Below are 54,890 nucleotides of genomic sequence, written 5' to 3'. Positions count from 1 at the left end.
TCGTCGCCGGTGACGGCGGCGTCACGCTCGGAGCGCCACAGTCCTTGGTGCGCCTCGGACAGGACCGACACGAGCTCGTCGAAGCCGGCCGGGTCCGCCTCGCGCAGCACGTGGGCCTCGGACCAGAGCAGGACGATGCGGCGGGTGCGCGGCCACCACAGGTCGAGGTCGCGCAGGGCGTCGACCAGTCCGTCGAGGTTGACGGCGGCCGACCCGGGCAGGCGCAGCGCGGCGGCGACGGCGGCCTGGCCCTGCCTCATCGTCGTGAGGTGGTCACCCTTGATCGGCACGACGGCGAAGTCGTCGTCGAGCAGCAGCGCTCGCGCGCGTGAGGCGTCGACCGCCTCGTGACCGATCCACCACACGCCGGGCGCCAGCACCTCGGCGTAGCGGCGCAGGCGGCGAGGCACCGTGACCCACGTGTCGATCGGGTTGGTGGACATGAGGAACCTCCTAGCGCGGACACCGGCCGGGCCCGTGGCCTGATCTTCTCGTCAGTGTGCCCCCGGCGGCGGCGCACGTGCGGGACCTGCCCGCCATGCGGCCCGTGGCACCCCCAACCAGGTGATCACGGGACATCGGGGCTACTGCTGGTGGCTTTCACCACCAGGAGTAGCCCCGATGCCGGTGCGGGGCGTCCCGCCATACGACGCTGGGTGCGGGGGCGGTCAGCCGCCGACGCCGGCCTTGCTCTGGTCGGTCGTCTCCTCGATGGGGAGGCCGGCCTTCTGCGAGCTGCCGAGCACGGCCGAGACGAGCGCCTCGGTGGCGGCGATCGAGCTCAGGTCACCCTTGGTGATCTGGTCCTTCATGGTGGTGGTCTGGTCCTTGAGCCTGCCGAGCGGTCCGCCGATCGCCTGGCAGAGCTGCGGGTCGGCCTTCACGTTCTCGTAGGCGTTGCTGATCAGCTTGACGTCGAGCGCGGCCACGGCGACGGCCTTGGCGATCGCGGTCCGGCGTCCCTGCGCGCCCTGCTGGAAGGCGCCCTCCTGGTAGGGCTTGTAGATCCAGCGGTGGAAGGTCCCGGCCGCGAGACCCACGTCGGCGACGAAGCGCGTCTTGGCAAACTTTCGCGTGGCCTCGGTCGGACAGTCCGCGGGCGCGCTCGTCGGCGTCGCGGTCCCGGTCGCCGCGCTGGACGATGCGGCCGAGGCGGACGGCGACGCGCCGGCGGCTGCGCTCGTCGTGCTGGTGCCAGCGGTCGTGGACGTGCCGCCGCCGCACGCCGACAGGGCCAGCACGGAGGCGCAGACGGGGGCGAGGACGGGCGCGGCGAGGCGCAGGCTGCTACGGGTCATGACGCCCATCCTGTCAGCCGAGGCGGTCGACCAGCTCCGAGGCGTGGCCGACATAGGTCTGCGGGGTCATGGCGGCGAGCCGCTCCTCGACCTCCGTGGGCAGCCCCAGCCCGCGCACGAACTCCACGAGCTCGGTCTGCCCGATGCGGCGCCCGCGGGTCAGCTCCTTGAGCCGCTCGTAGGGGTTGTCCATCCCCGCGACGCCCTGCGCCCCGAGCGCCCGCATCGCCGACTGGACCGGCTCGCCGAGCACCTCCCAGTTGCCGTCGAGGTCGGCGGCCATGCGGGCCGGGACCGCGTCCAGACCGGCGAGGCCGCGAGCGACGTTGTCCAGGGCCAGCATCGAGTGGCCGTATGCCGTCCCGACGTTGCGCTGCATGGAGGAGTCGGTCAGGTCGCGCTGCAGCCGCGACTGCACCAGCGTGGACCCCAGCACCTCGAGCAGCGCGCACGACACCTCGAGGTTGGCCTCGGCGTTCTCGAAGCGGATCGGGTTGACCTTGTGCGGCATCGTGCTCGACCCGACCGTGCCCTGACCGCGCACCTGGGCGTAGTAGCCCATGGAGATGTAGGTCCAGAAGTCCGTGCACACGTTGTGCAGGATCCGGTTGAAGCGGGCGGTGTCGGCATACAGCTCGGCCTGCCAGTCGTGGCTCTCGATCTGCGTGGTGAGGGGGTTCCACGTGAGGCCGAGGCCCTCGACGAAGCTCTCGGAGATCGCGGCCCAGTCGGCCTCGGGGACGGCGGCGAGGTGCGCGCCGAACGTGCCGGTCGCGCCGTTGAGCTTGCCGAGGAACTCCTGCCCCTCGATGCGCCGCAGCTGCCGACCGAGGCGGTGCGCCATGACGGCGATCTCCTTGCCCATGGTCGTGGGCGTGGCCGGCTGGCCGTGCGTGTGGGCGAGCAGCGGGACGTCGCGCAGCTCGCGCGCCATCGCGGCGAGCTGGTCCACGACGGAGCGGGCCTTGGGCAGCCACACGTCCTGCACCGCGCCCTTGACCATGAGGGCATAGCTGAGGTTGTTGATGTCCTCGCTCGTGCAGCAGAAGTGGATGAGCTGCTTGAGCTGGGCGGCGTCCTCGGGCGCGATCCGGTCGACGCGACGCTGCAGGTAGTACTCGACCGCCTTGACGTCGTGGACGGTCTCGCGCTCGATCTCGCCGAGCTCGGTGACGTCCTCGGCCCCGAAGTCTCCGACGATCGCCCGCAGCTGCGCGACCTCGGCGTCGGTGAGCTGCCGGACGCCGGGCACGACCTGGTGCTGCGTGAGGTGGATCAGCCACTCGATCTCGACGTGCACGCGCATCCGGTTGAGTGCTGCCTCGGACAGGTGGTCGACCAGCGGCGCGACGGCCTTGCGATAGCGACCGTCGAGGGCGCCGAGGGCGATGGGAGGGGTCACGTCAGCGAGGGAGGCCATGGTCGTCATTCTGCCAGCCAGGCCGTATGCCGCCCGCCGCTCAGTCCTCGTCGGGCAGGTCCCGGCGGTCGGACTCCTCGAGCTGGGCGCGAGCGGCCTTGCGCCGGCGGGCGTTGTCGATCAGCATCCACACGGTGCCGACGAGTCCCCCGCCGACGGCGCCGACCAGCATCGATCGGAGCCAGCCCCGCTGGTCGCCGCTCCCGGCGGGTGTGCTGAGGTCCGGGGACCAGTTCACGGGCAGCACGCCGTGGCCGTTCGTGACCCAGTAGTAGGTCGCGAGGACCCAGACCAGCACGGTGCCGAAGCTCGCGATGGTCGCCCACGTCGTCAGCCGCCCCGACCCTCGGCTCCCGAGCGCCTGGATGTCGACCCCCTTGGCCTTGGCGTAGCCCGTCATCGTGAGGGAGATCAGCACGGCCAGGATCCACAGGGCGAAGCCGACGGTGGGCAGTCCCGTGAGGGCCAGCACGATCGTGAAGGCCATGAGCGCGACCAGGCCGACGGAGGCGGCGAGGGACGAGGCCGCGAGGACGACCGCGCGCTCGCGCTCGTCGCCGTAGGTCGGCGACTCCAGGTTGAGGAACCGGTCGCCGAGCCGCTCGAGCCGGCCGGGCCGTGTGCTGCGCTGGGTCATGCGTGGTCCTTCTGGTCGAGGGTGAAGATCTCCTCCACCGTGGTGTGCAGGGCGCGGGCGGTGCGGAGGGCGAGATAGACGCTGGGTGCGTAGTCGCCGCGCTCCATCGCCACGACGGTCTGCCGCGAGACGCCGACGCTCGCGGCCAGGTCGGCCTGCGTGAGGCCGGCGGCCTGGCGGCGCGTACGCAGCGGGCTGTCGGGCATCGCCCCTCCTGATCGCCGATGTCAAGGATGCTTGACTTCTCGACCGTATGCCGGGGGCGCCTCGCATGTCAAGGATCCTTGTCATCCGCCGGACCTACCTGAGGTAGTCACACTCGCCTGGCGTGCTAACGCCGGTCGATGTGACTACCTGGGGTAGGTCCGCATGCAGCAGGGGCGCCGACGGTGTCGTCGGCGCCCCTGGCGCTGGTGCTCTCGAGGAGGTCCGCAGCGGGTGCGCTGCCGGCTGGTCCGCCGCTCGGCCTCGTGGGCGTCGCGCCGTTCCTCTCGGGTCGACGCTCGTGGTGGTGAGGCCGGCCCGGGTCGTCGAGATGGTGTCCCGTCGACCCTGCTGACCTCGATCAGACCGTATGACGATCAACCTGCGCAACAGCCAACACCGTCATTGGTCGATATGATCGATCCGCGCGCGGCGAGGTGCGCAACATCGATCAGACCGACCACCGCGCGAGGGCGTGGTGGGACAGGAGGCGTTCATGGCCCTGGACGAGACCGACCGTCGGATCGTGCTGGCGCTCGACGAGGATCCCCGCATGACGGTGATGCTGCTCGCGCAGCGCACCGGCCTCGCCCGCGGCACGGTGCAGGCCCGGCTCGAGCGGCTGCGCGAGGACGGGGTCCTGCGACGGCACTCGTCCCGCGTCACGCCGGAGTCGTTGGGCTACGGCGTCTCGGCGCACGTGGCGGCCGAGCTCGACCAGCACCAGATCGACGCCGCCATCGCGTCGCTCAGCCGCATCCCCGAGGTCGTCGAGTGCATGGCGCCGGCCGGCGAGACGGACCTGCTGGTCCGCGTGGTGGCCACCGGCCCCGACGACCTCTATCGCGTCTCGGAGCTGATCCGCCTGTCGCCCGGCGTGATTCGCACCTCCACCACGATCTACCTGCGCGAGGTGATCCCCTATCGCACCGACCTGCTCGTGGCCCAGGGCGTCGCAGCGCAGCATCGCCCGCGCCGTGGCCGGGCCACCGGGCGGCGACCCCCGACGCGGTAGGCCCCTCCGCCATACGGCCCAGGATCCCCAACCGCCCGATCAGGCCTTCACCATTGGTCACCAGTGACGTTGTGGATCGTTCAATCGGGCCCCGGGACGTCATTGGTGACCAATGGCGCGTGGAGGGGCGACGAGCAGGGCTCCGCGCGGTGCGGGTGGCAGGATGGCGGCATGCCAGCCGAGTCGTTCTACAGCGCCTACCACCACGGCTTCGCGCGCGTGGCCGCCTGCACCGCACCGACCGCGATCGCCGATCCCGCCCGCAACGCCGACTCGATCGTCGCCGTGGCGCGCGAGCTGCACGACGACGGTGTGGCGCTCGGCGTCTTCCCCGAGCTCGCGGTGTCGGGCTATGCGCTCGAGGACCTGCTCCTGCAGCAGCCCCTCCTCGAGGCGGTGGGTCGCGAGCTCACCCGCATCGTCGACGAGACCGCTTCGCTGACACCGGTGCTCGTCGTCGGCGCCCCGCTCGCCTGGCGCAACCGGCTCTACAACTGCGCCGTCGTCATCCACCGCGGACGCGTCCTCGGCGTCGCCCCCAAGTCCAACCTGCCGACCTACCGCGAGTTCTACGAGCGGCGGCACTTCGCACCCGGCGACGACGTCCGCGGCGAGATCGAGGTCGCAGGCGTCCGCGTGCCGTTCGGCCCGGACCTGCTCTTCGACGCGACCGACGTGCCGGGCTTCGTGCTGCACGTCGAGGTGTGCGAGGACATGTGGGTGCCCGTGCCGCCGTCGGCCGAGGCCGCGCTCGCCGGCGCCACGATCCTCGCCAACCTGTCCGGATCCCCGATCACGGTGGCCCGCGCCGAGGACCGCAAGCTCCTCGCGCGCTCCGCCTCGTCGCGGTGCCTGGCGGCGTACCTGTATGCCGCGGCCGGCGAAGGTGAGTCGACCACCGACCTGTCCTGGGACGGGCAGACCTTCGTCTACGAGAACGGCGACCTGCTCGGCGAGTCCGAGCGCTTCCCGGCCGGCCCGGCCCGCTCCGTGGCCGACGTCGACCTGGAGCGGCTCGTGGCGGAGCGGCTGCGGCAGGGCACCTTCGACGACAACCGCCGCACCCACGCCGACCGCGTGTCCGCCTTCCGCACGGTCGAGTTCGCGCTCGAGCCGCCCACCGGCGACATCGGCCTGCGGCGCAAGGTCGACCGCTTCCCGTTCGTCCCGGACGAGGCGGAGCGGCTGGCGCTGGACTGCTACGAGGCCTACAACATCCAGGTGTCCGGGCTCGAGCAGCGGATGCGGGCGATCGGTCAGCCCAAGGCCGTGATCGGGGTCTCGGGCGGCCTGGACTCGACCCACGCGCTGCTCGTGTGCGCGCAGGCGATGGACCGGCTCGGGCGTCCGCGCAGCGACATCCTGGCCTACACGATGCCGGGGTTCGCGACGACCGAGCACACCAAGACCAACGCGCAGCGCCTCTCCGAGCAGCTCGGGGTGACCTTCGCCGAGCTCGACATCCGGCCGGCCGCCACGCAGATGCTGACGGACTTGGGCCACCCCTTCGGGCGCGGCGAGGAGGTCTACGACGTCACGTTCGAGAACGTCCAGGCTGGGCTGCGCTACGACTACCTCTTCCGCCTCGCCAACCACCAGGGCGGCATCGTCGTGGGCACGGGCGACCTGTCCGAGCTCGCGCTCGGCTGGTGCACCTACGGCGTCGGCGACCAGATGTCCCACTACGGCGTCAACACCGGCGTGCCCAAGACGCTGATGCAGCACCTCATCCGCTGGGTCGTGACGTCGGGCCAGTTCTCGGACGAGGTGGGGGAGACCCTGACGTCGATCCTCGGCACCGAGATCACGCCGGAGCTCGTGCCGACGCGCGAGGGCGAGAAGCCCCAGTCGACCGAGGCATCCATCGGCCCCTATGCGCTGCAGGACTTCTCGCTCTACCACGTGCTGCGGCGCGGCTACCGCCCGTCCAAGATCGCCTTCCTCGCGTGGCACGCCTGGCACGACGCCGAGGCAGGGGAGTGGCCGCCCGGGTTCCCCGAGGACCAGCGGGTCGCCTACGACCTGGCCGAGATCCGGCGCTGGCTCGAGGTGTTCTGCAAGCGGTTCGTGACGCAGCAGTTCAAGCGCTCGGCGCTGCCCAACGGCCCCAAGGTCGTCAACGGCGGCTCGCTGTCACCGCGCGGCGACTGGCGCATGCCCTCCGACGCCTCGCCGCGCCTCTGGCTGACCGAGCTGGAGGCCAACGTCCCCACCTCCTGACCTACCTCAGGTAGTCACATCGACCTGGGTTGGCACGCCAGGTCGATGTGTCGAACCCAGGCGGATCCCTGGCGCGTCCTCGTCGGGTGGAGAACGCCACCCATCACGGTGGCCGAATCCACCCGTTCCCTGGCTCGTCGTCATCGGGTGGAGAACGCCACCCATCACGGTGGCCGAGTCCACCCGATCGTGCGGGCGGGCCGGTCCTGACCCCTCCAGCCCGTATGGCGAGCCGCCCGCCGCCCCTCGTGGCCACCGCATGACGCGAGCCCGCGCCTCGGGTGCGCTGGGTGCGCTGGGAGCGCTGACTGTGCACGGTGCGGGGCGTGGGGGGCGTGCGGGGGCCGCGCTGGGAGCGCTGACTCTGCACGGCGCCGGCGTCGTGAACGTGCAGATGTGCGCTCCGAGCTCACGAACGTCCGATTTCGGCGCCTGAGACCGGCAGTTCGTGAGCTGCGAGCGCACGAACGCTGTCGGGAGCGCTCCGGGCAGGCGGGCGGCCTGACGTCGGCGAGATGTCCGGCCGGCACCGCGGCCAGGTCAGTCGTCCCCGGTGATCGACAGGCCGCGCAGGCGGTATGCCGCCCACGCGGTCCCCGCCACGAGCACCACGCCCGACGCGATCCAGGCATAGCCGAGGGGCGCGCTGTCGACGCTGATCACCGACATGTCGCCCGCCCAGCCGGCGATGCGGGTGCTCCACGACCGGATGCTGAGCCAGGAGATGCCCTCGAGCAGGGTGGCGAGGGCACCCTCCCAGACGAGGAGGTACATCAGGCCCCACACGACAGAGTGCTTGGTCATCGACGACAGCGCGAGGAACAGCGCCGAGTAGGCCACGGACGCCACCGCCGCACCCACCCCCCACCCGAGCGCCTTGCCGAGGTCGGTGTGGTCGAGGACCAGCGAGGCGAGCATCATCGGCACCGCCCCGAGCAGCAGCGTCGCCGTGATCGCGGTGATGAGCTTGCTGACGACGATGTGCCAGCGGGGGATCGGCTTGGACAGCAGGTAGGCGATGGTGCCGTCGTCCATCTCGTTGCCGAGCAGCTGGGCGGCGACGAGCAGGGCCAGCATGGGGACGACGACGGCGAGCCCGAGCCCGGACATGACGGCGCGTCCGAGGGTGCCGTCGGTGGACTGCGGCTCCCCGCCGGCCAGCCGGGCGAGCAGGCAGACCGCGAGGAGCACGAGCGGCAGCGCGAGCAGCCCGAGGGATCGGCTGCGGCCGAGCAGGGAGGAGAAGGCGAGGCGGATCACGGTGGGATTCATGAGGACACCAGGTAGGAGAAGACGCTCTCCAGCGACTCGTCGGTGGGGCTGACCTCGATCAGGCGGACCGAGAGGTCGCGCGAGACGCGGGGCAGCACGTGGGTGAACCGGCCGAAGTCGACGGCCTCGACGTCCAGACCGCCCTTGGGCCGCAACGAGACTCCGCGGACGCACGGGTCGGCGACCAGGGCGGCGGCGAGCCGGCGGTCGTCCGACGAGCGGACGACATAGTGGTTGGGTCGGTCGGTCATGAGACGCCGTATGGCGCCGAAGTCGCCGCTCGCCGCGTGGCGTCCGGCCACCACGACCTCGATCTGCCGGGCGACCTGCTCGACTTCCTCGAGGATGTGCGAGCTGAACAGCACGGTCCGGCCCTCGGACCCCATGCGCCGCAGGAGCTCCATGAGGTGCATCCGCTGGCGTGGGTCCATGCCGTTGAAGGGTTCGTCGAGCAGCAGCACGGCCGGGTCGTGGACGAGCGCGCTGGCCATCTTGATGCGCTGGCGCATGCCCTTGGAGTAGGTCCGGATGACCCGCGACGCCGGGTCGTTCATCTCGACGAGCTCCATCGCGGCCTCGGCGGCGGCGCCGGGGTCGGGCAGGCCGTGCAGCTCGGCGTTGGCCCGCACGAACGCCCGCCCCGTCAGGTGCTCCATGACGGACTCGCGCTCGGGCACGAGCCCGAGGTGGCGGTAGACGCCGGGGTTGCGCCAGGTGGGCTCGCCGTCGAGCGTCACCGACCCCGCCGAGGGGGACAGGAAGCCCGACATGAGCGCGATCAGGGTGGACTTGCCGGCGCCGTTGGGGCCGAGCAGGCCCGTGACTCCGGGTCCGATGTCCATCGTGATGTCGTTGACGGCGACGAGGTCGCCGAACCAGCGCGAGACCTGGTGCAGGGCGAGGGTGCTCATGCCGACCCCACCTTCGCGTAGCGGCGCAGGAGCAGCGCCGTCCCACCGAGGATCACGAGGGCCGCGACCCCGAGATAGACGGCCCCGTCGGCGAGGTCGCGCGGGGGTGCGAGGTTGGGCGCGAAGTCGAACCACCAGGTGCCGAGACCGCCCACCAGCGTCCACGGGCTCAGCGCGCCGGCCCACACGCCTTGGATGGGGGTGGAGCCGTCGGCGGACTGGGCGATGGCGGCGATCGAGTTGGCGACCCCCGAGCTGACGAACAGCGTGGCGACGATGGCCACGACGGCGATCCCGCGCCGGGTCGTGAGGCTCGACAGGAGCCCCCCGATCGCCGCGAGGAGGGCGGCCAGGAGCACCAGCAGGGGCAGGGTCTTGAGCATGTCGGTGGTCTGGGCCTGCCAGGGGAGCCGGCCGAGCAGGGCGCCCAGCCACAGCACGATCACCGGCAGCGTGACCACGATCAGGATGGCGGTGAACAGCGACGCCAGCCGGGTCAGGACATAGGTGCTGCGCCGCATCGGCCGGGCGAGGTAGAGCGGGAGGGTGCGGAACCGCAGGTCCCGCGAGAACAGCACGGGGGCCTGCGCGGCGACGAAGATCGCGGTGATCGTCTGCATGGTGTCGGCGTAGCGGTCGTAGGTCATCGGCAGCCGGTCCAGCTTGATGAAGACCGTGATCGCGACCATCACCAGCGCCGGGAGCACGGAGACGGCCAGCAGGCCGAGGGGCAGCAGGCGGGATTTCATCGACCGGCCGAGGCCGAACGCGTGCCGCAGCCCGAGCACGTAGAGCGAGCGGGCGACGGCCCCCTCGTCGAGGCGCTCGCCGTCGTAGCCGCGGTAGCCGAGGTCGTGGATGCGGGCGGTCATGGCTGCGGCACCTCCTCGCGGATGGCGAAGACGTCCTGGATCCGGTGCCGTCCCTCCTGGATGCGCACCAGCCCCAGGTCGAGATCGATCACCGTGTCGCGCACCAGGTCTCGTATGTCGACCCCGCCGACCTCACCGCTGGGTGGCGGCACGACCTCGACGGCGTTGTCGACGGGGTGGCACTGCAGGCCGCGCTCGGCGAGGGCCTGGCCGAGCCGGTCGCGGTCGGTCGCGGTGCCCAGCACCTCGACCAGCAGGGTGCCCGTCGCCTCGGTGAACTCCGACGTCGCCGAGGACCGCAGCAGCCGCCCGCCGTCCAGGACGATCACGTGGTCGCTGACCCGCTCGAGCTCGCCGAGCAGGTGGCTCGTGACGAGCACCGAGATGCCGAAGTCCGTCCCGATCCGCCGCACCAGGTCGAGCATGTCGTCCCGGCTGGCGGGGTCGAGGCCGTTGGTCGGCTCGTCGAGCAGGACGAGGTCGGGGTCGTGCACGAGCGCCTGGGCGAGCTTGGCCCGCTGCTTCATGCCGGTGGAGTAGCCGCCCATCACGCGGTAGCGCTCCTCGGCCAGCCCCACGTGCCGCAGCACGTCGGCCGCCCGTTCCCGGGCCACCGTGTGGGGCAGGCCCGACATACGGCCCATGTGCACGACGAACTCGCTGGCGCTGACGTCGGCCGGCAGGCAGTCGTGCTCGGGCATGTAGCCGACGCGGGCCCGGATCGACGCGCCCTCCGAGCGCACGTCGTGGCCGAGCACCTGCGCGTCGCCGCTCGTCGGGGGCAGCAGCCCCAGCAGCACCTTGATGAGGGTCGACTTGCCGGCGCCGTTGGCGCCCACCAGGCCCGTGACCCCGTCGCCCACGTCGAGATCCAGATCGTCCAGCGCCCGGACCCGGGGGTACTCCATGGTGATGCCGCGTGTGCGGATCACCGGGGTCCCCCGGGCGACGCTCTCCCCCTCGGCTGTCATGCTCCTCACCCTAGGTGGGGCTCCTGGGGGCGGCCTATGGGTGATCCCCCTGACCCGCCGCGGGCCGAGGCATCGACCGGCCCTGGTTCCCCAGGCTGATGATCCCGCCGGGGGTAGGTCAAAGGGGTGGCGGGGCGACCCGGCGGGCTGCGAGGGTGGCGAGGTGGGACACGTCGACCTCAACCAGATCTCCTTCACCCTCCCCGACGGGCGGCCGTTGCTGGACGAGGTGAGCTTCCGGGTCGGCGACGGGGCGGTCGTGGCGCTCATCGGCCCCAACGGCACCGGCAAGACCACCCTGCTGCGGATCATCGCGGGGGACCTCGACCCGCACGGCGGCGCGGTGACGCGCAGCGGCGGGCTGGGCGTGATGCGGCAGTTCATCGGGTCGGTGCGTGACGACTCGACCGTCCGGGACCTCCTGATCGGCGTCGCGCCCCAGCGAATCCGCCTGGCAGCACAGGCGGTCGACGCCGCCGAGCTGCGGATCATGGAGGTCGACGACGAGCCGGCGCAGATGGCCTACGCCCAGGCGCTCGCCGACTGGGGCGACGCCGGCGGCTACGAGCACGAAACCGTCTGGGACACGGTCACGGTCGCGGTGCTGGGCGTGGGCTTCGAGCAGGCGCAGTGGCGTTCGGCGTCGACGTTGTCCGGCGGCGAGCAGAAGCGGCTGGTCCTCGAGGCCCTGCTGCGGGGCCCCGACGAGGTGCTCCTGCTCGACGAGCCCGACAACTACCTCGACGTGCCGGGCAAGCGGTGGCTCGAGCTGCGACTGCGCGAGACCGCCAAGACGGTGCTGCTCGTCAGCCACGACCGAGAGCTGTTGAGCCAGGCGGCGACTCGCGTCGTCACGCTCGAGCCCGGCGCGGCGGGAGCCAGCTCCTGGACGCACCCGGCGAGCTTCGCCACCTGGCACGAGGCCCGGGCCGAGCGCAACGCCCGCCTCGAGGAGCAGCTCAAGCGCTGGGACGAGGAGCATGCCAAGCTCCGGCAGCTCGTCCTCATGTACAAGCAGAAGGCGGCCTACAACTCGGACATGGCCGCGCGCTACCAGGCGGCGCAGACGCGACTGCGCCGCTTCGAGGACGCCGGGCCTCCCGAGAAGGTCGCCCGCGACCAGAACGTCCGCATGCGACTCACCGGCGGGCGCACCGCCAAGCGCGCCGTCATCTGCGAGCGGCTCGAGCTCCTCGCGCCGGATCCGCAGGCAGACCAGGCGGATTCGCTCATGAAGCCGTTCGACCTCGAGGTCTGGTACGGCGAGCGCGTGGCCGTCCTCGGCTCCAACGGCTCCGGCAAGTCGCACTTCCTGCGGCTGCTGGCGGCCGGCGGATCCGATCCTGACGTCGAGCACCGCCCGGTCGGCGACGCGCGACCGCCCAGGGTCCGTCATACCGGCGTCGCACGGCTCGGATCCCGGGTGCGCCCAGGGTGGTTCGCGCAGACGCACGAGCACCACGCGTATGCCGGACGCACCCTGCTCGACATCCTCCACCGAGGCGACGACCACCGTCAGGGTCGCACCCGCGACGAGGCGGCCCGCGTGCTCGACCGCTACGAGCTCGCGAGATCCTCCGAGCAGACCTTCGACTCGCTGAGCGGTGGGCAGCAGGCGCGCTTCCAGATCCTGATGCTCGAGCTGTCCGGGGCCACCTTGCTGCTGCTCGACGAGCCGACCGACAACCTCGACCTGCACTCGGCGGAGGCGCTCGAGGAGGGCCTCGCGGCGTTCGACGGCACGGTGCTCGCGGTGACGCACGACCGGTGGTTCGCACGCGGCTTCGACCGGTTCCTGGTGTTCGGCGCGGACGGTGAGGTCTACGAGTCGGACGAGCCGGTGTGGGACGAGACGCGGGTCCGCCGCCGCCGTTGACCCGGTCGTGTGCCGCGAGGCCCCGGCACCCCGGGGTGGGTCAGGGGCAGAGCTGCTGCGCCAGGAAGCCGCGCGCCGGGGCGGCCTCGCCGTCGACGTGCAGCGCCTCCCGGCTGTTGCGACCCCACAGCGCGAGATAGAGCTCCACCGCCTCGCCGCGGATCTCGGCGACCGACTCGCCCTCCTCGCCGCGCCCCGCCGACACGACCCCGTCCGCCTCCTGCACCCACCACACCGATCCCGTGTCGGTGGCGCGGATCTGCAGCGGCAGGGGCAGCGCGGTCTGCGGGTCCTCGATCCGGCGCGGCACGAAGAGGTGCAGCAGCTCGTCGATCCCGTCGTCGGCGACGTGGTCGCTGATCTCGGCCTCGATGCCGTGGGCGCGCGCCAGGTCGACCCAGTGGATCGTCGTCTCGTGCAGCTGCCGCCGGATCCAGAATCCCACCGTGCGGTCGTCGCGGTCGAAGGTCCAGCACCCGGCGGCGGGGTCGGCCTCGCGCAGCCGGTCCAGCATGCGGCGGCCGCAGTCGGCATACCACTCGCCCAGGGTCAGGTCTCCCTGCTCCCGCTCGCCCATCGATGGGCGCTCGGTGCCGCGGGTGGCCTCGACGGTCCAGAGATAGACCCGGCCCAGGTGGTCGACGACGTCCTCGACCGTCCACCCGGGACAGGTGGGGCACTCGACCTCGGCGGCCAGGTTGGTCCCGTTGGCCGAGATGGCATCGACGGCGGCCGTGAGGGCCGTGAGGCGCTGCGCTGCATCCATGGCCCTGACCCTAGTCAGTTCGCGCCGGACCTGCCGCCGGTCGACCGGACTTTCCTGCCTGGACGGGTTCGGTCGGGGGTCAGTCCTCGTCGACGTGGTCCGGGCGGATGACGCTGAACACCTCGCCCTGCGGGCCCTCGAGCACGGCCAGCTGCCCGAACGGCCCGTCGACCACGTCCATCAGCACCCGCCCGCCGAGCCGCTGGACGGCCGAGACGGTGGCGGCGGGCACGTCGCTCATGAAGTAGGTCATCCAGTGGGGGCGGAACTGGTCGCCGTACTCGTCGCCGATGCGCCCCAGCCCGCACACCAGCCGCTCGTCGGCGGTCACCACCTGCGCGTAGGCGAAGGACCCGTCGTCCTCCTCGATCACCTCGTAGGAGTGGCCGAAGACCTCGCCGTAGAAGCCCATCGCCTCCTCGTGGTCGCGCACCATCAGCTCGTTCCACACCAGGGACCCGTGCTCGTTGTAGCGCTCGGCCCCGACGAGGCCGCCCGCCTGCCACAGCCCGTGGTGGGCGCCGGCGGGGTCGACCAGGAGGGCGATCCGCGCCTGGCCCGGGATGTCGGTCGGGGCGAGGAGCTGCTCGGCACCGTGCTCCCGCTCGAGGGCGGCGACGCGGTCGGTGTCGTCGACGGCGAGGTAGGTCGTCCACACCGCGGGCCACGGCGCGGTCGGCGGCTTGGGCCCGATCCCCGCGACCCGCCTGCCGTCACGCAGCGCGAGCAGGTAGCCGTCGTGCCCCTCCTCGATCTCCCACCCGAAGAGCGTCGCGTAGGTCCGCGCCGCCGCCCTCGGGTCGTCGCACATCAGGTCCGGCCAGCAGGGCGTGCCGAGCGGCCAGGGGGTCTCGCGGACGGACATGGGTGCTCCTCGGCAGTCTGGCTGGTCCAGTTGTTCTGGCGGTCTGGTCTGATGGGTGGCCGGGCGGGTCGGTCGGTGGCGACGGGGTCCAGTCCAGCAGAGCGGGTGCGGCTTGTCAGGCAGATCGAGCCCGTATGACGCCGCGCGCCGCCGCACCGAGGGGTCGCATAGTCGCGCGACACGCCGTGATTCCCGGCATCTGCGACCCCTCGGCGTCCGGCGAGTGGGCGTCCGGCGCCGTTGCCGCCCGGCGAGTGCGCGACCGGTGCCGGCCCGCGGCTCAGGCGTCGAGCTGCTCGCGCACGTGCTCGACGACGCCGCGCATCGCGGCCTCGACCTCGTCCCGGCACCGGTCGAAGCCCGCCGCGTCGCCGTAGTAGGGGTCGTCGACCTCCAGCGTCCCCGCCGCGACCGCGTCGTCGTCGAACTCCCGCATCAGCCGGACCTTGTCGCGGTCCTGCTCGGTCGGGGCGTGCCGCCGCAGCTCGCGCTCGTGCCCGCGGTCGGCGACGAGGACGAGGTCGCGGTCGGCGTACCACGCGTGCTGCCACTGGCGGGCGCGGTGGGCGGAGCCGTCATACCCGCCGCTGGTCAGCGAGGTGAGGGTGCGCGGGTCGGCGCCGTCGCCCTCGTGCCAGCCGCCGGTGCCGGCCGAGTCGACCTCGACGCGGTCACCCAGCCCGGCCTCGTCGAGCAGCTGGCGCAGGATCACCTCGCCCATGGGGGAGCGGCAGATGTTGCCCGAGCAGATGACGCAGATGCGGTAGTCGGCCATGCCCGCCAGTATCTCGCGGTTCTTTGTGCTGCCCTATTGACACAAAGGCGTAGCAGGCGCACAGTTCTTTGTGTCAAACATCTGACACAACCGGGAGGTCGTCATGCTGGCTCTCTATCCCCTGCTGGTCGTGGTCGTCGTCCTGGTGGGCGCCTGCCTGCTGGCCGCGCTGGCCCTGACCCTCGGCGGTCGCGCGGTGGTCGTCGACGGCCATCTCGGACGCCTGCTGCGTGCGCAGGACCTCGTGCGTCGCTCCCGTGTCCTGGCCGTCCTGCTCGGCTTGCTCGCGGTGGTGGCGCTGGCCGCCACGGGCCGCGGCCGGCTGATCGCGACGGCGCCGGTGGCCGGGGTGGTCGTCGGGCTGCTCACCCTGGTCCTCGGTCAGCTCTCCATCGGTCGTATGGCGACCGGCCCCGCCGCGGGGCTCGAGCACCGGCGGGTCAGGGACTACGTCCCGCGCGGGCAGGCGGTGGTGTCGGGGGTCCTCGCACTCGCCGTGCTCGGGGCCGCGACGATCGGGCTGCGGCTCCAGGATGCCGACGGGCAGCAGCTGTCCTACGCCTGCACGACGCCCGAGGGCTGGGCCGCGAGCGGGGGCTCGAGCCCGTGGTTCGGGTCGTTCTATCTCGCCCCGGCGCTGCTGGTCTGGCTCGTCGGTCTCGCCGCCACGGCCTGGGGCCTGCGCCTCGTCGCCGGGCGGCCGCGTGACGGCAGCGACGCCGACCTGGTGCGGGCGGACGACGCGCTGCGACGGTGGTCGGCCGGGGCGCTGGTCGCGGGCGCCGGGCTGGCCTCGGGGGCGCTCGCGGTGCCGGCCCTGCTGATCTCCTGGATGCGTCTGGCCCACGCCGGGGACGGGATGTGCGCGACCAACCCCTTCGGCGCATCCGGGACCGTCGTCGGTGCCGTCGCCGCGGTCGTGGGTGTGCTGACCCTGTGGAGCCTCGTGAGGGTCCTTGCCCCGCACCGGGACTCGCTGGTGGCGCGCCTTGCCACCGAGGTGTCGGCATGAGCGTGGGTCTGCGGGTCGACGCGGGCGACCCCACGCCGCCCTACGAGCAGCTGCGGCGTCAGGTGCTGGTGCACGTGGCGAGCGGCGTCGTGACCGAGGGGGCCCGGATGCCGCCCGTGCGGCAGCTGGCCGCCGACCTCGGGGTGGCGGCCGGGACGGTGGCGCGGACCTACAAGGAGCTGGAGGCGTCTGGGATCGTGCGGACGGCCCGCCGCGCCGGGACGACGGTCGCTGCCGGTGCCGCAGAGCTCGCCCGCTCGTCGCTGGTGGTGGCCGACTCGGGGCCCGGGCTGGACGAGCTGGCGCTGGGTTTCGTCGCCACGGCGCGCGCCGCGGGTGCGGACGACGGGGTTATCGAGGCGGCCGTGCGGTCCGCCCTCGCGCGTCCCTGACCCCCCGCGCAACCACGAAGATCGTGAGTGTTTCGTCCAACATTCTTGGACGAAACACTCACGATCTGGGGGTTAGGCAGGGGTTTTGGGGCAGAGGCGGCGGGGTCGGGATCGGCTCAGCCGAGGCGCAGCTCGCGGTCGAAGCCGTCCACGGCGTCCTCGCGGTGGCTGACCATCACCAGGGTGCGACCCTCACGAGCCGCGAGCAGGTCGTCGAGCACCTCGGTGGCCGTGGCGTGGTCGAGGTGGGCGACGGGCTCGTCGAGGAGCATCACCGGCCGCCCGGACAGGATCGCGCGGGCCAGCCCGAGGCGGGCCCGCTCGCCGCCGGAGACCCCACGGTGGCCCGTGCCGAGCAGGGTGTCGAGCCCCTCCGGCAGCGCGCGCAGCCACCCGCCGAGCCCGGCTCGTCCCAGCGCCACGGTCACCTCCTCGTCCGAGGCGGAGGGGCGGGCGAGCCGGAGGTTCTCGCGCACGGTCGAGGCGAAGACGTGCGGCTCGTCGTCCAGCACCGCCACCCGCGCGCGCAGGGACTCGACAGAGGCGGAGCGGCTGTCGACCGCGTCGAGCCGATAGCTCCCCGAGGCCGGGTCGAGGTGGGTGGCGAGCACCGCGAGCAGCGTGGACTTGCCGGATCCGTTGGGGCCGGTGATCACCACGGACTCGCCGGGCTCGACCGCGGCCGCCACCGGCCCGACGGCGTCGCGGTCCGCCGTCCAGCGCGCCGTGACCTCGTCGATCGTCAACCGCGGGGGTATGCCGCAAGCCCCCGGCGCCTCGACGGGCCCGTGCTCCCCGAGGGGCAGGTCCTGGGCGAGGAAGGCGTCGAGCCGGACCCGGCTGCCGTCGGCGCGGGCCCAGGCGCCCATGGCGTCCGGCAACGGCGTGAACGCGTCCGCCGCCGCCACGGGGGTCAGCACGAGCAGGGCCGCGATGGCGTCGTTGAACCCACCCGCCACCAGCCCGTGCGCGTGCACCGCCATGGCGATCGTGCCGGCACCGCAGGCGATCCCGGTGAGGGTCATCCCGAGCGCCCGGCCCCGGGCGCGTCGCGCGTTGTCCGCAGCCAGCCGGGCCTGCGCGGCCTCGATCCACGACCCCGACGCCGAGGTCGCCCCGATCGCCTGCAGCTCCAGCGCGTTGGCGGTGACGAGGCCGGCGACGCGGGCCACCTCGGCCCGGGCATCCAGCCAGTCCCGTTGCGCCGCGCGCTCGCTCGCGAGGACGAGCCAGGCGACGAGCCCGCAGGCCACGAGCACGGCCGCGACGATCGCCGCCCCCACGTAGGAGAACAGCGCCGTCGCCAGCACCGTCAGCAGCCCCGCCACGAGGGACCCGAGGACGGGGACGACGACGCGGATCTCGGCATACACCCGGTCCTCGAGGTCGTCGACGGCGCCGCCCAGCACCTCGCTGCGGGACCGCCGTCCGAGCCGGGCGGGGGTGAGGGGCACGAGGGCGTCATACGCCGCGACCCGCTGGTCCGCCAGGTCACCGAGCGCGGCGTCGTGCGACCGCACCCGCTCCCAGTAGCGGAACGCCGGCCTGGCCATGCCGAACGCCCGCACCGCCACGATCGCCGCCATCAGCGTGAGGATCTGCGGCCGGTGCGAGGCGGCGACGATCAGCCACCCGGAGGTCGTCGTGAGCGCGATCCCGCTGGCCGTGGCCAGACCGCCGATCAGCGCGGAGCCCCGGATGCCCGGGGGCGTTCGCCATACCGAGCTCATCGCGCGACCTCCTGGACGACGGGGGAGAGGGTGACGTGCTGGTCGGCGTGCGCGACGAGACTGGGGCGGTGCGTGACGACGACGACCGCCCGGTCGCGCGCGAGCGAGCGCACGACGTCGTCGACGAGCGCGGTGGACGCGGGGTCGAGGTGTGCGGTGGGCTCGTCGAGGGCCACGAGCGGCGCCGTCGACAGCAGGGCCCGCGCCATCCCGAGGCGCGCCCGCTGGCCCGCCGACAGCCCGAACCCGTCGTCCCCGAGCGGCGTGCCGAGCCCGTCCGGCAGCCCACGGACCAGGTCCTCGAGCCCGACCTGCCGGAGCACCGACCAGAGCCGGTCGTCGTCCGCCTCGTCGGCGAGGGTGAGGTTGGTCCGGATGGAGCCAGCGGTCAGGAAGGGGCGCTGCGTCACCAGGCGCGACGGGACGAGGGAGGCTGTGCCCGTGGTGGGTTCGCGCAGCCCGCAGAGGAGCTCGAGGGCGGTGGTCTTGCCCGTTCCCGACGGCCCGGTGATCACCGTCAGGCCCGGCGCCGCCGTGAGGGTGAGGTCGTGCAGGACGTCCCGCGTGGTCCCGGGATAGCGGTAGGTCACGCCCTCCAGCCGGGCGACCCCCGTGCCGGGACGTGACCGCTCGGCGGTGGTGGCGGCCGTCGCCGTGAGGATGTCGTCGAGCGCCTGCGCCCCGTCCGCGGCCGAGTGGAACTCCTGACCCACGCGCCGGATCGGCCAGTACGCCTCGGGCGCCAGCAGGATCGCCGCCAGCCCCGTGCCGAGGCCGATGTCGCCCCAGGTCAGGCGGATGCCGACCGCGACCGCCACCAGCGCCACCGAGATCGTGGCGAGCAGCTCGAGGGCCGCCGACGACAGGAAGGCCAGCTTGAGCGTCGCCACGGTCGCGGTCCGGTGCCGCTGCGACACCTCGCGGATCGTGGCACTCTGCCGGCTCGCCCGGCCGTAGGCCGACAGCGTCGGCAGCCCCCGCATCATGTCCACGAAGTGCCCGGCGAGGGTGGCCAGGGCCCGCCACCGCTTGTCGGAGGCGTCGGCGGTCGCCTTGCCGATCAGCGCGGCGAACAGCGGCAGCAGCGGCAGCGTCAGCACGACGATGAGCGCCGACCACAGGTCCACGAAGGCCAGCGTCACGACCGCCAGCACCGGCAGCACGGCGGCGGCCACGAGTGCGGGCAGGTAGCGCGCGACATACGTCTCGACGCTGGTCGCCCCCTGGGTGGCGAGGGTCTGAGCCGCGGCCGGCTCGGGTCGCTGGTCGGCGGACCGGGCCAGCCACGTGCGCAGCAGCAGCGTGCGCAGGCCGGCGCTGACCTCGGTGCCGGCCCAGGACGAGACGAGCTCGGTCGCGCCGGTGAGCAGGGCGCGCACCACGAGCACGGCGGCCAGGAGTCCGAGGGGTCCCCACAGGGCCGTATGCCGTGCCACCGCCACCACGACCGCCGCCACCGCGAAGGCCTGCACGATGGCGGCGACGCCCTGAGCCACCCCGATCGCGCCGAGGGCCAGGACGGGTCGCCGGGCACCGGGCAGCAGCCGCAGCAGGCGGGGGTCGAAGGGCTTCACGTGGTCGTGCTCCTCGTCGTCTCATCCCCCACAACGATCGTGAGGGTTTCGCCCAACATTGTTGGACGAAACCCTCACGATCATCGGGAGGTGCGGGCGGACCCGGCGGACCGGGCGGACCGGGCGGATCAGCGGTCCCGGTGCGCTCCGCCGACCTCGCCTGCCGCCACGTGCTCGGCCTCCAGCTCGCCCACCTCGCGCGGCTCGTGCGCCGGTGGGATGTGGTGGGTGGAGATGCGCTTGCGGAAGATCCAGTAGGTCCACGCGGTGTAGGCGAGCACGATCGGCGTGAAGACCACGGCGGCGCCCGTCATGATCTTGAGCGTCAGGTCGGTGCTGGCGGCGTTCTCGTGGGTGAGGCTCCAGGCCGGGTTGGTCGAGGAGGGCATCACGTCGGGGAACAGCGCGGTGAACAGCGCCCACACGGCGAGCGCGATCGCGGCGGCGGTGCCGGTGAAGGCCACCCCGTCACGGCCGAGGCGCGTCATGAGCAGGCCCACGACGAGCGCCACGGCGGCGAGGACCGCGAGGATCCACGAGCCGGTGTTGCCGGTCAGCATCATCACCCAGACGAGGAAGACGACGGCGACGACGGCCGCGGCGATGCCGACCTTCCAGGCGAGGGCCCGCGCCTCCTCACGGATCTCGCCGCTCGTCTTGAGCGCGACGAAGACCGCACCGTGGGTGAGGAAGAGCAGCAAGGTGGTCACGCCGCCGAGCAGCCCGAGCGGGTTGAGCAGGGTGAACAGGTTGCCGGTGTACTCCTTGTCGGCGTTGATCGGGACGCCCGCCACGATGTTGGCGAACGCGACGCCCCACAGCAGCGCGGGCAGGAACGAGCCGACGATGATGCACAGGTCCCAGTTGCGACGCCACTGGTCGTCGTCGCGCTTGTGGCGGTACTCGAAGCCCATGTTGCGGATGATCAGGGCGACCAGGATCAGCAGCAGCGGCAGGTAGAACCCGGAGAACAGCGTGGCGTACCAGTGCGGGAAGGCCGCGAAGGTGGCGCCGCCCGCCGTGAGCACCCACACCTCGTTGCCGTCCCAGTGCGGGCCGATGGTGTTGAGCAGGACGCGGCGGCGGTTGTCGGTGTCGAGCTCGTCGCGGCCCTTGCCGAGGATCGGCAGGAGCATGCCGACGCCGAAGTCGAAGCCCTCGAGGACGAAGTAGCCGGTCCACAGGACGGCGATGAGGATGAACCAGATGACGGTGAGTTCCATGGTGTCTCTCCAACGTCCTCAGTAGGCGAAGACGAGGGGCTTGTCCTCGCCGCTCTCGGCCGGGGTGTCGGTGTCGGCCGGCTCCGCGCCGACGCGGGTGTACTTCAGGAAGAGCTTGACCTCGACGACCATCAGCGCGGCATACAGCAGCGTGTAGACGGCCATCGAGACGAGCACGGACCAGGCGGGCACGGACGGGCTGACGCCGTTGGCCGTCGTCATCTCGCCGAAGACGATCCACGGCTGGCGACCCACCTCGGTGAAGATCCAGCCGAACGAGATCGCGAACACCGGCAGCAGCGGGCTCCAGATCACGACGTGCCGCCACCAGCGGCCGCTCGGCGGGGTCGTGCCCTTGCGGGTCGCCCACAGCGCCAGCGCCGAGAGCGCCATCGACACGAAGCCGACGCCCATCATCAGGCGGAAGGTCCAGTAGGTCGTCGGGATGTTGGGCACGTAGTTGGTGGCCTGGTCCGCCGTGCGGGCGTTTCCGGCATACCTCTGCTGGTAGTCGGCCTGGACGTCGCGGATGCCCTTGACCTCGCCGCCGAACGACCCGGTCCCGAGGAAACTGAGCAGGCCGGGGACCTCGATGACGCGGGTGGCGTTCTGCCCGTCGAGGGAGCCGATCGTCAGGATCGAGAACGGCGCGGACTTCTCCGTGCGGTAGAGGCCTTCGGCGGCCGCCATCTTCATGGGCTGCACCTCGGTCATGACCTTGCCCTGCAGGTCGCCGGTGACGACGACGCCGAGCGAGGCGACGAGGGAGACGATCGCGCCGACGCGGACGGCCTTGCGGTACATCTCGCGGTCACGGTCGGCGATCGGGCCCCGCCGCAGGTAGTGCCACAGCGCCACGCCGACGACGACGGCGCCGCCGGTCATGTAGGAGCTGAGGATCACGTGCGGAAAGGTCACGAGCTGGACCTTGTTGACCAGCACCGCGACGAAGTCGGCCATCTCAGCGCGCCCCGACTCGGGGTTGAACCGGTAGCCGACGGGGTTCTGCATGAACGAGTTGGCGGCGAGGATGAAGTAGGCGGACAGCACGGTGCCGATGTGGACGATCCACATCGTCCACGCGTGCAGCCGCTCCGGGATCCGGCCCCAGCCAAAGATCCACAGGCCGAGGAAGGTCGACTCGAGGAAGAACGCGAGCAGCGCCTCGAACGCCAGCGGGGCGCCGAAGATGTCGCCGACGAACCGCGAGTAGTCCGACCAGTTCATCCCGAACTGGAACTCCTGGACGATGCCGGTGACGAGACCGAGGGCGAAGTTGATGGTGAACAGCTTGCCCAGCCACTTGGTGAGCCGGAGGTACTCCGGCTTGCGGGTGCGCACCCAGGCGCTGTGGTAGCCGGCGACGATCGCCGACAGGCCGATGGTGATCGGCACGAAGAGGAAGTGATAGACGGTGGTGATGGCGAACTGCCATCGCGCAAGGTCCAGGTTGTCCATGACATCTCCGGAGGTCAGACCTTTTGGTTACCCGTCGAGCCTACCCACGGCTACTGGCGGGTCGGACCCGGTCGTGCCTTTGCAACCTGGCCGTGACCTGCGGTTTTTGACAACACGGGCGTTGTGCAAATCGGCGCCGAGCCCGTATGCCGGTCCGCCCGTGAGGTATTCGCGGCACCGCCAACCCCAACGACCCGGGGCCTCGGAGACCGCTTGTGACAGAGTTCACAAGCGCCAGGAGGTATGCCGGGCCCGCCCCCTCTCGCTAGCGGCCCGGGCTCGCGACAGAGTGGTCGCGAACCCGACGTCAAGGGGTCGTAGACGTCGGATATGTGACCACTCTGCAGCCCCCGCCGCCGGCACGCGCCGGAGAGACCAGTCAGCTGGGGTAGCCCTCGGGGTTGCCGGACTGCCAGCGCCACGTGTCGGCGCACATGTCGTCGACGGTCCGGGTGGCCTGCCACCCGAGCTCGCGGTTGGCGCGAGAGGGGTCGGCATACGAGGCTGCGATGTCGCCGGGGCGACGAGGGGCGACCTGGTAGGGGAGGTCGCGGCCGACGGCGCGGCTGAAGGCCGCGAGCATCTCCTTGACCGAGGTGCCGTGCCCGGTGCCGAGGTTCCAGGTGGAGACGGCGTCGTCGACCTGGCCGAGGCGGTTGAGGGCGGCGACGTGGCCGGCGGCGAGGTCCTCGACGTGGATGTAGTCGCGCAGGCCGGTGCCGTCGGGGGTGTCGTAGTCGTCGCCGAAGATGTTGAGGTGCTCGCGCCGCCCGACGGCGACCTGGGCGATGAAGGGAACGAGGTTGTTGGGGATGCCCTGCGGGTCCTCGCCGATCGTGCCGGACGGGTGGGCGCCCACCGGGTTGAAGTAGCGCAGCAGCGCGATCCGCATCTGCGGGTCCGCGACGGCGACGTCGCGCAGGATCTGCTCGATCATCACCTTGGTCCAGCCATAGGGGTTGGTGGCCGACGTCGGGAAGTCCTCCTTCATCGGGACGGGCGCGTCCTCGCCGTACACCGTTGCGCTGGAGGAGAACACGAGCTTCTTGACGCCGTGGCGCTGCATCGCGCGCACGAGGGAGAAGGTCGAGTCGAGGTTGTTCTCGTAGTACTCGAGCGGCTTCTCGACCGACTCGCCCACGGCCTTGAACCCCGCGAAGTGGATGACCGCGTCGAACTGCTCGGTGGCGAACAGGTGCTCGGTCTTGTCGCGGTCGGTCAGGTCGAAGCCGTGGACCTCGATCGGCTGCCCCGCGAGGGCCTCGAGCCGGGCCATCACGGACGGCTTGGCGTTGGAGAAGTTGTCGACCACGACCACGTCGTGGCCGGCGGCAAGGACCTGGAGGGTGGTGTGCGAGCCGATGTAGCCGGCACCACCGCTGACGAGAACGCGCATGGCTCCCACCCTAGGGGTCCCGCTGACGGCCGCGCTGTGCGATGGGTCGAACGATAGGGATAAGGTGTGCCTAACTTAGGCAACCCTGATCGACGATTGGACCCGCTTTGTCTCTGTCTCGCCGCTCCCTGCTGGTGCTCACGTCCGCCACGCTCGCCCTGGCCGCGTGCGGCTCCGGCTCAGGCGGCTCCGGCGCTGGAGCCGAGTCCGGCCAGGCCTCGTCCGGCGCCGCGTCGCTGGGCTCGGGCGGCGCCGAGCAGGGTGCCTTCCCGGTGACGCTCAAGCACAGCTTTGGTGAGACCACGATCACCAAGGAGCCCACCAAGGTCGCGACCGTCGGCTGGGTGGACCAGGACATGGCCGTGTCCCTCGGCGTCGTGCCCGTCGGCGCCACCGCGATGACCTGGGGCGGCAACGCCGCCAAGTCCACGGACTGGTTCGACGCGGCCGTCGCCAAGCTCGGTGGCAAGGCGCCCACGCGCTACGACGACACCGACGGCATCCCCGTCACCGAGATCGCCAAGCTCGCGCCCGACGTCATCCTGGCCACGGGCTCGGGGCTGACCAAGGCGGACTACGACACGCTGTCCAAGGTCGCCCCGGTCGTCGCCCAGCCCGGCGCGCCCTGGGTGACCCCCTGGACCACCTCCCTGGACATGGTGGGCAAGGCCCTCGGCCGCCCGACCAAGGCCACCGCCGTCCGCGCCCAGACCGACAAGGTCGTGGCCGACGCCAAGACGGCCCACCCCGAGCTGGCCGGCAAATCCATGGTCTTCGCCTACCTCGCCACGACAGACCTGTCGCAGATCGGCATCTACGGCAAGGAGGACAACCGCGTCCGCGCCCTCGAGTCGTTCGGCCTCACGAGCGCGCCGATCGTCGGCACCGCCGTCAAGCCCGGCCAGTTCTACGGCAACGTCTCCGCCGAGCAGGCCTCGACGATCCAGTCCGACGTGCTCCTCACGTATGCCGACAAGCCCGCCGACATCGCCTCGTTCAAGGCCAACCCGCTGATCGGCCAGATCCCGGCGCTGAAGTCGGGGCACGCCTATGCCGAGGTGGACAAGCAGATCGGCCTGTCGGTCACCAACCCCAGCCCGCTGTCGATGCCGTTCATCGTCGACAAGTACCTCCCCGGCGTGGTCAAGGCCGTCAAGGGCGCATGAGCCGGGCCGTCCCCGCGCCGGTCGCCGTCCGGGCCCTCTCACCGCTGCTGGTCCTGCTGGTCGCGCTCGCCGCGTCGCTGCTCGTCGGCTCGCGGGCGGTGGCACCCAGCGCCCTGCTCGACCCGGCCGACCCGCTGCACGCGATCGCGATGGCGCGCGTCGACCGGACGGTGCTGGCGGTCGTCGTGGGCGCGGCGCTCGGGCTCTCGGGGGCCTGCTTCCAGGGGCTGACGCGCAACCCCCTGGCGGACCCCGGGATCCTCGGGGTGTCCGCCGGGGCGTCGCTCGCGATGGTGGTGGCGATCAGCATCGGCGGGCTGTCCGCGCCGCTGGCGCACGTGGGCGCCGCGTTCGTGGGGGCAGCGGTCGCCGCGATCGTCGTGCACCTGCTGGCGGCGGTGTCGCGCGGGGGCCTGCGGCCGGGCTCGGTCACCATCGCCGGCGCGGCCGTGACCGCCGCGCTCACCTCGGTGTCGACGGCCCTGCTGCTGGGGGACCACGGGACGCTGCAGGCGTTCCGCTTCTGGCAGGTGGGGACCATCGGTGGGCGCGACCTCGCTCTGCTCGCCGCCGTCGGTCCCGTGCTGGTCGTGGGGGCGGTGCTGTCGCTGGTCCTCGCTCGGCGGCTCGACGCGCTGGCGCTCGGTGACGACGCCGCCGCGGCCCTCGGCACCCACCCCACCCGCACCCGCTGGGCCGTGGGTGCGGTCGCCGTGCTGCTGGCCGCCGGTGCCACCGCCCTCGCCGGGCCCGTGGGCTTCGTGGGTCTGCTGGTCCCGCACGCCGCACGGTCCGTCGTCGGCCCGGCCCACGGTCGCGTGCTGCCGCTCAGCGCCGTGCTGGGGGCGGCGCTGGTGGCCGCCGCCGACACCGTGGGACGCGTGGTGCTGCCGCCGTCGGAGGTGCAGGTCGGGATCATGACGGCGATGGTCGGCCTGCCCGGTTTCGTGTGGGCCGTGCGACGGGGGCGGCTGTGAGCACCCTCGCCGTGCGGGAGCCCGCGACCCGCGAGGCGCGACGTTCGTTGAGCCGGCGCGCCCACCACCGCGTGCTCCTCGTCGTCCTCGCGGTCCTCGCGCTCGGCCTGGCCGTCGCACGAGCCCTGCTGGGGGACCTGGTGATCCCCGTCGTCGACGCCGTCGCGATCCTGCGGGGCGAGGTCATCCCGGGGGCGAGCTTCATCCTGATGGAGAGCAGCCTGCCCCGGGCCGTCCTGGCCCTGCTCGCCGGTGCTGCGTTCGGCGCCGCCGGCGCGACCTTCCAGACCGTCCTGCGCAACCCGCTGGCCAGCCCCGACATCGTCGGCGTCGGCATGGGCGCCTCGGCCGCCGCGGTCGTCGGCATCGTGGTGCTCGGCGTCAGCGGGCCGACGCTGTCTCTCCTTGCCGTGGCGGGGGCCCTGGTCGTGGCCGTCCTCGTGCGGGTCGTCGCGCAGTCCACCGGCGAGCGCCTCGTCCTGGTCGGCGTCGGCGTCTCGTCGGTGCTGGCCTCGGTCGTCCACTACCTCTTCACCCGCGCCGACGAGTTCGACACCCAGCTCGTGCTCCGATGGCTGACCGGCAGCCTCGGCCAGGCGGACTGGACGACGATCCGGTGGCTCGCCGTGACGTCGGTCGCGGCATACCTGCTGCTCTGGGTCGCGAGCCGGGACCTGCCCGCGCTGCAGCTCGGCGACGACCTCGCGCTCGGGCTCGGCGGGCGGCGCCACGCCGCGGACCTGCTCCTCGCCGTCGGCGTCGTGGTGCTGGCGCTCGCGGTGGCGGCGGTGGGGCCGATGGCCTTCGTGGCGTTCATGGCCGGGCCGATCGCCCGGGCTTTGGACCGCGGTCGCCCGACGATCGTCGGCGCGGCCCTCGTCGGCGCGGTCGTGGTGGTCGCCGCAGACCTGATCGGCGGCCACGTGATCCCCGACGTCCACCTGCCCGCCGGCGTCGTCACCGGCGTCACCGGCGCCCCCGTGCTGCTCTGGCTGATGACCCGCGGCCGTACCGAAGGAACCCTGTGATGACCCGACTGGCCACCCGCGACCTGACCCTCGGCTACGGCGGGGAGCCGGTCGTCCGCGACCTCACCCTCGAGATCCCGGACGGTCGCGTGACCGTCGTCGTCGGCCCCAACGCCTGCGGCAAGTCGACGCTGCTGCGCGGTCTCGCCCGCCTGCTGCGCCCGCGCTCCGGAGCCGTGCTGCTCGACGGACGCCCCATCCACGAGCAGCCCACCCGGACCGTCGCCCGCACCCTCGGCCTGCTGCCCCAGCACCCCGTCGCGCCCGAGGGGGTCACCGTCGCCGAGCTCGTCGGCCGCGGCCGGCACCCCCACCAGGGGCTGTGGCGGCGCAGCTCGGCGCACGACGCCGAGGCCGTCGAGCGGGCCCTGGCGGAGACGGGCACCAGCTCGCTCGCCGACGCCCCGGTCGCGGAGCTGTCCGGTGGCCAGCGTCAGCGCGTGTGGATCGCCATGGCCCTCGCCCAGGAGACCGACCTGCTGCTGCTCGACGAGCCGACGACCTATCTCGACCTCACCCACCAGATCGAGATGCTCGACCTGGTCGCCGCCCTCAACGCCGAGCGGGCCACCACGGTCGTCATGGTGCTGCACGACCTCGGCCTGGCGGCGCGGTATGCCGACCACCTCGTCGCCATGCGGGCCGGCGTCGTCGCGGCGCAGGGCGCACCCGCCGACGTGCTCACCGAGGAGATGGTGCGCGAGGTGTTCGCCCTGGACGCGCGCGTGATCGCCGACCCCGAGTCCGGGACCCCGCTCGTGGTGCCCCGCTGCTCGCCCCACCGCCCGTCCTGGACGGCGTCCGACCCGCGTTCCGGGCGTTTCCGGCATACAACCGGTTGGTCGCCCAGGGCCACGGGCAATGAGAGGGTGAGTGCATGGTCAACCGGCCGCGAGGCCAGGAAGGGGCGCACATGCCCACCACCGTCAAGGGAGTGATCTCCCGAGCCAAGGGCGAGCCGGTCGAGCTCGTCGACATCGTGATCCCCGACCCGGGGCCGGGCGAGGCCGTCGTCGACGTCCAGGCGTGCGGCGTCTGCCACACCGACTACCACTACCAGCAGGGCGGGATCAACGACGAGTTCCCCTTCCTGCTCGGGCACGAGGCCGCCGGCCGCGTCTCGGCCGTCGGGGAGGGCGTGACGGAGGTCGCCGTCGGGGACTTCGTGATCCTCAACTGGCGCGCCGTGTGCGGGGAGTGCCGGGCCTGCCGCCGCGGGCGTCCGTGGTACTGCTTCGCCACGCACAACGCCAAGCAGCGGATGACCCTCACGGATGGCACCGAGCTGACGCCGGCGCTGGGGATCGGGGCCTTCGCGGAGAAGACGCTGGTCGCGGCCGGTCAGTGCACGCGCGTGGACGAGCGCGCCGGCGCCGAGGCGGCGGGTCTGCTGGGCTGCGGCGTCATGGCCGGGCTGGGCGCCGCGATCAACACCGGCGGCGTCGGTCGTGGCGACTCCGTGGCCGTCATCGGCCTCGGGGGCGTCGGTATGGCGGCCGTCGTCGGCTCGCGTCTCGCGGGCGCGGCCACGATCATCGGCATCGACCCGGACCCCCGCAAGCGTGAGAAGGGGCGCTCGATGGGGGCGACGCACACCATCGACCCGGCCGACGGCGACGTCGTCGAGGCGGTGCGCGCGCTGACGGACGGCAACGGCGCGGACGTCGTCATCGAGGCGGTGGGTCGCCCCGAGACCTACGAGCAGGCGTTCTACGCACGCGATCTCGCGGGGACCGTGGTGCTCGTGGGGGTGCCGACACCGGAGATGCGGATCGAGCTGCCGCTGCTCGACGTCTTCGGTCGTGGCGGGTCGCTCAAGTCCAGCTGGTATGGCGACTGCCTGCCCTCTCGCGACTTCCCCATGCTCATCGACCTCTACCTGCAGGGGCGGCTCGACCTGGACGCGTTCGTGTCCGAGACGATCGGGCTGGGCGACGTCGAGGAGGCCTTCGCCACCATGAAGCGCGGTGACGTCCTCCGCTCGGTGGTGACGCTCTGATGGCCGGCGACGTGCAGGTCCAGCAGCTCGTCACGTCGGGGACGTTCTCCCTCGACGGGGGCACCTGGGACGTCGACAACAACGTGTGGATCGTCGGCGACGATGACGAGTGCGTGGTCTTCGACGCCCCGCATGACGCCTCGGCCATCGCCGCCGCCGTCGGCGAGCGTCGGCTGGCGGCGATCGTGTGCACGCACGCGCACGACGACCACGTCAACCAGGCGGCCGCTCTCGCGGAGGCCACGGGCGCCCCGATCTGGCTCAACCCGCACGACCTCGAGCTGTGGCAGCAGACCTATGACACGCGCCAGCCCGACGAGGACATCGTCGACGGCACCGAGATCACCGTGGGCGGGGTGACGCTGCGGGCGATCGCGACGCCGGGGCACACGCCGGGCGGTACCTGCTTCTACAGCGCGGAGCTGGGGCGCGTGTTCAGCGGTGACACCCTCTTCCAGGGTGGCCCGGGCGCGACGGGGCGGTCGTTCTCGTCATACGACACCATCGTCGACTCGATCCGCACCAGGCTGTTCACCCTGCCCGACGACACGATCGTGCACACCGGGCACGGCCCGGACACGACCATCGGCGCCGAGCGGGCCGGCGCCGACGGGTGGGAGGACCCCAGCGCCGCCTAGGGTGTGGCCATGGCCTACTACGCAGTCCGCTACTCCTACTCCGACGACCCCCGCCTCGACGAGATCCGGCCCGAGCACCGCGCGTTCCTCGGCCGGCTCGCCGAGGCGGGGTCGCTGCAGGCGTCCGGTCCCTACGTCGACGTGAAGCCGGCGTCGGCGCTGCTGATCCTCCGCGCCGACAGCGCCGACGAGGTGCGCTCGCTGCTGGGGGACGATCCCTTCCAGCAGCACGGCCTCGTCGCCGGGATCGACGTCACCGAGTGGAACCCCGTCATCGGCGTCTTCGCCGCCCAGCCCTGACCCGCCGGGGGCCGAGGCATCGGCCGGCCTTCGTTCGCCAGGCTGATGCCTCGGCCCCCGGTAGGTTCTGGCCATGAGCGAGCAGCAGGGCACCGACGTCGACGTCGACTGGGCCGTCGCCCGGGACGCCAACCGCGCCAACTGGGACGAGCGGGCGGGCCTGCACGAGGTCGCCTACGGGATCGAGCGCTACGCCGAGGACCCGGCATACCTCTCCACCGTGGTCAGCGACGACCTGCCCGCCCTCGCCGCCCACCTGCCGCAGGGCTCGCTGCGCGGCCTCGACGTCGTGCACCTGCAGTGCCACATCGGCACCGACACCATCAGCCTGGCCCGCGCCGGCGGTCGTATGACGGGGGTCGACTTCTCGCTATCGTCGCTGGCAGCCGCGCGTCGGCTCGCCGCCACGACCGGGACCGAGGTCACGTGGGTCGAATCGGACGTGCTCGACGCCCGCGCCGCCGTGACCGGTCACTTCGACGTGGTCTACACCAGCATCGGCACGATCGGCTGGCTCGGCGATCTCGGGCGTTGGGCCGACCAGGTGGCGCGAAAGCCCTGACGCGCCTGTTGGCCCCACCCCGCGGCATCGGGTGAGTCTGCTGCGGGTAGACGAGCAGTGAAGTCACCCGATCGCGACCGGGAAGGTCAGGGTCGGAGGGCGGGTAGGACGGCGGCGGCCTTGAGCAGCATCTCGTCGGTCTCGGCCTGCGGGTCCGAGTCCAGGACGATCGCCCCGCCCGCGCCGATCTCGACCTGCCCGTGGTGCATGACGGCGGTGCGGATCACGACGGACAGGTCCACCGCGCCGCTGCGGTCGACGAAACCCAGTGCCCCTGAGTAGATCCCGCGCGCCCGCGTCTCGAGCTCGTCGATGATCTGCATGGTGCGGTGCTTGGGGGCGCCCGTCATCGACCCGCCGGGGAAGCACGCCTCGAGGGCGTCGATCGCGGTGCGGTCCTCGGCAAGCCGCCCGCGCACGGTCGTCACGAGCTGGTGCACGGTCGCGTAGGACTCGACGTGCATGAGTCGAGGCACGTGGATCGTCGCCGGGTCGCAGACGCGTGACAGGTCGTTGCGCAGCAGGTCGGCGATCATGAGGTTCTCGGCACGGGTCTTGGCGTCGGCGGCGAGATCGGCTGCGGCACGGGCATCGTGGGTGGGGTCGGTATGACGCCTTGCCGTCCCCTTGATCGGCTTGGTCGACACCTCGCCGTCACCCGTCACGTGCAGGAACAGCTCGGGGCTGGCCGACAGGACGTGCCGGTCCCCGAGGCGCAGGTAGGCCGCGTGCGGGGCGGGGTTGAGCTCGCGCAGCCGCAGATAGATGTCGAACGGGTCGTCGTGCGACTCCGCGAGAACCGTGTCGGTGAGGCAGATCTCGTAGGACTCGCCCCGTCGCAGCGCCTCGAGGCAGGTCTCGACGTCCTGGCGGTACTGCGCGACGTCGCGAGCGAGATGCGCTGTGGGGCGGGGCGGTTCGTCATCCGGCCATGGCGCTCGGGTGATCCCCGGAGCGCGAGAAGCCGCGCCCGACAATCGATCTCGCGCCCATGCCGCCCAGGCGGCAGCGGAGTCGCCGTGCGCGACCAGCCAGGCGTCGCCGGTCTCGTGGTCGAGGGCGAGGAGCCGGTCGCAGCGCATCCACACGGCGTCGGGGTGGGGCGACGTGTGGCGGTTGGTGGCGCCGAGGTCGCCCTTCAGCTCGTAGCCGAGGTAGCCCACCCACCCGTCGACCAGCTCGAACGGCGCGGCATCCTCGGGCGGCGCGGCATCCTCGGGCGGCGCGGCCCGGCGCCGCAACGCGTCCAGGATCGTCCCGTCCTCGCGGCGGCTGCGGCCACCGGCGGTGACCACGACATGGCCCCGGCCGACGTCATACGTCAGCACCTCACCCTCCGGCCCGGGCGATCCGAGATAGGAGAACCGGGCCAGACCGGGCTCGGCCCGCGCGCTGTCCAGCCAGCAGGCCCAACGGGATTCGCCGAACAGCGCGGTGTAGGCAGCGCCGGGGTCGACGGCGAGACCGAGCGGTTCTACGATCATGTCGTGAGCTGCTCTGGCAACGGCCCGATGGTCTCCTCGAGGGCGGTGCGGAGCAGGTCGTCGAGCCCGGACGTGACGGCGCCGTGCGGGGTGTCGCGGATCGCGCCGTCGGGCAGGACCCAGCTCGTCACGGCCTGGACCCCGCGTGCGGCATTGACCGCCCAGACGGGCTTGTCGAGCAGGGCGTCGACCGAGACGCGACCGCGCGTCAGCGGGTGCGGGGTGTCGGCGAGGGCGGTCTCGAGGCACTCGATCGTGACCGAGGGCAGGGACAGCTCGTCGAGCGGGCGCGTGACGAAGTGCTGGCCGTCCCACCACACCAGGGCTGAGTAGGTCGCCTCGACGGCCTCGGGCAGCCGCTCCTCGACCCGCCACAGCAGTGCGTCGTCGGCGCCGAGCTCGCGTGCCCGCAGCTGCAGCTGGCGCTGCACGACCAGGTCAGGGCCCTTGATGTGCGGCCACTTGCGCGGGTCCGGCACGTCGGCGATCCACAGCGAGATCTGGGTGGGGGTGTCGCTCGCGGGCCGCAGCCACAGGGCGACGGCGTCGTTGTAGGCCTCCAGCCGCGGAAACCACCTGTCGGCGCGAGGGATTCGTGCCAAGACCTCGTCGACGACGACGTCCAGGTCCTGGAAGTGCACGAAGAACTCGGCCGTCGCGGCGAACCGCTGGATGTGTCGCTCCGGGCGCCGCGACCGCCCCTCCTGCACCAGCCAGGAGTCGATCACCTGCGGGGGGTGGTCGCCCGGAGGCTGCGGGCCCCACCACCAGCGCTCGCCGTCACGGACGGCCTCGGTCTTCTTCACGGGCGCATCGTGTCATGTGTGCCGCGCCCCCTCCGCACGGGCCGCCGCCCCTCGCGTCAGTCCGGTCCTGGCGAGACGACCTCGAGCCCCGCCGCCGTCGCCGCGTCGATCATCCGCTGGTCATAGCTCACCACCGCGGTGAGGTCCTCGCCCAGCTCCAGAGCGGTCGCGACGTGGATGGCGTCGAGCGAGCGCAGCACGCCCGGCGGCAGCCGGCGGGCCCGCTCGGCCACGGCGGGGGTCAGCGGCAGGATGACCAGAGCACGTCGCAGCGTCTCGGCGACGGACGCCGCAGCCCCGCCGACCTTGGCCATGCTCCTGCCGAGCTCCACCTCGCCCACGATGGACGTGGCGAGCGGCTGGGGAGCGTCGGCCAGCCACCGCCTCAGCGCGAGCGACTCGGCCTCCGTGGTGCAGAGCTTGGCCAGTGCCGACGTGTCGAGATAGGTCGCCATCAGAAGCGCTCGGCCCGGCCCTCGTCCAGGATGGCCTGGGTGTCGGTGCCGTCGTTCGGTGCGGGCTCGATCTCCCAGGCCTTGATGCTCGGATCGGCGGGGGGATGGGCGCCGTGCTTGCGCACCAGGTAGTCGATGCGCTGCTCGAGCGGCGACAGGGGCACCAGCCGCGCCATCGGGTGGCCGCGGTCGGTCACGAGGATCTCTTCGCCCGCGTGCGCGGCGGCGACGTAGCGGCTGGCGTGCTGCCGCAGCTCCCGGATGCCGATGGTCTGCGTCATACGAGCAAAGGTAGCACCTGGAGTGCTACTCGCGGTGGCCGGACGGTGGTCAGGACATCCCGCGCTCGTCCACGATCCGGCGCGCCTTGCCCACCGACCGCTCGACCCCGCCCTCGGGCAGGATCTCGATGCGGGCCGTGGTGCCGATGCGGGACTTGATGTGGTGCTTGAGCTCGCGCTCGATCGCCCGCTTCCGCTCCTCGCCGACGCCGTGCTGCGCCTCGATCCGGATGGTCAGCTCGTCCATGCGGCCGGGGCGGGTGAGGACGCATTGGAAGTATGGCGAGAGCCCCTCGATGCCCAGCACGATCTCCTCGATCTGGGTGGGGAAGACGTTGACGCCGCGCACGATCATGAGGTCGTCGGTGCGCCCGGTGATCTTCTCGAGGCGGCGCATCGCGGGGCGCGCGGTGCCCGGCAGCAGGCGGGTGAGGTCGCGGGTGCGGTAGCGCAGGACCGGCATGGCCTGCTTGGTGAGCGACGTGAAGACCAGCTCGCCCTGCTCCCCGTCACTGACCGGCTCGTCGGTCAGCGGGTCGACGATCTCGGCGAGGAAGTGGTCCTCCCACAGCGTCAGGCCGTCCTTGGTCTCGACGCACTCCTGCGCGACGCCCGGACCCATCAGCTCGGACAGGCCGAAGATGTCGGTGGCGTGCATGCCCACCCGCTCCTGGATCTCCTGGCGCATCGCCTCGGTCCACGGCTCGGCGCCGAACAGCCCCAGCTCAAGCGAGGTCTCGCGCGGGTCGATGCCCAGCGCCTCCATCGCGTCGATCATCGACAGGAAGTAGGACGGGGTGACGAAGATGATGCGCGGCCTGAAGTCCTGGATGAGCTGGATCTGCTTCTCGGTGTCGCCGCCCGACGCCGGCACGACCGTGCAGCCCAGGTGCTCCGCGCCGTAGTGCGCGCCGAGGCCGCCGGTGAACAGGCCGTAGCCGTAGGAGATGTGGGCGAGGTCGCCGGGCCGTCCGCCGGCGGCGCGGATGCAGCGGGCGACGAGGGTGGCCCAGGTGGTGATGTCCTCGCGGGTGTAGCCCACGACGGTCGGCTTGCCCGTGGTGCCGGACGACGCGTGGATCCGCACGACCTCCTCGCGCGGCACGGCGAACAGCCCGAAGGGGTAGTTGTCGCGCAGGTCCTTCTTGGACGTGAACGGCAGGAGCCGGACGTCCTCGAGCGCCGTGATGTCGTCGGGGTGGACCTGGCGCTCCTCGAGCTGGCGGCGATAGTGGGGGACGTGGTCGTATGCCGACCGCACCGTCCTCTGGAGGCGCTCGAGCTGGTGTGCGCGGAGCTCGTCGACGGACCAGCGCTCGGCGTCGTCGTAGAGGTCGGGTCGCTCGTCGATGGGGGGCAGTGTCATGTCCACTCCTTCGTCGTGGCCTGCTCGGGCGATGGCTGCGCCGCTCAGGCGCTCGGTCGGGGCTTGAGGGCGCGGGAGCGTCCACGGAAGTGGGCGATCAGCGCGCCGTCGCTCTCGCGCGTGACGGTGACGTCGGTGATCCCGTTGCGGCCGTAGCGCGCTCGCTCGATCCCCTTGGCGAGCAACACGTCGCCCAGCGCGGCGGAGCGGATGAAGTCGATGTCGCAGCCCGCCGCCACGGTCAGCTCGCCGCCGGCGTTGCAGGCGAGGGCGAAGGTCGAGTCGGCGAAGGTGAAGATGTAGCCGCCGTGCATGATGCGGTGGCCGTTGACCATGGTGTCGGTGACGGCCATGCGGGTGCGGGCCCGGCCGAGGCCGTCGACCATCGACACCTCGACGAGCTCGATGCCGAGGTGTCGCGAGGCGCCGTCCTCGTCCCACATGGTGCGGACGTGGGCCAGATCCGGATCCAGCATGCGACTCCTTCGTCGTGACCTACCGGGGGTAGGTACATCAGCCTGGGGAACGAAGGCCGGTCGATGCCTCTACCCCCGGTAGGGGCATCAGCCTGGCGTGCGAACCCCGGCGGATGTGCCTACCTGAGGTAGGTCGTGGGTGAGGGCCTTGGACGGCCGGTAGCGGCCGCCCGGATAGATCGCGGCCAGCTCCTCGAGCTGGTCCTTGATCACGTCGAAGCCGATCTCGCGCCCCCACTGGATCGGGCCGCGCGGGTAGTTGGTGCCGAGGCTCATCGCGGTGTCCACGTCCTCGGCGGACGCCTCGCCGCGCACCACGACCGCCAGGGCCTCGTTGACCAGCATCGCCAGTGTCCGCGCGACGGGATCGGTCCGCACCGGACCGCCCACGAGCAGCTCCACCGCGGCCTCGTCCGGTGACGCGTCCAGCGCCCGGCCGTTCTCGTCATACCGATAGACGCCGTGACCCGTCTTGCGCCCCAACGCTCCTCGCGCCACCAGGTCCTGCTGGTAGGCCGTGGGCTCGTAGCGCGCGTCGTGGTCGGTCTGCTCCCACACGGACGTGCCGACGGCGAGGTTGACGTCCTGCCCGATGAGGTCCGTGAGCTCGAACGGCCCCATCTTGAAGCCCGCCCCGCGCAGCGCCGCGTCGATGGTCGCCGCGTCGGCGATGCCCTCGGCGACCATCCGCTGAGCCTCGCCGTAGAACGGCCGCGCCACCCGGTTGACGATGAATCCCGGTGTGCTGGCGCACCGCACGGGCGTCTTGCCCCACGCGCGCACCAGCTCGCAGGCCTCCTCGACCGAGTCCGCGCCCGAGCGCGCGCCCCGCACGACCTCGACCAGCGCCATCAGTGGCGGGGGGTTGAAGAAGTGCAGGCCGATGATGCGCTCGGGGTGCGCGATGCCCTCGGCGATGGCCGTGATCGACAGGCTCGAGGTGTTGGAGGCGAGGATGGTGTCGGCGTCCTGGCGGGCGGCCAGCGTGGCAAAGATCTCACGCTTGACCTCGAGGTCCTCCACCACCGCCTCGATCACGAGCCGGCAGGCCGGCAGCGACCGGACGTCCTCGGCGGCCTGCAGCCGGCCCGCGGCGGCAGCGGCCTCGTCGGCGGTGATGCGGCCCTTGTCGGCGAGCCGGCCCAGCGTCGCCCGCAGCCGCTCGATCGCCTCCTCGGCGGCGCCGTCTCGCGCGTCGACGAGCACGACCTCGTGCCCGGCCTGCGCGGCGACCTGGGCGATCCCGGACCCCATCGCCCCGGCCCCGACGACCGCGATCCGCCCCGTTGCGGGCGTGGTGCTCGACTGCTCGCTCGCGTGGTCACTCATGCACGCATCGTGGCACGTCGGCAGCCTCGCGGCGAGGCGAACCCCTCGTTAGGATCGGGACGTGACCACCCAGGCAACGACGCCCAGCCACCCATTCCTCGACGCCCACGCCGCGACCCTCGACGAGGCCGCCGAGGCGCTGCGCACCCGCAGCTTCTACTCCCGCTATCCCGCCTCCCCGAGCCCCCGCGTCTACGGCGAGGGCTCCGCCGAGTCCGGCCTCGCTGCGTATGACGCGCACGTGGGCTCCGCCTTCGCGCCGCTGGACGACCAGCCGTCGACGGGCGAGCGGGTGGGCGACGAGGTGTCGCCATACGGCCCGACCCTCGCGATCACCTATCCCGTGCTCGACATCGACGAGGCGCTCCCGGCGGCGCGCGCGGCCATGCGCGCCTGGCGTGACGCCGGTCCCCGGGTCCGCGCGGCCGTCTGCGTCGAGATGATCGACCGGCTCAACAAGCGGTCCTTCGAGATGGCCAATGCGGTCATGCACACGAGCGGTCAGCCGTTCGTCATGAGCTTCCAGGCCGGTGGCCCCGAGGCGCAGGACCGCGCGCTCGAGGCCGTGACCGCCGCCCTCGTCGAGCAGGAGCGCATCCCCGCATCCGTGACCTGGGAGAAGCCCGCCAAGGGCGAGCCCCTGCGCCTGCAGAAGGACTACAAGGTCGTCGGCCGTGGCGTCGGCCTGGTCATCGGCTGCAACACCTTCCCGACGTGGAACGCCTACCCCGGCATCTTCGCCTCGCTGGCCACCGCCAACGCCGTCGTCGTCAAGCCCCACCCGCGCGCGATCCTGCCGCTGGCCATCACGGTCGCCGTCTGCCGCGACGTGCTGGCCGAGGCGGGCTTCGACCGGGCGCTGGTGCAGCTGGCCGCGGACCACGACGGCGGCACCCTCGCCAAGGACCTCGCCGAGCGCGACGAGATCGCGATCATCGACTACACCGGCGGGCCGGGCTTCGGCGCCTGGCTCGAGACCGAGGCGGCCGCGCGCGGCAAGCTCGTCTACACCGAGAAGGCCGGCGTCAACACGATCGTCGTCGACTCCACCGACGCGCTGACGGCGACGCTGGGCAACCTCGCGTTCTCCCTCTCGCTCTACTCCGGGCAGATGTGCACCGCCCCGCAGAACATCTACGTCCCCAAGACCGGCGTCGACACCGACGAGGGCCACCTGTCCGCCGACGAGTTCGCCGACCGGCTCGGCGCCGCGGTCGCGCGCTTCACCGGCGACGACGCCAAGGCCGTCGAGATCCTCGGCGCCACCGTCAACGACCAGGTCCGCTCCAACGCCGGGTCGCTCGCCGAGATCGCCGCCGAGGGGGAGGGGCGGGTCGTGCTCGACACGCGCGCCGTGCCCCACCCCGCGTGGCCGGACGCCGTCGTGCGGACGCCCGGGATCGTGCAGCTCGACGTGCGGCACGAGGACGTCTACACCCAGGAGTACTTCGGGCCGGTGTCGTTCGTGATCGCCACCGAGTCCACCGAGCAGTCGCTCGCGCAGCTCGCCGACACGGTGGCCGAGCACGGCGCGATGACGGCATCGGTCTACTCCACCTCGCAGGCCGTGCTGGAGGAGGCGCGCGAGGCCGCGGCCGACGGCGGGGTCGCCCTCTCGGAGAACCTCACCGGTCAGGTCTTCGTCAACCAGACCTCGGCGTTCTCGGACTACCACGGCACCGGCGCCAACCCGGCGGCCAACGCGGCCTACTCCGACGCGGCGTTCGTCGCCAACCGGTTCCGCGTGATCACGAGCCGCCGCCACGTCTGACCTACCGCCGGTAGTCACACTCGCCGGCCTTCGTCCAGCAGGCGGATGATCCTGCCCCCGGCGGGTCCTGCGCCGTGATGGCAGGACCTGCTCGCGGAGACCTGGGCACCGTGCACGGTGCCCAGGTCTCCGCGTTCCGGGCCGATCTCGTATGCCGACCGCCCGGCGCATCACCGGTCCCCGCGAGGCGGCGGGCCCGCCATACGGGCGTGAATGCCTCGCGCTCGGAGCGCTGACCTCGCACCGTGCGGCGCCCCGATCCGTGCACCCTCCGCGCTCGGAGCGCAGCTGTCGCACATAATGCGCCCCCATCCCTTGACATGTGACTCTTTGGTCACCTATGGTCGAGGTGTGGATGACGACCTGGTGTTCAAGGCGCTTGCCGACCCGACGCGGCGGCTGCTCCTCGACGCCCTCTTCGACCAGGACGGTCGGACCCAGGGCGAGCTGGAGGCCGTCGTCGCGCGACGCACCGAGATGACGAGATTCGGCGTGGCCAAGCACCTGCGGATCCTCGAGGACGCGGGGCTGGTCACGACCCGCAAGCAGGGGCGGACCAAGCTGCACCATCTCAACCCCGTCCCCATCCGGTTGATCCACGACCGCTGGATCGACAAGTACACCCAGCACCACGTCTCAGCACTCATCGACCTCAAGCGCACCCTGGAGGACCAGCCATGAGCGACACCCAGACCACCAGCACCACCACCGCCGGCACCACCACGACCGAGCGTCAGGCCCCCGAGATCCAGGTCTTCCGGGTCTACATCGAGGCCCCCGCCCAGCGCGTGTGGGATGCCATCACGACGCCGGAGTTCAGCACCAAGTACGGCTACGGCGGCATCGTCGAGTACGACCTTCGCGAGGGCGGCGACTACGTCAGCCACACGACCGAGGAGATGAAGCAGATGGGGATGGGCGACGTCGCCGTCACCGGACGCGTCCTGGAGTCCGACCCGCCCCGCAGGCTCGTCCAGAGCTGGATCGCCGCGTGGCACCAGCAGGAGACGACCCTGACCTGGGAGCTCACGGAGCATGACGGCCCCCTCACGGCGCTCACCCTCACGCACGACTGCACGAGCGCGCCCAACACCGCGCAGGACATCGAGGGCAGTGGCGACGCGGCGCAGGGTGGCGGCGGCTGGCCGTGGGTGCTGGCCGGCATGAAGACCTACCTCGAGACGGGTCGTCAGATGGCCGGCGCCGGCTCCTGACCTGCCTCAGGCGGATCCTGCCGGTTCGGGATCGCGGAGACCTGGGCACCGAGCTCGGTGCCCAGGTCTCCGCGATGTCTGGGGCTCGAGGCCGTATGCCGCAGCGCCGCCGCCTCGCAGATCCCCGCGAGGCGGCGGCGCATCCGTCATACGACCGGTGCGAGCCCCCCTGAGCCCGCACCGGTCGGTCGCCACGCCCTGTCAGTGGCGCAGCGAGCTCTCCTCGTGGACGGCGTCCACCTCGATCGTGATCCGGCGCGGGCGGGCCGCTGACGGTACCGCGAGGTAATAGCGACCCTCCTGCCCCACGGCGGTGCGGGCGAGAGGCCGGCCGTCGGCGTCCAGCAGCGTGACGGTCCCGGCGCCCCGCGGGGCACCCTCGGTGTCGGTCACGTCGCCGTGGAACGCGTGCCAGTCGGCCAGGCCGTGCGACGCCGTGTGCTCGCGCTGCGCCTCGTCGTGCACCGTGATCGAGGGCGACGCCACGACCGTGGTGGAGAGATCCTCCGTGACCGTGCGCGAGGAGGACCCAACGATCGTCGCCAGCCCGGCCCCGGACGATGCGCCGATCGCACCGCGGTCCGGCGCGGGCTCCCGGTGCGTGCCCACCGGCCGGTCGTCCGGAGCCTCGGTGGCGAGCGTCGCCCCCTCGACGTCCATGTGCGGCACCAACCGGTCCAGCCACGCGGGCATCCACCAGGCGTGCCGGCCCATCACGAGCAGGAGCGCAGGGATCAGGATCATCCGGACCAGGAAGGCGTCCAGCAGCACGGCGGTGGCGAGCGCCACGCCGATCGACTTGATGAGGGGCTCGTCCTGGAAGGCGAAGGCCGCGAAGACCGAGATCATGATCAGCGCGGCTGCGGTCACGACGCGCCCGGAGTGGCGGAAGCCGTCGATGACGGCGTCCTTGGCCTCCATGCCGTGCACGTAGGCCTCCCGGATCCGGGTGGTGAGGAAGACCTGGTAGTCCATGGCCAGTCCGAAGACGATGCCGATCAGCAGGGTCGGCATGACGCTCATGACCGGCTGCGGCTCGAAGATCCCCAGCCAGCCCTCCTGCACGAGACCGACGGTGACGCCGAGCGTCGCGAGGGTGGACAGGACGAAGCCGAGGGTCGCCAGGATCGGCACCCAGATCGAGCGGAACACCAGCACCAGCAGCAGGAATGCGAGGCCGACCACGATGCCGAGGTAGGTCGGCAGGGCGTCGGCGAGCTCGCTCGAGACGTCGGCGGCGATCGCGGTCTGGCCCGTGATGCCGATCGTGGCGCCGGTGCGGTCCTCGAGGCCGCCGACGGAGTCGCGCAGCCGCGAGAGGGTCTCGTCGGTGGCCTCGTCCTCGGGGGCGGTGCGCGGGGTGATGAGCATGACGGCGCCCGAGGCGTCCTTGGTCGCCTGGACGACCTGGGCGTTGGCGACGCCGTGGTCGGAGGCGGCCCACCGCTGGGCGTCGGCGAGCGCGGCGGCCCGGCGCTGCTGGTCCGGGACGCTGCGGGAGTCGATCACCGCGACCATCGGGGCGTTCTTGCCGGGGCCGAAACCTTCGTTGAGCATGTCGGCCGACCGGCGGGCGTCCGTGCCTTCCGCAGCTGTGGTGCTGGACGGCAGCCCGAGGTGGAGGTCCTTGGCGGGGATCGCCAGGGCGGTGAGCGCGAGGGTTGCGACCAGCGCCACGACCACCGGGGATCGGCGGATGCCCTGGCCCAGCCGGACCGAGCCGTTGACGGCCTGGTGGTCCTCCTCGTCGACGTCTGCCCGGCGCCGGACCTGGCCGGCGAAGGCCTTGCCCTTGAGCATCCCGAGGATCGCGGGGAGCAGCGTGATGGCCACCATCACGGCGATGGCGACGGTGCAGGCGGCGGCGATACCCATCGAGCCCAGCAGGGAGATGCCGGAGAAGACCAGCGCGACGAGCGCGATGACGACGGTGAGGCCGGCAAAGACGACGGCGGTGCCGGCTGTGCCGATGGCGCGCCCCATGGCGTGGGACCGGTCGGACGTGTGCCGCAGCTCGCTGCGGTAGCGGGACAGGATGAACAGCGAGTAGTCGATCCCGACGGCGAGGCCGATCATCGAGGCGAGCGTCGGGGTGGTGCTCGCGATGTCGCCGAAGGCGGTCGCGGCCCGGATGCCGATGATGCCGAGGGACACCCCGATGATGGCCGCCAGGATGGGCAGACCCGCGGCGACGAAGGAGCCGAAGGTCAGGACGAGCACGATCAGCGCCACGCCGATGCCGATCGCCTCGGAGGTGACGCCGATCTCGCCCATCGCCCGCATGCCCGTGCCCCCGGGGACCGCCTCGAGGCCGTTGCCGGAGTGACGGGACACGGCGGAGCGCACGTAGTCCTGGGTGCTCTGCTCGATGTCCTGAGGCTGGTCGGCGGCGAAGGTCCACGAGACCGTGCCGTAGCGCTTGTCCGCCGAGAGGGGTGACAGGTAGCTCGCGTTGGTCTCGGCGGTGGCGCGCGGCGTCCCCTGCGCGACCTGGGACCGGACGGCCCGCTCGGTCAGCGCCGGTCCGGCGGTGGCGGGATTGACCAGCGAGGAGCGGGAGCCCTGGTCGAGCTGGGGGGTCTTGGCGAGGTCGGCGACGAGGGCGTCGACCTGTCCCTTGTAGGGCTGCTCGGCCAGCGTGTGTCCCTCGGGGGCCTTCAGGACGACCTGCCCGGTGACCTGCTTGTCCGCGGCTCGTGCCGAGGGGAACAGCTCGTGCTGGAGCTCGGCGGCCTGGATGGCCGGGACGCCGGGGATCGAGAAGGTGGTGGACATCGGCTCGGACTTGGCTGCAGCGAAGCCGCCGACGCCGAGCATCACGACGAGCCATCCGACGAGGACCGCCGGCCAGCGCCGATAGGCGCCGCGCCCGATCCGGTACAAGAGGGTTGCCACGGGTCTCCTATGGGTGTGCGTAGAGGATCCGGCTCCATCGACGGATTGTTGACCCGAATATATGACCAGTCAGCGACCAGAGTCAATAATGTAGGGTCTAGGGACGAGCGATCGAGGAGGTCTGCTGTGGCCCGACCGGCCAGGGACCACACGGTGGAGATCCTGCGGGCGGCGCAGACCGTGCTCCGCGACTGCGGGGTCCGCGGAACGACCATCGAGGCGGTGGCCCAGCGAGCGGGCGTCGGCAAGGGCACGGTGTTCCTCTACTGGCCCAGCAAGGCGCGTCTGCTGCAGGCGCTGGCGGCGCTGGAGGGAGCGCGGCTGGCGGAGGTGCAGCGGCGACAGGTGCTGGGCGACCCGGCTGCGTTCAGCCTGGGGGGCTTCCTGGTCGGGCAGGTGGAGGCCCTGTGGGGGAGCGACTACCTGAGCGAGTTCCTGGCTGACCTGGGCGGCGTCCTCGAGCTGGCCGAGGGGCGCCAGCGCGATGGTCAGAGGACGAGGTGGGCCGAGACCGAGCCCGACGTGGCCCGCGCCGCCGTCGCGGGCGGTCTGATCCGAGCGGAGGACGCGGTGGCCGCCGCCGAGACGCTCGCGATGCTGACGGCGGGTGCCGTCCTGCGCGGCTTCGACGCTCCCGAGCGCCGGCCGGGGATCCTGGCCGCGGTGCGCCGGACCGTCGATGCTGCGTTCGCTCGCGCGGACGTCTGTCCCGAGGTCGCGCGAGCCGTCGCCCACGCTGTCGCGGACGTGCTGGACGCTCACGCCGACCGGCTCGTGGACCAGGCCCGTCCCGAGCGCCCGACCTCGGCCGACCTGCGCGAGCTCGCCGTCTGACCTCTCGCTCAGACCTACCTGAGGCGGGCACATCGGCCTGGGTTCGCACGCCATGGCGGCGTGTCCAGCACAGGCGGATCCTGCCGGTTCGGGATCGCGGAAACCTGGGCACCGAGCTCGGTGCCCAGGTCTCCGCGATGTCTGGGGCTCGAGGCCGTATGCCGGAGCGCCGCCGCCTCGCAGATCCGCGCGAGGCGGCGGCGTGGCGTCATACCGGGGCCTGTCGCCCGTGCTGCTCCCAGAGGCGACCGAGGAGGTGCACCTCGGTGCCGGCCAGCCCGACGGACAGGTAGACGCGCCGCCCGCGACGCTGCGGCCCTGTCGAACCCTCTGCTGCCGGCCCTCCCGACGCGGCCACGATCTCCCCGAGCGACGCCACGCGGTCGGCCATCCCGGCGTCGGCCACGAGCGCCGGCGGGTCGTAGGCCCGCAGCTGGGCCGGCGAGTCCGTGACCACCAGGTCGGCGCACGCTACGAGGTCCACCGCGAGCTCGGCACGCCCTACCTGCTTCGGCCCCACGGTGCCGACGAGCACGTCCGGCTCGAGCCAGGCGGCGTCGATGACGGGGGAGCTGCTGGTGGTGGCCAGGATGACGACGTCCGCACCGGCGACGACATCCCGGGGCGACGCGAGGGCCTCGGTGGACAGCCCCAGCTCGCGCCGGGCACGGTCGGCGAATGCCTCGCGGCCCACCGGCGTGCGGGAGGTCACGCGCACGGCGCTCGGGGTGAGGCTCGCCGTGAGGGCCCAGAGCTGCGCCCACGCCTGCGTCCCGGCGCCGACGATCCCCACGGTCACGTCATCGCTCCCGGGCCCGAGGTGCCGCGTGGCCACCCCGCCCAGGGCGCCGGTCCGGCACGCCCCGAGGGCATGTCCGACGTGCACGGCCAGCACGCGCCCGGTCGTCGTGTCGTGCGCGACAGTGACCTGCTCGTCGGAGGTCGTGGGGAGGGTGTCGTAGGTGCGGTAGCCGTAGAACTCGTCCCCGCTGTGCCCGGCGGTGAGGACGAGCCGGCCACCCCCGAGCGGCGCTGCCAGACGAGGTGGCGCCTCGAGGGTGCCGGCGTGGTGGCGGGCGAGGGCCTCCTCCATCAGCCGACGGCGTCGCCGGGCGTGAGCAGGGCGCGGACGGTGTCGTCGTCGATGGTCCAGGTCATGGCGTCTCCTGCGGGTGCGGTGGCGTCGCCGTCAGCGGCTCGGGAGACCAGCCGATCACCTCACGTGGACCTGACGTCAAGCGCCGTAGACGAGCGGCACGTAGTCGCGGTGCCGCTCGATCCAGCCCTTGATGAACGGGCACTGCGGCATCACCGTGCGCGTCCCCTGCTCGCGCACGTCGTCGAGGCCGAAGCGCGCCAGGGCGCTGCCGACCCCCTTGCCCTCGTAGGCCGGGTCCACCTCGGTGTGGGTGAACACGACGAGCTCGTCGGTGAGGAGGTACTCGGCGAAACCCGCCAGCTCCCCGTCGATCCGGGCCTCGTAGCGGTGCTCGTCGGCGTTGTCGGTGACCTGGACGTCGCTCATGTCAGTGCTTCTCCTGCGGTGCGGGACGTACTGCCTCCTCGACCCTAGCCGCGGCCGGCTCCGGTGGCGCGGTCTCGGACCCGGCCTCGGACCCGGCCTCGGACCCGGGCTCGCGCGCGACCAGGATCTCGGGCTCGTGGTCGACCGGGAAGCTCACCGACCGCGCGATGAGGCACAGGCCGGGCACGTCGGCGTGCAGCCACCGAGCCAGGTCGACGTCGCTGCCGGCCGTGACGGTGACCCGTGGCCGCAGGGTGACCCGCTCGAACTGCCCGGCACCGTTCGTCCCGGTCGTCATCACGCCGTGCGGGCGGTCCTCGTACGCCATCACCGTGACCCCCGCCTGCGCCGCGAGGTGGGGGTACCAGAGCATGTGGCACTGGGCGAGCGAGGCGACGAGCAGCTGCTCGGGGTTCCAGCGGGACGGGTCACCGCGAAAGGCCGGGTCGGCGGACCCCGCGATGGGGGTCGGACCCGCTGCGCTGACCACGTGGTCGCGGGCGTATCCGGCATACGAGCCGGTCCCGGTGCCCCGGTTGCCGGTCCACGTCACGGTCAGGTCGTAGGTGTGCTCCTGCGTGGTCATCCAAGGTCCTCCTGCGCTGTCTGCGACCAGCACCGGGATGTGCCTTCGCACCTGCCACGGTGCCACGCCGACGACGTATCCGAGGCCCCTCCCCACCCTCAGCAGGCAGGTCTACCGTGGGAGGGGACCCGCTGGGAGGAGGCGAGCCGTGCCTGACACTTTCGGCAGCTCCAGCAGCTCCAGCAGCGTCGGCACCTTCGACACCTTCGATGCCGACGTGATCGTCGTCGGCAGCGGCTTCGGCGGTGCGGTCGCGGCGGCCCGGCTCGCCCAGGCGGGCTCCACCGTGATCGTCCTGGAGCGTGGACGGCGTTGGGGGCCAGGCGACTTCCCCCGGGATCCCCGGCTGGCGGCCGGGTGGTTGTGGCGGATCGGCCAGGGGCTCTACGACATCCGCTGGCTCAAGGGCATGCTCGCCGTGCAGGTCGCCGGCTGGGGCGGTGGATCGCTCGCCTACGCCAACGTCTTCGCCCGGCCCTTCGACGCCGCGTTCAGCGAGCGCTGGCCGGCCCATCTGCGCCGGGCCGGGCTGGACCCCTACTACGACCTGGCCGCCCACATGCTCGACGTGTCGCCGGCGGGCGACGACCCGAGGACGGGGGAGCCGACGCCGCGCACCGTCCTGGTCGAGCAGCTGATGGCCCTGCGTGGCCGCCCGGACGCGACGGTGCGTCCCAACCTGGCCGTGACCTTCGGCGACCCGGAGGTATGGCGCGCGAATCGTCACGGGGTGCCTCGGCGCGGCTGCTCCTTCGTCGGTGAGTGCGTCCTCGGCTGCAACCAGGGGGCCAAGAACTCCCTGGACGTCACCTACCTCGCCGTCGCCGAGGCGCACGGCGCGCGCAGCGTCACCGACGCCGAGGTCACGGCCGTCACGCCGACCGCCAGCGGCTTCGTCGTCACGGCGCGGACGCCGAGCGACCCCTCGGTCGACCCTCGTGAGTGGCGGGCCCCTCGCGTCGTCCTGGCCGCCGGCGCTGTCGCCACCACCGAGCTGCTCCTGCGGTCGCGCGACGTCACCGGCACCCTCCCGCACCTCTCGCCGCTCCTCGGGCACAGCTTCTCCGGCAACGGCGACTTCCTGACTCTCGCCGAGCTGCGCGAGGAGCGCGGCGACATGACGACCGGACCGACGATCACCAGCACCACCATCTTGGACGTGCCCGAGGGGCGGGGTTCGGTCTGGTACCAGGTGCAGGACGGCGCGTTCCCCGTCGCCCTGCAGGAGCTCTTCGGCGCCATCGTGCCCGGCCGGCAGGTCCGCAGGTGGTGGCGGCGCCGGTTCGCGGGCCCCGACCCTCGACGCATGTTCACCGTGCTCGCGATGGGGCACGACTCCGGAGAGGGGACGCTGCGCCTCGACAGGTCCGGCAAGGCCGTGCTCTCCTGGCGCAACCGCTGGCAGACCCACCTGATCCGCTCGCAGCGCAGGGTAGGGCCGTTGCTGGCCAGCCTGCTCGACGCCCGGCTCTACAACCCCGTCACCTGGTCGCTCCTGCGCCGGACGACCACCGTGCATCCCCTCGGCGGCGTCCCGCCAGGCCCGGACGCGGCCACGGGGGTGGTGGACGAGGTCGGTGAGGTTCACGGATACCCCGGGCTGTTCGTGGTCGACGGCTCGGTCCTGCCGGCGTCCACCGGCGTGAACCCCTCGGCGACCATCCTGGCGGCGGCCGAGCAGTCCCTGGAAGCCATCATCCGCCGCGACGGGCGCCCCCACTGGCGCGCTCCCGAGTGACCCGACGTCGCCTCGAGGGTCGTCCCGGAGGACGCCGCGTCGAGCTTCTCCGCCGAGCTCCGGGCCATGACCAGCGGAGGCGGCGTCACCTTCAGTGAACGCATGGTCTCCTCGGCGCCCGGCCTGCCGCGCGTGACGATGCAGCTCACGGCGGTGGCGCGCAGCATCGACCTCTTCCTCGCCGACCCCACCCACACGCTCGCGGTGGAGGGCACGGTCGACGTGGAGGGGCACCTGGTCTCCGCGCCCGCCGCGGGCACGCTGTCCCTGTTTGCCGACGGGAGTGCGCAGGCGATGAGCTATGAGCTGCACCTCCACGGCGACGCCGGAGAGCCGTGGCGGTTGTCGGGGAGCAAGACGATGAGCGGCCGGGCCCCGGCGTCCGTGCTCCGCGACCTCACCACCCTGCGCGCCACCGTGCAGAGGGAGGACGGCACCGGGCCGGCCCTGCCCGTCGTGCTGCGGATCGGCCGGCGAGATCTGCTGAGCCTGATGGGCGCCGTGCGTGGCCGCGGCTTCACCCGTGCCCGCAGGGCTCGGACGACCGCCCGGTTCGTCGCGTTCTTCGCCGGGTCCACGCTGCGACGGGTCGCGCGGGCGCGCACCTCGCCCTGAGTCACTCCGACCGGTCGGGCGCACGTCTGGCAGAGCACGTCTAGTGTGACCGGGTGGACGATCCCCTCTCCGAGCGTCCGGGCCGTGGCGACGACGTCTCCGCCGAGCTGCCCGAGATCCTGACCTCGCTCAGCGAGGCCCGCGTCGAGCTGACGAAGTTCATCACGGCGTACCAGTTCGCGATCCAGGAGATCGAGACCAAGGTTCGCATCCTCCAGCAGGAGTTCCAGCAGCTGCACCGTTACAACCCGATCGAGCACGTCTCGAGCCGGCTGAAGTCGATGGAGAGCATCATCGCCAAGGCCCGCAAGACGGGCTGCGGGCCCAGCCTGGACGAGCTCCGGCGGGAGATCCGCGACATCGCCGGGGTCCGGGTCGTGTGCAGCTTCACGCCGGACGTGTACCGGATCCAGGAGCTGCTCTGCCGCCAGTCGGACGTCCGGCTCCTCCAGGTCAAGGACTACATCGCCAGTCCCAAGCCGAGCGGCTACCGCTCGCTGCACGCCATCGTCGAGATCCCGGTGTTCCTCTCGGACGGCAGCGTCCAGGTGCCCGTCGAGATGCAGTTCCGCACGAGTGCGCAGGACTTCTGGGCGAGCCTGGAGCACAAGATCTTCTACAAGTACGACCACGAGGTCCCGGCCGAGATCGCCCAGGGCCTGCGGGACGCCGCGGACGCCGCGTCGCACCTGGACGCCGAGATGGAGCGGCTGTCGGTCGCGATCCAGGACCTGACAGGGGAGGAGCCTCCCGGCAGCATGACCGTCACCCCGGGAGACGTCGACGACTTCCTGGCCCTGGTGCGGGAGTCGCGTGCGGGGAGGGGGCGTCCGGGGCCGGATGTCGCCGGGCCCTCCGCCTGAGCATGCTTCGTGGTCGTATGCCGGACGCCGGCCTCACGCCAGGTCGCCGTCTCCGGCTCCCGCCAGCCCGTATGACGAGCCGGCCACCCCATGCGCGGACGGTCCCCATCCGTGCACAACTGCTGCACTCCCGGTTGGGCTGACCACGAGTTCCGTTGTGCCGCAACAGGTGGGTGTCGGGAGTGCCGCGCATCTGCAGCAGTTGGTTCCGCAGCGGGTCCCACTCCTCGCCCCGACCGCAGAACTCGCACGCACAACGGCGCAAACGCGCAGGCCGACCGCTCCAGATCGCGCGTTGTGCATGTGAGTTCCCGGCTGCGCACGGGGCCGCAGGATCAGCCCGCCTTGGTCACATCAGCCTGGCGTGCGAACCCGGGCGGACGTGACTGCCTCAGGTAGACCCATCAGCCGGCCTCGGGAACATCGGCCTGCTGAACGAAGGCCGGTCGATGCCTCTACCCGCGGTAGGTCTTGCGGGAGCGGTAGGCCTGGACGGCCATGCGGTTGCCGCAGCCGCGGTCGCAGTAGCGGCGCGAGCGGTTCTTGGACAGGTCGACGATCACGCCGTCGCAGTCCTCGGCCTCGCACACCCGCAGCCGGTCGAGCTCGCCGGACCGCACCACGTCGACCATCGCCATCGCGGACTCGACGGCGATGCGGTCGGCCAGCGGCGCCTCGCTGGAGATGGCGTGCAGGTGCCAGTCCCACCAGCCCTCGTGGCGCACCACCTGCGGCAGCGCCTGGTGGCGGGCGAGCAGGTCGTTGACCAGGCCGACCACGCCCTCCTCGTCGAGCTCCCACAGCCGGTGCAGCTCGCGACGCAGCCGTATGACGCCCGCCAGCTCGCGTTCGTCGTGCGCCCGCGCCCCGGTGTAGCCGAACTGCCCGACGAACTCCTCTAGGTCCTCCAGGGTCTGCAGGGTCGCCGGCTCGACACCCGTGTTGACCAGCGCGGCCGTCGATACCAGAGCGTCGCGGGTGTCATGGGCAAAAGTCATCTTGACTCCTTACGGAGAGCAGGTCTAGCGTCATGAGCGTAAACCCACTTTGCTCATGACGCTCGCTGACGTGCGTCACGACCGTCGTGCCCTGAAGCCCTCGAGAGGAGTGCCCATGACCGCCATGACCCGCACCACCGACCGCGTCGACACCACCACCGTCGACCCCACCGACACCACCGACCGCGTCGTCGCCACCACCGCCCACCCCACCCTCGCGGACCCGGTCGTGGACTCCCTGCGCCTCGGCCAGGTCGACGTCGACCCGCTGCCCCACGTCCCGGACGAGCAGGCCACCGAGCGCCCGACCCCGAGCCGCCCGCGCGGCGTCTCGCGCGGCCTGGTCCTCGCCCTGATCTCGGCCGTCGGCTTCGCCACCTCCGGGTCCTTCGCCAAGGCGCTGCTCGAGGCGGGCTGGAGCCCCGGCGCCGCCGTCACCGCACGCATCGCCGGAGCCGCGCTCGCCCTCGGCATACCCGCCCTCTGGCTGATGCGCCACCGGCTGCGCGCCTTCCTCGACAACTGGGGCGTCATCCTGGCCTATGGCGTGGTCGCCGTGGCCGGCAGCCAGCTCTTCTACTTCAACGCCGTCACGCACCTGTCCGTCGGCGTCGCCCTCCTCCTGGAGTACCTCGCTCCCGTCCTCATCGTCGGCTACCTGTGGCTGCGCACCCGCCGCACCCCGTCGCCCGCGACGCTGCTCGGCGCGACCCTGTCCATGGCCGGGCTCGCCCTGGTCATCGACCTCTTCGGCGGCATCGGCATCGACCCGGTCGGCCTCCTGTGGGGCCTCGCGGCGGCGTGCTGCAACGCGACCTACTTCCTGCTCGGCGCCCGCGAGACCAAGGGCCTGCCGCCCATCGCCCTCGCGGGCGGCGGCATGGTCGTCGGTGGTGCTGTCCTCGGCCTGGCCGGCGCGGTCGGCATCATCCCGATGGTCGCCACCACCGCCCCCGTCGTCCTCGCCGGCCTGGATGCGCCCTGGTGGGTGCCCGTCCTCGGCCTGGTCCTGCTCGCCGCGGCCGTGGCCTACGGCTTCGGCGTGGCGGCGACGCGGCGCCTCGGCTCGACCGTCGCGTCCTTCGTGGGGCTCACCGAGGTGGTCTTCGCCGTGCTCATCGCCTGGCTCCTGCTCGGCGAGCTCCCGGGCCTCGTGCAGCTGGCCGGCGGTGCGCTGATCCTCGCGGGCGTTGCGGCGGTCAAGTTCAGGGAGTCGCGGGCATGATGGGCACGTGCCCTCGACCCGCCGTCCCCTGACCCTGCGCGCCACGCAGTCCGTGCTGCGTGGCGTCGCGCGCCTGCCCCGGCCGGTCCTGCGTCTCGTCGCGGGCCGGCCGCGGCGCGTCGACGGCCACACCCTGCGCACGGACGTCCAGGTGGCGCTGCGGATGCTCGAGCTGGCGCCGGGCAGCGACGCGGCCGAGCTGACGCCGGAGCAGTGGCGCGCCGAGATCGAGACCGAGGCCTGGCTCTTCGGCCACCAGCCCCACGTCGCGTCGATTCGCGACGGCGTCCTGCCGGGCCCGGCGGGCTCGATCCGCACGCGCACCTACGACCCCACCCCGGGCGAGCCGCCCCGCGGCGTCGTCGTCTACTTCCACGGCGGCGGCTTCGTGGCCGGTTCCCTCGACAGCACCGATCCCGTATGCCGATTCGTCGCGCGCTATGCCGGCCTGACCGTCGTCTCGGTCGACTACCGCCTGGCGCCGGAGTCGCCCTTCCCGTGCGCCGTCGAGGACGCGGTGGCGGCCTTCCGCCACGTGCGGGACCACCGCGGGCAGCTCGGCGGCGACGCCTCCACGCCCATCGCCGTGATGGGCGACAGTGCGGGCGGCAACCTCGCGGCCGTCGTGTGCCACCGCACCGTCGAGGACGAGGCCGGCGGTCCTGACCTGCAGGTGCTGGTCAGCCCCGTCACCGATTGGTCCCGCAAGTCGCGGTCCTACGCGCTGTTCCCCACCGGCTTCTTCCTCACCGAGGCGACGATGGACTGGTACGCCTCCCACTACCTGCGCGAGCCCGAGCAGGCGTCCCACCCGGACGCCTCGCCGCTGCTCGCGCGCCACCTCGGCGGGCTGCCTCCCGCCTATGTCCTGGTGTCGGCCTTCGACGTGCTCCGCGACGAGGGCCTCGCCTACGCCGCGCGCCTCGAGGAGGCCGGCGTCCCCGTCACGCTGCGGGTCGACGAGGACGGCACCCACGGCGACGTCAACGCCATGGGGGTCTCGCGCGCCAGCCGCGACCTGGTCATCGAGGTGGCCGAGGCCGTCCGCGACCTGCTGGTGCGCCGGTGATCGTCCGCGAGATCGGCGACGGGATCGTCGAGCTGGACCTGTCGGGACACTCGCCCGACGACCTGGCCGAGGTCGAGGCGCTGCGCGAGCAGGTCGCCGCAGGCATCGCCGCCGGGTGGCGCCGCGTCCAGGCGCTGCACGACCCGGACGACGTCGTCACGCACCGCGTGGCCGCCCGCCTCGGCCTGCGCCACGAGGGCACCATGCGCGGCATCGGTCCCGGCCACGGCGACCGCGTCGTCATGGCCCGCCTGGCGAGCGACCCCGGCCCCGAGACCCGCGAGGGCTTCCTCGGCGTCCTCAACACCACCATGCCCACCAAGCGCAACATCGCCCAGACGCTGCTGCGCGACCCCGACGGGCGTGTGCTGCTCTGCGAGCTGACCTACAAGCGCGAGTGGGACCTGCCCGGCGGCATCGTCGACCCCGGTGAGCCGCCGTCCGCCACGGCCGAGCGCGAGGTCGCCGAGGAGCTCGGGCTGGACCTGCCGGCTCGCGACCTGCTCGTCGTCGACTGGCTCCCGCCCTACCGCGGCTGGAGCGACGCCACCCTGTTCGTCTTCGACGGCGGGGTGCACCCGGCCGACCTGGTGGACCGAGTCACCTTGCAGCCGCGCGAGATCCGCGCCCTGAACTGGGCCACGCCCGAGCAGGTCCGGGAGCACTGCGCGCCGTATGTCGTGACCCTGCTGGAGCGCCTCGCCGCCACCCCGGCCGGCAGCGGCACGGCATACCTCGTGGACGGCCACCCCCGCGCCTGAGCCGGCCCCACCACCACCACATCCACCACAGCCACAACCACCGCAACCACCCCTCGCCATTGGTCACCAATGGATGAATCGCGCGCCCCTTGAACGATCCACAGCGTCAGTGGTGACCAATGGTGGGGGCTCAGACCTCGTCGGCGTCCGGCAGCAGGATGTTGAGCAGCAGCGACACGAACGCCACGACCAGGGCGCCGAGGATCGCGTCCCAGAAGAAGCTGTCGACCCGGAAGTCCAGCCCGAGCGGACCCGCCAGCCAGGACGTGACCTGCAGCATGAGGGCGTTGATCACCCAGGTGAACAGCCCCAGCGTGAGGATGATCGCCGGCAGCGAGAGCAGCTTGACGATCGGCTTCACGACCGCGTTGATCAGCCCGAACACGATGGCCACCAGCAGGATCGACAGCAGGCGCGTGGCGAGCGAGGGCTTGTCCTCGCCGAGGTGGATCCCGGAGACCACCATGGCCGCGACCCAGAGCGCGATGCCGTTGACGAGCGTCTTGATCGCGAAGTTCTTCATGGCCATATGGTGACATGTCGGCCCCCGCATATGGTGGTGCCATGACCGCAGCCGATGCCGCCACCAGCGAGCTCAGCCCCGACCGCGACGACGCGGCCACCCCCGAGAGCGAGGTGCGGCTGCGCGAGGCGCTCGCCAGCGTCCCCGCCTACGTCCCCGGTCGCCCGGCGCCGGAGCTGCCCGACCGCACGACCTACAAGGTCAGCAGCAACGAGAACCCCTACCCGCCGCTGCCGAGCGTGCTCGAGGTCATCGCGTCGGCCGCGACCACGGTCAACCGCTACCCGGACATGGCGGTGACCGAGCTGACGCAGGCGCTCGCCGACTTCCTCGGGGTGCCCAACGACCACATCGCGACCGGCACCGGGTCGTCCGGCGTCCTCACCCAGCTCGTGACCGCCACCTGCGGCCCGGGCGACGAGGTGGTCTACGCGTGGCGCTCGTTCGAGCTCTACCCCATCGTCACCGCGCTCGCCGGGGCCACCAGCGTGCAGGTGCCGCTCACGGCCGACCAGCGCCACGACCTCGACGCCATGGCTGCGGCCATCACCGACCGCACCCGCCTGGTCATCGTCTGCACGCCCAACAACCCCACCGGGCCCTCGGTCCACGCCGACGAGCTCGAGGCCTTCCTGGCTGCGGTCCCGCCGCACGTCCTGGTCGTCATCGACGAGGCCTACCTCGAGTTCGTCCGCGACCCCGAGACGCCCGACGCGCTCGACCTCTACCGCAACCACACCAACATCGCGGTGCTGCGGACCTTCTCCAAGGCCTACGGCCTCGCCGGGCTGCGGGTCGGGTATGCCGTGGCGCCCTCCGAGGTCGCGGCGGCGCTGCGCAAGTGCGCCCTGCCCTTCGGTGTCTCGCGGATCGCCGAGGACGCCGCCGTCGCCAGCCTCGGCCTCTTCGCCGAGCTGGACGAGCGGGTAGAGGCCTTGGTCACGGAGCGTGACCGTGTGACGCGTGGCCTGGCCGAGCAGGGGTGGCGCCTGCCCGACACCCAGGCCAACTTCGTGTACTTCCCGGTGGGGGAGCACTGCACGGAGCTGGCCGAGGCGTGCCGCGATGCCGGGCTGGTCGTGCGGCAGTACGGCAACGACGGCGTCCGCATCACCATCGGCGAGGAGGAGGCCAACACGCGCCTGCTCGAGGTCGCTGACCGTGTCCGGGCACGCGTCCAGCCGGGTGACTAGTCAGCAGGGACGGTTTGCCTCCGGTTCACTTGTCGGTGACTGCACCGTGACCGCACCATGGAGAGCATGGAGACACCCGGTCTAGGCACAGGCCCATGAGACGGCAGGGGGGGACGGCCTGGAGGCCGGCCCTCGCCCTGTCGGCTCTCGGTGTCTCCGCCACCCTCGGCCTGGCGGGCCTGTCGCTGACCACCGGCCCCGGGACCCTGGAGGGGGTGCTCGGCGGCGGGTCGACCACGACCCCCGGCCTGACGGCGACCGGCGGTTCGGCATACGAGACCGATGGTCCGGCCGACGCGCTGACCGCTCAGGGTCCGTCCGTCTCG

General features: G+C 72.2%; 55 protein-coding genes (1 of these 55 running past the window's edge). 25 read left to right on the top strand and 30 right to left on the bottom strand.

Features of this window, described 5'->3' with window-relative positions; translation table 11 throughout:
- The 5 genes from B4E97_RS18015 to B4E97_RS17995 form a co-directional block, all read right to left on the bottom strand.
- Positions 1–443: barstar family protein (locus tag B4E97_RS18015; RefSeq protein ID WP_286961072.1), on the bottom strand; the 443-nt coding region annotated here is incomplete at its 3' end.
- A gap of 225 nt (positions 444–668) precedes the next feature.
- Entirely contained in the window at positions 669–1,298 is a 630-nt protein-coding gene (locus tag B4E97_RS18010) for a hypothetical protein (RefSeq protein ID WP_239265283.1), read from the bottom strand.
- Positions 1,299–1,311: 13 nt separating this feature from the next.
- The gene (gene purB, locus B4E97_RS18005) at positions 1,312–2,727 is read right to left on the bottom strand and encodes an adenylosuccinate lyase (protein ID WP_372490292.1); all 1,416 of its coding nucleotides are present in this window, start codon (positions 2,725–2,727) and stop codon (positions 1,312–1,314) included.
- 31 nt (positions 2,728–2,758) lie between these two features.
- The gene (locus B4E97_RS18000) at positions 2,759–3,355 is read right to left on the bottom strand and encodes a hypothetical protein (protein ID WP_286961069.1); all 597 of its coding nucleotides are present in this window, start codon (positions 3,353–3,355) and stop codon (positions 2,759–2,761) included.
- Positions 3,352–3,561: a helix-turn-helix transcriptional regulator gene (locus B4E97_RS17995; protein ID WP_239265289.1), complete on the bottom strand. Its 210-nt coding sequence runs from the start codon at positions 3,559–3,561 to the stop codon at positions 3,352–3,354. The genes B4E97_RS18000 and B4E97_RS17995 overlap by 4 nt, the downstream gene beginning before the upstream one ends.
- A 494-nt stretch (positions 3,562–4,055) precedes the next feature.
- On the opposite strand from B4E97_RS17995, the gene B4E97_RS17990 reads away from it, so the two are divergent.
- Both B4E97_RS17990 and B4E97_RS17985 read left to right on the top strand, forming a co-directional pair.
- Positions 4,056–4,574, top strand: a complete 519-nt coding sequence (locus B4E97_RS17990) for an Lrp/AsnC family transcriptional regulator (RefSeq protein WP_286958375.1) — start codon at positions 4,056–4,058, stop codon at positions 4,572–4,574.
- A gap of 171 nt (positions 4,575–4,745) precedes the next feature.
- Positions 4,746–6,794: an NAD(+) synthase gene (locus tag B4E97_RS17985; protein WP_286958368.1), complete on the top strand. Its 2,049-nt coding sequence runs from the start codon at positions 4,746–4,748 to the stop codon at positions 6,792–6,794.
- Positions 6,795–7,334: 540 nt separating this feature from the next.
- Here the strand turns inward: B4E97_RS17985 and B4E97_RS17980 are convergent.
- From B4E97_RS17980 to B4E97_RS17965, 4 genes are read right to left on the bottom strand one after another with little or no spacing between them, the layout of a single operon-like run.
- Positions 7,335–8,066, bottom strand: a complete 732-nt coding sequence (locus tag B4E97_RS17980; RefSeq protein ID WP_029210172.1) for an ABC transporter permease subunit — start codon at positions 8,064–8,066, stop codon at positions 7,335–7,337.
- Positions 8,063–8,977: an ABC transporter ATP-binding protein gene (locus tag B4E97_RS17975; RefSeq protein ID WP_029210171.1), complete on the bottom strand. Its 915-nt coding sequence runs from the start codon at positions 8,975–8,977 to the stop codon at positions 8,063–8,065. The genes B4E97_RS17980 and B4E97_RS17975 overlap by 4 nt, the downstream gene beginning before the upstream one ends.
- Entirely contained in the window at positions 8,974–9,849 is an 876-nt protein-coding gene (locus tag B4E97_RS17970) for a hypothetical protein (RefSeq protein WP_019285351.1), read from the bottom strand. Before B4E97_RS17970 ends, B4E97_RS17975 begins: the two co-directional genes overlap by 4 nt.
- Positions 9,846–10,820, bottom strand: a complete 975-nt coding sequence (locus B4E97_RS17965) for an ABC transporter ATP-binding protein (RefSeq protein ID WP_239265293.1) — start codon at positions 10,818–10,820, stop codon at positions 9,846–9,848. The genes B4E97_RS17970 and B4E97_RS17965 overlap by 4 nt, the downstream gene beginning before the upstream one ends.
- A 163-nt stretch (positions 10,821–10,983) precedes the next feature.
- On the opposite strand from B4E97_RS17965, the gene B4E97_RS17960 reads away from it, so the two are divergent.
- Positions 10,984–12,696, top strand: coding sequence for an ABC-F family ATP-binding cassette domain-containing protein (locus tag B4E97_RS17960; protein WP_286961068.1), 1,713 nt, complete (start codon positions 10,984–10,986; stop codon positions 12,694–12,696).
- A 40-nt stretch (positions 12,697–12,736) separates the two neighbouring features.
- On the opposite strand, the gene B4E97_RS17955 is transcribed toward B4E97_RS17960, so the two are convergent.
- From B4E97_RS17955 to B4E97_RS17945, 3 genes are all read right to left on the bottom strand, one after another.
- Positions 12,737–13,462 carry a maleylpyruvate isomerase family mycothiol-dependent enzyme gene (locus B4E97_RS17955; protein ID WP_029210165.1) on the bottom strand — a complete coding sequence of 242 codons (726 nt, stop codon included), beginning with the start codon at positions 13,460–13,462 and terminating at the stop codon, positions 12,737–12,739.
- A 79-nt stretch (positions 13,463–13,541) separates the two neighbouring features.
- Positions 13,542–14,327, bottom strand: a complete 786-nt coding sequence (locus tag B4E97_RS17950) for a VOC family protein (RefSeq protein ID WP_029210164.1) — start codon at positions 14,325–14,327, stop codon at positions 13,542–13,544.
- Positions 14,328–14,607: 280 nt separating this feature from the next.
- On the bottom strand, positions 14,608–15,102 hold the full coding sequence (locus tag B4E97_RS17945) for a low molecular weight protein-tyrosine-phosphatase (protein WP_286961067.1): 495 nt from the start codon (positions 15,100–15,102) through the stop codon (positions 14,608–14,610).
- A gap of 103 nt (positions 15,103–15,205) precedes the next feature.
- Between B4E97_RS17945 and B4E97_RS17940 the strand changes: the two genes are divergently transcribed.
- Together B4E97_RS17940 and B4E97_RS17935 are read left to right on the top strand one after the other, a co-directional pair.
- Positions 15,206–16,114: a hypothetical protein gene (locus B4E97_RS17940; protein ID WP_286961066.1), complete on the top strand. Its 909-nt coding sequence runs from the start codon at positions 15,206–15,208 to the stop codon at positions 16,112–16,114.
- The gene (locus tag B4E97_RS17935) at positions 16,111–16,506 is read left to right on the top strand and encodes a GntR family transcriptional regulator (protein WP_239265306.1); all 396 of its coding nucleotides are present in this window, start codon (positions 16,111–16,113) and stop codon (positions 16,504–16,506) included. The genes B4E97_RS17940 and B4E97_RS17935 overlap by 4 nt, the downstream gene beginning before the upstream one ends.
- 116 nt (positions 16,507–16,622) lie before the next feature.
- On the opposite strand, the gene cydC is transcribed toward B4E97_RS17935, so the two are convergent.
- The 5 genes from cydC to galE form a co-directional block, all read right to left on the bottom strand.
- Positions 16,623–18,236, bottom strand: a complete 1,614-nt coding sequence (gene cydC / locus B4E97_RS17930) for a thiol reductant ABC exporter subunit CydC (protein ID WP_286961065.1) — start codon at positions 18,234–18,236, stop codon at positions 16,623–16,625.
- Complete coding sequence (gene cydD / locus B4E97_RS17925) at positions 18,233–19,810, bottom strand: thiol reductant ABC exporter subunit CydD (RefSeq protein ID WP_286961064.1); 1,578 nt, start codon at positions 19,808–19,810, stop codon at positions 18,233–18,235. The genes cydC and cydD overlap by 4 nt, the downstream gene beginning before the upstream one ends.
- A gap of 128 nt (positions 19,811–19,938) precedes the next feature.
- On the bottom strand, positions 19,939–21,033 hold the full coding sequence (gene cydB, locus B4E97_RS17920; RefSeq protein ID WP_239265594.1) for a cytochrome d ubiquinol oxidase subunit II: 1,095 nt from the start codon (positions 21,031–21,033) through the stop codon (positions 19,939–19,941).
- 18 nt (positions 21,034–21,051) lie between these two features.
- Complete coding sequence (locus B4E97_RS17915; protein WP_286961063.1) at positions 21,052–22,491, bottom strand: cytochrome ubiquinol oxidase subunit I; 1,440 nt, start codon at positions 22,489–22,491, stop codon at positions 21,052–21,054.
- 379 nt (positions 22,492–22,870) lie between these two features.
- Entirely contained in the window at positions 22,871–23,887 is a 1,017-nt protein-coding gene (gene galE, locus B4E97_RS17910; protein WP_286958310.1) for a UDP-glucose 4-epimerase GalE, read from the bottom strand.
- Between the two features lie 107 nt (positions 23,888–23,994).
- Between galE and B4E97_RS17905 the strand changes: the two genes are divergently transcribed.
- The 8 genes from B4E97_RS17905 (at position 23,995) to B4E97_RS17870 (ending at position 30,557) form a co-directional block, all read left to right on the top strand.
- A complete protein-coding gene (locus B4E97_RS17905) occupies positions 23,995–25,053 on the top strand; it encodes an iron-siderophore ABC transporter substrate-binding protein (RefSeq protein WP_239265590.1) in 1,059 nt (352 codons plus the stop codon).
- Positions 25,050–26,030: a FecCD family ABC transporter permease gene (locus B4E97_RS17900; protein WP_286958301.1), complete on the top strand. Its 981-nt coding sequence runs from the start codon at positions 25,050–25,052 to the stop codon at positions 26,028–26,030. The genes B4E97_RS17905 and B4E97_RS17900 overlap by 4 nt, the downstream gene beginning before the upstream one ends.
- Positions 26,027–27,058, top strand: a complete 1,032-nt coding sequence (locus B4E97_RS17895) for an iron chelate uptake ABC transporter family permease subunit (RefSeq protein WP_239265586.1) — start codon at positions 26,027–26,029, stop codon at positions 27,056–27,058. Before B4E97_RS17900 ends, B4E97_RS17895 begins: the two co-directional genes overlap by 4 nt.
- Positions 27,058–27,996: an ABC transporter ATP-binding protein gene (locus B4E97_RS17890; RefSeq protein ID WP_239265584.1), complete on the top strand. Its 939-nt coding sequence runs from the start codon at positions 27,058–27,060 to the stop codon at positions 27,994–27,996. Before B4E97_RS17895 ends, B4E97_RS17890 begins: the two co-directional genes overlap by 1 nt.
- A complete protein-coding gene (locus B4E97_RS17885; protein WP_239265582.1) occupies positions 27,972–29,057 on the top strand; it encodes an S-(hydroxymethyl)mycothiol dehydrogenase in 1,086 nt (361 codons plus the stop codon). Before B4E97_RS17890 ends, B4E97_RS17885 begins: the two co-directional genes overlap by 25 nt.
- Positions 29,057–29,695: an MBL fold metallo-hydrolase gene (locus B4E97_RS17880; RefSeq protein ID WP_286961060.1), complete on the top strand. Its 639-nt coding sequence runs from the start codon at positions 29,057–29,059 to the stop codon at positions 29,693–29,695. The genes B4E97_RS17885 and B4E97_RS17880 overlap by 1 nt, the downstream gene beginning before the upstream one ends.
- Positions 29,696–29,704: 9 nt before the next feature.
- The gene (locus B4E97_RS17875; protein ID WP_029210150.1) at positions 29,705–29,995 is read left to right on the top strand and encodes a YciI family protein; all 291 of its coding nucleotides are present in this window, start codon (positions 29,705–29,707) and stop codon (positions 29,993–29,995) included.
- A gap of 73 nt (positions 29,996–30,068) precedes the next feature.
- Positions 30,069–30,557, top strand: a complete 489-nt coding sequence (locus B4E97_RS17870) for a methyltransferase (RefSeq protein WP_029210149.1) — start codon at positions 30,069–30,071, stop codon at positions 30,555–30,557.
- An 86-nt stretch (positions 30,558–30,643) separates the two neighbouring features.
- On the opposite strand, the gene pabB is transcribed toward B4E97_RS17870, so the two are convergent.
- The 7 genes from pabB to B4E97_RS17835 form a co-directional block, all read right to left on the bottom strand.
- Complete coding sequence (gene pabB / locus B4E97_RS17865; protein WP_286961059.1) at positions 30,644–32,041, bottom strand: aminodeoxychorismate synthase component I; 1,398 nt, start codon at positions 32,039–32,041, stop codon at positions 30,644–30,646.
- Positions 32,038–32,847 carry an aminotransferase class IV gene (locus tag B4E97_RS17860; protein ID WP_286961058.1) on the bottom strand — a complete coding sequence of 270 codons (810 nt, stop codon included), beginning with the start codon at positions 32,845–32,847 and terminating at the stop codon, positions 32,038–32,040. The genes pabB and B4E97_RS17860 overlap by 4 nt, the downstream gene beginning before the upstream one ends.
- Before the next feature lie 56 nt (positions 32,848–32,903).
- On the bottom strand, positions 32,904–33,302 hold the full coding sequence (locus B4E97_RS17855; RefSeq protein WP_286961057.1) for a type II toxin-antitoxin system VapC family toxin: 399 nt from the start codon (positions 33,300–33,302) through the stop codon (positions 32,904–32,906).
- The gene (locus tag B4E97_RS17850; RefSeq protein WP_019285330.1) at positions 33,302–33,583 is read right to left on the bottom strand and encodes a type II toxin-antitoxin system Phd/YefM family antitoxin; all 282 of its coding nucleotides are present in this window, start codon (positions 33,581–33,583) and stop codon (positions 33,302–33,304) included. The genes B4E97_RS17855 and B4E97_RS17850 overlap by 1 nt, the downstream gene beginning before the upstream one ends.
- A gap of 49 nt (positions 33,584–33,632) precedes the next feature.
- Positions 33,633–34,949 (bottom strand): phenylacetate--CoA ligase PaaK, encoded by a 1,317-nt coding sequence (gene paaK, locus B4E97_RS17845; RefSeq protein WP_286961056.1) that lies wholly within the window; start codon positions 34,947–34,949, stop codon positions 33,633–33,635.
- 44 nt (positions 34,950–34,993) lie between these two features.
- Entirely contained in the window at positions 34,994–35,425 is a 432-nt protein-coding gene (gene paaI, locus B4E97_RS17840; protein ID WP_286961055.1) for a hydroxyphenylacetyl-CoA thioesterase PaaI, read from the bottom strand.
- An 87-nt stretch (positions 35,426–35,512) separates the two neighbouring features.
- Positions 35,513–36,754, bottom strand: coding sequence for a 3-hydroxyacyl-CoA dehydrogenase NAD-binding domain-containing protein (locus B4E97_RS17835; RefSeq protein WP_286958258.1), 1,242 nt, complete (start codon positions 36,752–36,754; stop codon positions 35,513–35,515).
- A gap of 61 nt (positions 36,755–36,815) precedes the next feature.
- On the opposite strand from B4E97_RS17835, the gene paaN reads away from it, so the two are divergent.
- From paaN to B4E97_RS17820, 3 genes are all read left to right on the top strand, one after another.
- Positions 36,816–38,525, top strand: coding sequence for a phenylacetic acid degradation protein PaaN (gene paaN / locus B4E97_RS17830; protein WP_286958255.1), 1,710 nt, complete (start codon positions 36,816–36,818; stop codon positions 38,523–38,525).
- A 351-nt stretch (positions 38,526–38,876) separates the two neighbouring features.
- The gene (locus tag B4E97_RS17825) at positions 38,877–39,206 is read left to right on the top strand and encodes an ArsR/SmtB family transcription factor (protein WP_286958252.1); all 330 of its coding nucleotides are present in this window, start codon (positions 38,877–38,879) and stop codon (positions 39,204–39,206) included.
- Positions 39,203–39,739, top strand: coding sequence for an SRPBCC domain-containing protein (locus B4E97_RS17820; protein ID WP_286958246.1), 537 nt, complete (start codon positions 39,203–39,205; stop codon positions 39,737–39,739). Before B4E97_RS17825 ends, B4E97_RS17820 begins: the two co-directional genes overlap by 4 nt.
- 201 nt (positions 39,740–39,940) lie before the next feature.
- On the opposite strand, the gene B4E97_RS17815 is transcribed toward B4E97_RS17820, so the two are convergent.
- A complete protein-coding gene (locus tag B4E97_RS17815; protein ID WP_286958245.1) occupies positions 39,941–42,634 on the bottom strand; it encodes an MMPL family transporter in 2,694 nt (897 codons plus the stop codon).
- A gap of 126 nt (positions 42,635–42,760) precedes the next feature.
- Here B4E97_RS17815 and B4E97_RS17810 point away from each other — a divergent pair, with 126 nt between their 5' ends.
- Positions 42,761–43,468 (top strand): TetR/AcrR family transcriptional regulator, encoded by a 708-nt coding sequence (locus tag B4E97_RS17810; protein WP_286958243.1) that lies wholly within the window; start codon positions 42,761–42,763, stop codon positions 43,466–43,468.
- A gap of 208 nt (positions 43,469–43,676) precedes the next feature.
- Here B4E97_RS17810 and B4E97_RS17805 read toward each other — a convergent pair whose 3' ends face one another.
- The 3 genes from B4E97_RS17805 to B4E97_RS17795 form a co-directional block, all read right to left on the bottom strand.
- Positions 43,677–44,561 carry a hypothetical protein gene (locus B4E97_RS17805; RefSeq protein WP_286961053.1) on the bottom strand — a complete coding sequence of 295 codons (885 nt, stop codon included), beginning with the start codon at positions 44,559–44,561 and terminating at the stop codon, positions 43,677–43,679.
- Positions 44,562–44,702: 141 nt separating this feature from the next.
- Complete coding sequence (locus tag B4E97_RS17800; protein ID WP_286958235.1) at positions 44,703–44,993, bottom strand: GNAT family N-acetyltransferase; 291 nt, start codon at positions 44,991–44,993, stop codon at positions 44,703–44,705.
- A 1-nt stretch (position 44,994) separates the two neighbouring features.
- Complete coding sequence (locus B4E97_RS17795) at positions 44,995–45,579, bottom strand: OsmC family protein (RefSeq protein WP_313666714.1); 585 nt, start codon at positions 45,577–45,579, stop codon at positions 44,995–44,997.
- 148 nt (positions 45,580–45,727) lie between these two features.
- On the opposite strand from B4E97_RS17795, the gene B4E97_RS17790 reads away from it, so the two are divergent.
- The 3 genes from B4E97_RS17790 to B4E97_RS17780 all read left to right on the top strand — a co-directional run bounded on the left by B4E97_RS17790 (position 45,728) and on the right by B4E97_RS17780 (position 48,795).
- Positions 45,728–47,317 (top strand): GMC oxidoreductase, encoded by a 1,590-nt coding sequence (locus B4E97_RS17790; protein WP_286961052.1) that lies wholly within the window; start codon positions 45,728–45,730, stop codon positions 47,315–47,317.
- Positions 47,318–47,383: 66 nt separating this feature from the next.
- The gene (locus tag B4E97_RS17785) at positions 47,384–47,932 is read left to right on the top strand and encodes a hypothetical protein (protein ID WP_286958217.1); all 549 of its coding nucleotides are present in this window, start codon (positions 47,384–47,386) and stop codon (positions 47,930–47,932) included.
- A gap of 53 nt (positions 47,933–47,985) precedes the next feature.
- Positions 47,986–48,795 carry a GTP pyrophosphokinase gene (locus B4E97_RS17780; RefSeq protein WP_286961049.1) on the top strand — a complete coding sequence of 270 codons (810 nt, stop codon included), beginning with the start codon at positions 47,986–47,988 and terminating at the stop codon, positions 48,793–48,795.
- A 455-nt stretch (positions 48,796–49,250) separates the two neighbouring features.
- Here the strand turns inward: B4E97_RS17780 and B4E97_RS17775 are convergent, their stop codons facing one another.
- Positions 49,251–49,793: a CGNR zinc finger domain-containing protein gene (locus B4E97_RS17775; RefSeq protein WP_239266590.1), complete on the bottom strand. Its 543-nt coding sequence runs from the start codon at positions 49,791–49,793 to the stop codon at positions 49,251–49,253.
- A 115-nt stretch (positions 49,794–49,908) separates the two neighbouring features.
- On the opposite strand from B4E97_RS17775, the gene B4E97_RS17770 reads away from it, so the two are divergent.
- Genes B4E97_RS17770 through B4E97_RS17760 form a run of 3 tightly spaced genes read left to right on the top strand, consistent with a single transcriptional unit; the run spans position 49,909 to position 52,848 of the window.
- Entirely contained in the window at positions 49,909–51,018 is a 1,110-nt protein-coding gene (locus B4E97_RS17770) for an EamA family transporter (RefSeq protein WP_286961046.1), read from the top strand.
- Between the two features lie 7 nt (positions 51,019–51,025).
- Complete coding sequence (locus tag B4E97_RS17765; protein ID WP_286961045.1) at positions 51,026–52,087, top strand: alpha/beta hydrolase; 1,062 nt, start codon at positions 51,026–51,028, stop codon at positions 52,085–52,087.
- Positions 52,084–52,848, top strand: a complete 765-nt coding sequence (locus B4E97_RS17760) for an NUDIX hydrolase (protein ID WP_286961043.1) — start codon at positions 52,084–52,086, stop codon at positions 52,846–52,848. The genes B4E97_RS17765 and B4E97_RS17760 overlap by 4 nt, the downstream gene beginning before the upstream one ends.
- Positions 52,849–52,978: 130 nt before the next feature.
- On the opposite strand, the gene B4E97_RS17755 is transcribed toward B4E97_RS17760, so the two are convergent.
- A complete protein-coding gene (locus tag B4E97_RS17755; RefSeq protein WP_286961042.1) occupies positions 52,979–53,371 on the bottom strand; it encodes a phage holin family protein in 393 nt (130 codons plus the stop codon).
- Positions 53,372–53,412: 41 nt separating this feature from the next.
- Here B4E97_RS17755 and hisC point away from each other — a divergent pair, with 41 nt between their 5' ends.
- Positions 53,413–54,564: a histidinol-phosphate transaminase gene (hisC, locus tag B4E97_RS17750; protein ID WP_239266580.1), complete on the top strand. Its 1,152-nt coding sequence runs from the start codon at positions 53,413–53,415 to the stop codon at positions 54,562–54,564.
- 95 nt (positions 54,565–54,659) lie between these two features.
- Positions 54,660–54,890, top strand: the 5' end (the start) of a protein-coding gene (locus B4E97_RS17745; protein WP_286961040.1) for a hypothetical protein. The gene runs 825 nt beyond the window's last position; 231 of the gene's 1,056 nt are visible here — the first part of the coding sequence; its start codon is at positions 54,660–54,662; its stop codon lies off the right edge, out of view.

Origin of the sequence: Arsenicicoccus sp. UBA7492 (assembly GCF_002479615.1) — a bacterium.
GTDB classification, from domain to species: Bacteria; Actinomycetota; Actinomycetes; order Actinomycetales; family Dermatophilaceae; genus Arsenicicoccus; species Arsenicicoccus bolidensis.
Note: the sequence above shows the minus strand (reverse complement) of the source record. Positions and strands in the feature narration are given on the sequence as shown.

Coding starts and splice junctions, on each gene's coding strand:
- B4E97_RS18010 (WP_239265283.1), bottom strand. CDS start 1,298: ATGACCCGTAGCAGCCTGCGCCTCGCCGCGCCCGTCCTCGCCCCCGTC.
- purB (WP_372490292.1), bottom strand. CDS start 2,727: ATGACGACCATGGCCTCCCTCGCTGACGTGACCCCTCCCATCGCCCTC.
- B4E97_RS18000 (WP_286961069.1), bottom strand. CDS start 3,355: ATGACCCAGCGCAGCACACGGCCCGGCCGGCTCGAGCGGCTCGGCGAC.
- B4E97_RS17995 (WP_239265289.1), bottom strand. CDS start 3,561: ATGCCCGACAGCCCGCTGCGTACGCGCCGCCAGGCCGCCGGCCTCACG.
- B4E97_RS17990 (WP_286958375.1), top strand. CDS start 4,056: ATGGCCCTGGACGAGACCGACCGTCGGATCGTGCTGGCGCTCGACGAG.
- B4E97_RS17985 (WP_286958368.1), top strand. CDS start 4,746: ATGCCAGCCGAGTCGTTCTACAGCGCCTACCACCACGGCTTCGCGCGC.
- B4E97_RS17980 (WP_029210172.1), bottom strand. CDS start 8,066: ATGAATCCCACCGTGATCCGCCTCGCCTTCTCCTCCCTGCTCGGCCGC.
- B4E97_RS17975 (WP_029210171.1), bottom strand. CDS start 8,977: ATGAGCACCCTCGCCCTGCACCAGGTCTCGCGCTGGTTCGGCGACCTC.
- B4E97_RS17970 (WP_019285351.1), bottom strand. CDS start 9,849: ATGACCGCCCGCATCCACGACCTCGGCTACCGCGGCTACGACGGCGAG.
- B4E97_RS17965 (WP_239265293.1), bottom strand. CDS start 10,820: ATGACAGCCGAGGGGGAGAGCGTCGCCCGGGGGACCCCGGTGATCCGC.
- B4E97_RS17955 (WP_029210165.1), bottom strand. CDS start 13,462: ATGGATGCAGCGCAGCGCCTCACGGCCCTCACGGCCGCCGTCGATGCC.
- B4E97_RS17950 (WP_029210164.1), bottom strand. CDS start 14,327: ATGTCCGTCCGCGAGACCCCCTGGCCGCTCGGCACGCCCTGCTGGCCG.
- B4E97_RS17945 (WP_286961067.1), bottom strand. CDS start 15,102: ATGGCCGACTACCGCATCTGCGTCATCTGCTCGGGCAACATCTGCCGC.
- B4E97_RS17940 (WP_286961066.1), top strand. CDS start 15,206: ATGCTGGCTCTCTATCCCCTGCTGGTCGTGGTCGTCGTCCTGGTGGGC.
- B4E97_RS17935 (WP_239265306.1), top strand. CDS start 16,111: ATGAGCGTGGGTCTGCGGGTCGACGCGGGCGACCCCACGCCGCCCTAC.
- cydC (WP_286961065.1), bottom strand. CDS start 18,236: ATGAGCTCGGTATGGCGAACGCCCCCGGGCATCCGGGGCTCCGCGCTG.
- cydB (WP_239265594.1), bottom strand. CDS start 21,033: ATGGAACTCACCGTCATCTGGTTCATCCTCATCGCCGTCCTGTGGACC.
- B4E97_RS17915 (WP_286961063.1), bottom strand. CDS start 22,491: ATGGACAACCTGGACCTTGCGCGATGGCAGTTCGCCATCACCACCGTC.
- galE (WP_286958310.1), bottom strand. CDS start 23,887: ATGCGCGTTCTCGTCAGCGGTGGTGCCGGCTACATCGGCTCGCACACC.
- B4E97_RS17900 (WP_286958301.1), top strand. CDS start 25,050: ATGAGCCGGGCCGTCCCCGCGCCGGTCGCCGTCCGGGCCCTCTCACCG.
- B4E97_RS17890 (WP_239265584.1), top strand. CDS start 27,058: ATGACCCGACTGGCCACCCGCGACCTGACCCTCGGCTACGGCGGGGAG.
- B4E97_RS17885 (WP_239265582.1), top strand. CDS start 27,972: ATGCCCACCACCGTCAAGGGAGTGATCTCCCGAGCCAAGGGCGAGCCG.
- B4E97_RS17880 (WP_286961060.1), top strand. CDS start 29,057: ATGGCCGGCGACGTGCAGGTCCAGCAGCTCGTCACGTCGGGGACGTTC.
- B4E97_RS17875 (WP_029210150.1), top strand. CDS start 29,705: ATGGCCTACTACGCAGTCCGCTACTCCTACTCCGACGACCCCCGCCTC.
- B4E97_RS17870 (WP_029210149.1), top strand. CDS start 30,069: ATGAGCGAGCAGCAGGGCACCGACGTCGACGTCGACTGGGCCGTCGCC.
- pabB (WP_286961059.1), bottom strand. CDS start 32,041: ATGATCGTAGAACCGCTCGGTCTCGCCGTCGACCCCGGCGCTGCCTAC.
- B4E97_RS17855 (WP_286961057.1), bottom strand. CDS start 33,302: ATGGCGACCTATCTCGACACGTCGGCACTGGCCAAGCTCTGCACCACG.
- B4E97_RS17850 (WP_019285330.1), bottom strand. CDS start 33,583: ATGACGCAGACCATCGGCATCCGGGAGCTGCGGCAGCACGCCAGCCGC.
- paaK (WP_286961056.1), bottom strand. CDS start 34,949: ATGACACTGCCCCCCATCGACGAGCGACCCGACCTCTACGACGACGCC.
- paaI (WP_286961055.1), bottom strand. CDS start 35,425: ATGCTGGATCCGGATCTGGCCCACGTCCGCACCATGTGGGACGAGGAC.
- B4E97_RS17835 (WP_286958258.1), bottom strand. CDS start 36,754: ATGAGTGACCACGCGAGCGAGCAGTCGAGCACCACGCCCGCAACGGGG.
- B4E97_RS17820 (WP_286958246.1), top strand. CDS start 39,203: ATGAGCGACACCCAGACCACCAGCACCACCACCGCCGGCACCACCACG.
- B4E97_RS17805 (WP_286961053.1), bottom strand. CDS start 44,561: ATGGAGGAGGCCCTCGCCCGCCACCACGCCGGCACCCTCGAGGCGCCA.
- B4E97_RS17800 (WP_286958235.1), bottom strand. CDS start 44,993: ATGAGCGACGTCCAGGTCACCGACAACGCCGACGAGCACCGCTACGAG.
- B4E97_RS17795 (WP_313666714.1), bottom strand. CDS start 45,579: ATGACCACGCAGGAGCACACCTACGACCTGACCGTGACGTGGACCGGC.
- B4E97_RS17785 (WP_286958217.1), top strand. CDS start 47,384: ATGACCAGCGGAGGCGGCGTCACCTTCAGTGAACGCATGGTCTCCTCG.
- B4E97_RS17775 (WP_239266590.1), bottom strand. CDS start 49,793: ATGACTTTTGCCCATGACACCCGCGACGCTCTGGTATCGACGGCCGCG.
- B4E97_RS17770 (WP_286961046.1), top strand. CDS start 49,909: ATGACCGCCATGACCCGCACCACCGACCGCGTCGACACCACCACCGTC.
- B4E97_RS17755 (WP_286961042.1), bottom strand. CDS start 53,371: ATGAAGAACTTCGCGATCAAGACGCTCGTCAACGGCATCGCGCTCTGG.
- hisC (WP_239266580.1), top strand. CDS start 53,413: ATGACCGCAGCCGATGCCGCCACCAGCGAGCTCAGCCCCGACCGCGAC.